Here is a 54,655-nt window from a genome sequence, read left to right as displayed (position 1 = left end):
AGGAAAACCCCTTAGTCATGGAGGAAAAACCCAAAGGCAAGCGGGGCAAAGCGAAAAAGACCAAAGCCAGGAACCTGATGGAAAGACTGGATAAGCACCGCCAGGAAACGCTAAACTTCATGTATGATTTTCGCATCCCCTTCGATAATAACCAGGCAGAACGCGATATCCGCATGATGAAGGTCCAGCAGAAGATCTCCGGCGGCTTTCGCACCTGGCAGGGTGCCCAGATCTTTTGCCGGATTAGAGGCTACATCTCTACTGTCAAGAAGAATTACGTTCCGGTATTGGGGGCCATCCGCGGTGCCCTCCTTGGCATGCCTTTTGTTCCTGGTGAGACTTGATTTTTAACTATTGGTTGATAGCCTGAGTAGTTACGAAAATTTAAGGGAACCATTGCTGCTGGTTCCCTTAAATAGATTTTTACCTGTACCCGCCAGCCCTTCTGCCGGCAGTTTAACTCGCCCGGGGTAGGACCAGCAGCTGGTTATATACCTTCAGTGTACGGCGGGCCATGACGGCGGTGGTGAAGTTCTCTTCCACCAACTGGCGACCGTCCCGGCCCATGGTCCTGGCCATCTCCGGGTTACGCAGGAGGAAGGTGGTATAGCGGGCGAGTTCCTCATGGTCCCCCATGGAAACAAGAAAACCGTTATAACCGGGGCGAATGATCTCCGGCATACCGCCGGCGCGGCTGACGATAATAGGCCTGGCCGTGGCCATGGCTTCCAGCATGACCAAACCAAAGGGTTCCTGGAAGGCCGACGGGTAAAGGCAGACCTCAGCTCCCTGATAGACAGCCGGCATCTCCTGCCAGGGGAAGAAACGAATGAAGACATTTTTCTCCAGCCCCAGGCTGGCGATTAGATCCTGCAGGAAGGCTACCTCCTCCGGTTGCTTCTGGCCCCAGTCAACGGTATTGGTGGTACCGGCCAGGATCAGGAGTACATCGGGGATTTCCCGGCGGATGAGATCGAGGGCGCGAATACTGACATCGCAGCCCTTGGCTCGGCTCATCCGGGCCGGATGGAAGATCACCCGCCGGCCCCGCCATTCTGGATAAGAATTATAGATAGCCTGCATATCTACCCGTGAAGGCGGTCGGAAGGTAGAGGTATCCGTACCGTGGTAAACTACCGTTACCCGTTCCGGCGGATAACCGCTGATTATCAGTTCCTGGCGTATGTAGTGGCTGACGGCGATAACCTGATTCCAGCCCTCGGCCAGGGTATTCATCTTATCCCAGAGTTCATCTTCCCAGACATTATGGGCGGTAAGAACCAGGGGCCAGCCGTGGCGGCGGCAGATCTCTTGCAGGGCGGCAGCATGGACGAAGCTAAAATAATGGAAATTGTGGGCGTGGACAATATCCGGCCTTACTTCAAGGAGAAAGTCTTCCAGGAGTTTCTTGATCTCCCCGGCCCTGTCTTCCAGGGCTGCCGGATTAAGGGAATTGAGATCCATTAAGGGTGAACGCTTGATGATTACCCCCTGCCAGCTTTCTTGCACCGGGGTATCGGGGGCTGTGGCCGTGAGGAGGCTTACCTGGTGCCCCTGGCGGACCAGGTAAGGGCACAGGAGGGCCAGATGGGATTCCACTCCCCCGATAATCGGCGGGAAAGCCCAGTGTAACATGACAACGCGCATATTACTTCGCCTCCACAATTAATATATTTGAGACATCATATTTATTTTAGCTATAATTACCCGGGAAAGTCAAGAAAGGACAAACACGGCAGGATTATTTACGCTTCAATAATGACTTTGAGATCGCCTTCTTTCTTCAGAACACTGGCCAGGACTCGCCCCTCCTTTTCCTCAAAGGCCAGGTCCAGGCGGCTGTCGGCCACGGCCAGGTTCCTGATCTCTACCCGGCTGGTCCCGGGAAGTAGTAAGGGTCGGGAAATAAACAGGCCGTGTTCCCCTAATTTCAGGCCCAGCAGGTGCTGGAAGAAACTGAAAAGGCTGCCTATGGCCCAGGCCTGGGGATCACAGGCTACCGGGTAACGTACCGGGCCGCTTAAACCCCTGCGGGTAAAACCACAAAAGAGCTCCGGCCAGCGCCGGTAATTAAAGTGGGGGCTGGCGGCGAAAAGGCCTGCGGCCAGGCGCGATAATTCCTCCAGGCACTGGTAACGGCGCAGGCCGGCGGCGATAATGGCGTTGTCATGGGGCCAGACCGAGCCATTATGGTAACTCATGGGGTTATAAGCCCTTTCCTTTTTACTCATGGTCCGGATACCCCAACCGGAATAGAAATCTCCGGCCAGCAGTCGCCGGGCGACCCTCCGGGCGCGCTCCAGCGGGAGAATACCGGTAAAGAGGGCCTGGCCCCCGTTAGAAACCAGGGTGGTCAGGGGCCTTTTCCGGCCATCGAGGGCAAAAATCAAGTACCCTTCATTTTCCAGCCAGAAATCCTGGTTAAACCGCTCCCGCAACTCCCTGGCCCGCCTCTTCAGATCGGCAGCGGTCAGTTCATCACCCAGGATGGCTAATAAATGAGCCGCTTCGTTGAGAGCCAGATAGTAGTAAGCCTGGACTTCTACCAGGGCCACGGGACCCTCGGCCAGGCGCCCCTCCCGGTCAACAACAGCATCCCAGGAATCTTTCCAGCCCTGGTTGGCCAGGCCGGCCGGGGACTCCCGCTGGTATTCCAGGTAGCCGTCGCCGTCCAGATCGCCATAATCCAGGCACCAGCGCAGGCAGTTGCGCAGGGGAATGGCCATTTCCCGTAATAAAGCGTCATCCCGGGTCCACCTGTAAGTCGCACCCAGGAGGATAATAAACCACAGGGTAGCATCTATAGAACCGTAATAGGGACTATGGGGTACCTCCCGGCAGCTGGTCATCTCCCCGTGGCGCAGTTCATGGAGGATTTTTCCCGGCCTTTCCTCCCGCCACCTATCCACCTTTTGGCCCTGGTAGCGAGCCAAGAAGCGTAGGGCCTGATGGGCCAGGGCCGGGTTTAGGATAAGGGCCTGCCAGGAGGTAATCAAAGAATCACGGCCAAAGGGGGCGGTGTACCAGGGTATCCCGGCGGCTATAATCCGGCCTGCACCGGGATAATCTATTTGCAGGGCTTTGAGGTCGGTGACGGCCGTCTGGAACATGGCATTGATAAAGCTATTGTCGGTCCAGATCCTGGTCGACTCCCTTTGCCACTGGTGGTAAGCAGTCGCCTGCTCAATGGTGGTCGCCGAAAAAAGATCGCTGATCTTGTTCCTCGAAGAGATATTACCTGGATCGGGTTCAATTTTTAAATGCAGGTAGAGCTTTTTTTGGGGCGGCAGGACCAGGGCAAAGGTGATTTCGGCCTGGCCAGGCCGGCCGGTGATGCTTGTCGGCGCCGGTTCAAAGGTAATTCCGGTGGTCCGGAGGAGGTTGTCCAGGCCCCGGTAAGCCAGGACCAGCCCCTGGCGTCGCACTTCCACCGGTAACAATTCACCCCGGCGGCGACGCTGGCTGCCCCGTACCTCAAATATATCCCGGAAATCAGCCGCCAGGTTAAAATGGAGCAACAACTTTACCGGAAAGGGATTAAAGTTTATTAAGCGCAGGCGCTGAAAAAGGGCGTCCTTAATTAACCGTAACTGGCGGAGATGGATGGTCTGGGCCGGTATTACGGTACCATCGGGCAGATTAAAAACCGGGTTGGTTAATTCTATCTGGGCGAAGTGACTATCGCGGATGGAAGAAGAAAGAAATATTGGTCGCTGTCCGGCCACCTGCAACTCCAGGTGACTTAAGTAGCGGGTATCATTATAGTAAAGGCCCAGGCTGCCATTATCCCGCTGGATAACTGAACCATCGGGCAGGGAAACGAGAAAAATCCCCCCTTCCTTCAGCACCTCGGTCGCAGGTTCAATAGCGCACGGATTATGGCGTAAATCTAGCTCTGTATCGAGCATGTACTACCTCCTCCCTTTATTAAAAAAGAATTCGGCAGGCAACCTGGGGTTTCCTTCCTGGGAGAAATGGACTTAAAATTTGCATTTCCCTGGCCGCGTGGTATAATAAAAATATATATATATCCTGGTACGCTGAATTACGGCTTGGGCCGTAAACGGGGGAACCATTTCCGGGGTGAATCCCGGCCAGCAACAGCTTTTATTTTCCTTAAATCTTTGGGTGGATAGGCTGTCATTCAGGGATTGCCGGGGAAGGGAAGGCTAAAGCGCCGGGTAGGGCTAACTTCGGCCCGAATCCGTCAGCTAACTTCGTAAGCGTGGAAGGGAACTACCGGTTAACCGGTATCGTGTTCCATGGCGTTCAAGCTAGCAACCCCGGGTAAAACCGGGGTTGTATTTGTTTTATTACTTTTTACGAGGAGGGCAACAATCAGCTAAAACAAAAGTAAAGGGGGTAGATAATATGAGCAAAAAGCAGGCTGCCAAAATAGTTATGGTTTCCAACCGGGGTTCGTACAACCTGCAGGCGACCCCGGAGGGCATCAAACCCGTCCCGGCCATCAGCGGCCTGGTATCCGCTGTGGAACCATTTTTGCGGAAAAAGGGTGGTGTCTGGGTAGCCTGGGGCGGGCGGGAAGCACCCCAGGAAAATAGCCAGGGTTTAAGGTTGGCTGTACCTATTGAGAATGCGGCTTACACTTTTCATGAAGTACCCCTCACAGCGGGAGAAATAAAACTTTACTATCACGGTTTTACCAATAGTGCCCTCTGGCCCCTGTGCCATTACTTTTTAGATAGATGTCATTATGACGCCAGGGAATGGTCAACTTACGCCCGGGTTAACGCTAAATTTGCCGGGGCGGTTTTTGAAGAGGCCGCGGAGGGTGATATCATCTGGGTCAATGATTACCACCTGGCCCTGGTACCGGCCCATTTACGCCATCGCCAACCGCAGTTAAAACAATTCTTTTTCTGGCATATACCCTTCCCCCACCACGACCTGTTGGCCACTCTCCCTTGGGCGCCCCACATCCTGCGCGGCCTCCTAGGAACCGATGTCCTGGGTTTCCATCTCCAGGCCTATGTTGATAATTTTTTACAGGCAGCAGCCCAGTTGCTGGGGGCCCGGGTTGACTTTGAAGAAAATATTGTCTACTGGGAACAACGACGCATCCATGTCGGTGCCTGGCCCATGGGGATCGATTATCGGGCCTTCCAGCGCCAGGCGGTCGAACCCTCTACCAGGGCCAGGGCTGAGGAATTAAGGGAACAAATCGGCGTTGAACGCCTGGCCCTGAGCGTGGAGCGTCTTGATTATACCAAGGGGATCCTGGAAAGGCTCCTGGCCTGGGAGCGTTTGCTGGAAGAGGCCCCGGAATGGCGTGGCCGGGCGGCCCTGGTACAGATCGCCGTACCCAGCCGGACGGCTGTACCCGCCTACCGTCGTCTAAAGGAAGAGGTGGAAGCAGCCGTAGGCCGTATCAATGGGCGTTTCAGTGACGGTAGCTATCGCCCCGTCCATTACTTCTGGCGCGGCCTCCCCCGGCAGGAACTAGTAGCCTACTACCTGGCGGCCGATGTCATGATGGTTACGCCCCTCAGGGATGGTTTAAACCTGGTAGCCAAAGAATATGTGGCCTCACGGTGTGACAATACCGGCGTGCTGGTATTGAGCCGTTTCGCCGGAGCCGCCCAGGAACTCAAAGGAGCCGTCCTGGTCAATCCTTATGATATTGATGGTATGGCCATGATCTTTAATACGGCCCTGGGGATGGGCCGGGCGGAACAAGAAAAAAGGTTGCGTCTTTTGCAAGAAAGGGTACGGCGCCATGATGTCCACTGGTGGATGAACTGTTTCCACCAAACAATGGCTTTAAAGAAAGGAGAAGCGGATGATGTCTCCGGGTCGGCTAGCAGCTAAGATCCGGCACCACGGCGAAATTCTCCTCATGTGTGACTACGACGGTACCCTGGTTCCCCTGACCTCCCGCCCGGAACTGGCTCGTCCCGGGAAAAACCTGCTGAAATTACTGCAGTATCTGCTACAACGGCAGGGCCTGCACCTGGTTATAATCAGCGGCCGCTCCCTCGCCGACCTCCGCCACCTGTTGCCGGTACCCGGTCTCTGGCTGGCTGGCCACCACGGCACTCGGGTCGTGGACCCGAAGGGAGAAGTTATCGCGCTCTCGCCGCCAGCACCCGGAGATATTCCCTGGACAAAAATTTTTTCTCTGGCCCGGAAAATTGCAGCAGGGATTCCGGGCCTTTTGGTGGAAAATAAAGGAGAAAACCTGGCCCTGCACTACCGGTTGGCCGCGCCGGGAGACGCCGCAGCCGCCCTGGAGGGGTTTCGCCGCGAAGTCAAACCATATTTAAAATACGGCCTCGAATTTATCGCCGGGCATAAGGTCCTGGAGCTTCGCCCCCGGGGAGCCCACAAAGGGGTGGCGATAAACTATTTCACCCGCCGCTGGCCCCGGGCTTTACCCCTTTACCTGGGGGATGATAGTACCGATGAGGATGCCTTTAACGCCCTGCCGGCTAACGGCCTGGCTGTAGGGATCGGTCCCCGTTTCTCCGGCCGGACCCCTTATTTCCTGGCTTCGCCGGTAGAAGTCAGCCATTTTCTTTTCGGTTTAGCCTGATATAACCGGGCCAATTTTTAACCTGCATTAACTTCTTTTAACCTTCTAGCCAAAACTAAGGGGGTAATATTTAAGCTAGGGCGACATAAAAATAAACGTGAACATGCGAACGAGGTGATTATTTTTGGCCACCATCCAGAAAGCTATTATTCCCGCTGCCGGCTGGGGTACCCGCTTCCTGCCGGCTACTAAAGCCCAACCAAAGGAAATGCTACCCATCGTCGACAAACCGGCCATCCAGTTCATCGTTGAGGAAGCCGTTAATGCCGGGGTCGAAGACATCCTGATTATCACCGGCAAAAACAAGCGCGCCATTGAAGACCATTTTGACCGTTCCCTGGAGTTAGAGGACCTCCTGCGGGAAAAGGATAAAGGGGAACTCCTGGCCCTGGTGGAAAGAATCGCCGACCTGGCTGATATCCACTATATTCGCCAAAAGGAACAGCTGGGCCTGGGCCATGCCGTCTACTGCGCCCGCAAGTTTATCGGCCAGGAGCCCTTCGCCGTCCTCCTGGGAGACGATATTATCGTCAATACCCCTTCCTGCCTGGAGCAGATGCTGGCCGTTTATGAAGAAGTCAAGGCCCCCATTGTCGCCGTCCAGGAGGTCCCCCGGGAAGAAGTCAACCGCTACGGGGTCATCGCTCCCCTGGAGATTGACGGCCCCCTGATCCAGGTCAAAGACCTGGTGGAGAAACCACAACCCGCTGAAGCTCCCTCCAACCTGGCCGTTATTGGCCGCTACCTCCTGGTGCCGGAGATCTTCCCCCTGCTGGAGATGGTACAACCCGGCGCCGGTGGAGAGATCCAATTGACGGATGCCTTGCGCTTACTGGCTAGCCAGGACCTGGTCTACGCCTACCGCTTCCAGGGCAAGCGCTACGACATCGGTGATAAACTTGGTTTCCTCCAGGCCACAGTGGAATTCGCCCTGGCCCGGCCGGACCTGGCCGGCCCCTTCCGCGAGTACCTGGCCGGGATCATCTCTTCCGCCCTGGGTAACCTGCAGATTGCCGCCACTAAGGAATAATACGCATATTTACCTGGCTCCATGCGTCTCGTATCAGGGAGTATCTAGGGCAAAATATTAGTCCAATCCTGTGGCCACAGCCTGAATAAGAGTCCGCCCTGCTGAATGAAAGGAGCGGACTCTTTTATGGTCCTTTTAAACTGCTACCGCGTTACTCCACTTGCCGCAGCGGTCACCCCAGCGGGCCAGGACCTCTTTTCCTTCTTTTAATTCTACTACTTCACAGTGATTGGCACACCCGCGGCATTCAAAACCGCCGGTGTGGAATTCCCTGTCGGTAAGCTCGAAGCCCCGGAAGGAGCTCACCTTCAGGCCCGCTTCCCGGGCCAGGAGGGCGGCGCCGAAGGCCCCCATGACGCCGAAGTGTTCAGGAACGATGACCTCCGTTCCCAGGGCGCGGCTGAAGGCCTGGCGCATGCCGGCATTGGCCGCCACCCCGCCCTGAAAGACTACCGGCGGCAGGATCTCTTTGCCCTTGCCGACGTTATTCAGGTAGTTACGTACCAGGGCCTCACACAGGCCAGCAACGATATCGTTCAGGGGGTGGCCCTGCTGCTGTTTATGTATCATGTCGGACTCAGCAAAGACGGCACAGCGTCCGGCTATCCGTACCGGGTTCTGCGCCTCCAGGGCTAGGCGGCCAAAATCCTCGATGGGAATCCCCAGGCGGGCCGCCTGCTGGTCCAGGAAGGAACCGGTGCCGGCGGCGCAGACGGTATTCATAGCGAAATCAGTGACTACACCCTGGCGCAGGATGATTATTTTCGAATCCTGGCCGCCGATTTCTAGTACCGTCTGCACGCCGGGCACCACCTGGCTGGCGGCCACGGCGTGGGCGGTAATTTCGTTTTTGACCACATCGGCCCCCGTCATGACGGCCGCCAGGCCGCGACCGCTGCCGGTAGTGCCTACACCGGCCACGCTGATGTCCCGGCCCAAGGTATCCCTAATCTCCCGCAAGCCCTCCTGGATGGCCGGGATGGGCTGGCCGCGGGTCCGCAGGTAAACGTAGGCCAGTAGTTGGCCACTGCCGGTGTCCAGGGCAATGACGTTAGTGCTGACGGAGCCAACGTCGATACCCAGGTAGATAGACTTCAAACTGGATCAACTCCTTTTTCATCTGCTTAGTAATCCCATGAAGGTTCACGCCTCCACAACTGAGACGAGGGACTGGCTGGTACAGGCGGAAGGCGACTTGGTTCGAGGCGTTAGCAAATTTAGCGAAGCCGGGCGAGGCAGCGGTGAACGGGAGGGGGATCGTCACGTAACTTTAAGAAAGAAAAGTATCACTCCCCGTAATACTTGATCAAAGAGATAAAATCAAGCCACTCCCGTTGCCGAGCAAGGCTGAGCGCAAAGTTTGCTAGCCGAGAACCACTGGAGCCTGGAGGCTATACCCGTCAGTTCGTACAAGTGCTAGATTGGTAAATTATTAACCTGCCCGCATACCCTTCTGCCGACGCAACATATCGACAAAGGCTTCCAGGCGGGTCTGCAGGCCGGCCTCGCCAGTCTGCTCGTCCAGGTAGAGGGTCATGACCGGGATCCCGGTAGCCTGCTGGACAGAAGGCATCACCGAATGGGCGACGATCTCCGGCATGCAGGTTAAGGGCGCCAGCTGGATAACCCCATCGCAGCCCTGCCGGGCGAAGACGACTGTATCTCCCACTGACTCCCAGCCGTGGCCGCCGACAAAGTGGTTGAGGTAAGGGGGAGCCGTTTTTTCCGGGTGATGGCCCGGTAGGGGCAAAAGGCCCTTAAAAAGGTTATCGTTGATCCAGCGGCTAATAAAAAGACCCCTGACCACCTCTACCCCCAGGGCTCCCAGTCGCCTTTCTATATCCAGGTTGACCAGGGGTTCCAGTACCGTATAAATTTCACCGACAATACCGATTCGCAGTGATGGCACCTCTTTTCGCCGGGGAATGGCCGCCAGCTCGGCTTTAATTTCCTTAACTGTCCTGTTAAGCGTCCGGCGGCTATCGGCGGCATCCAGCTTTTGTAAAGCTAGCCGGAAGACGGCGTCAGCCTGGCCGGGACGATTTTCCCGGGGTCGCAGGCGCTGGACCTCCTGTTCCAGGGCATCAACAGCGCAGGCCTTCAGCCAGGCCAGGATTATCCCGTGGACGCCGTCCTGCCAGGGGCGACGGTTCAAATATTTAATCTTCTCCCAGACTTCGCTAAAGTGAACGTCCGGGGGCTCGAAGACAATCATCTCGTATTCGCTGCCCAGGTCCCGGAGAATTTCTCTCTGGACCTGGCTGTAGTAGCCGATACGGCAGGGCCCTACCCCGCCGGCCATGACGATGGTGTCGGCCCCCAGTTCTTTAGCCTCCAGGTAATTACCCAGGTTGACCTTCAAGGGCAGGCAGGCGGATTCCGGGGCCTGGCGGACACCCAGTTCCAGGGTGCGGCGAGTACATGGTGGGGGTACCACCACATCCAGGCCAAGGCCCTCCAGGGCGGTCTTCAGGACCAGCCACAAGTGGCCCATATGGGGAAAGGTTATCTTCATGCAGAACGCCTCCGGCTGAGCATATCCATAAAGGCCTCCAGGCGGGTCGCCACCCCGGCCTCGCCGGTCTGCTCGTCTAAGGTTAATAATAAAAAGGGCTTGCCCAGGCGATGGGCATAACGCTCGGCCAGGTCACCGACCAGGGAATCCGGACCGCAGCCAAAGGCTGTCAAATGAATTAGACCGGCGATTTCTTCTTTTTCCATCAGGTGTAGTGCTGTACCCATAATCTTGCGGCCCAGGGTCCAGTACAGGCGTTTGGGTAACTGGCGGCAGGCCGCCTCCCCCAAAGTGGGGTCGATATTCTCCGGCAGGACCACCCGTCCTCCCAGGCGGGCTACCTTACCGGGAATATCCATGCCCAAGTAACGGTCATAGAGAAGGTAGCTGTGACCGACGATACCTACCGCCAGGGAGATGTCAGTATCGGCCACCGGCCGTGAACCATGCTTTAAAGGGTAATCAACGGGCGCGCCGCCACCGATAGTTAGTGGCGGTTGCTCCCAATTGCCTACGGGCACGCTGTTGCCCAGATATGGACCGCCCTCCCTTTGCCGTGCCAGCCATTCCCGGTACCTGGCCCCGGCTAACGCCGCGGCCTGCAAGGCCTCCCTGTTCCCGGCACCCAGGGCCCGGGCCGTCGCCCGGATGGCCGCCCGCAGGCCCTCTTTCGGCCGCCGGGCCAGGTCGACGGTAGGAGCGATAACCGGGGGGCAATCCTTAATTGCCGCCCGGAGCATATCGGGCAGGCCCATGAGCTTCGGGCAGATAAAGCTCTTCTGTTCCACGCTGACCAGGCGGGGGACAAAGAGGGCCTCTACCCGGGGCGCCAGCCAAGCGGCATGGCCATAATAGACCTTTACTGGCAGGCAGGCTTCGGCAACAGCCAGGCCGACTCCTAAATCTAAAATTTCCTTTGAGGTCGGTGGGGAAACTACAACTTCCGCCCCGAGGTTTTCCAAAAAGGTCTCCCACCAGGGAGCATAGTAATAATAAAAGAGGGCACGGGGCACCCCCAGTCGCCAATGTTTAACCTTCACGCTAATCATCATCCTTTTTTTCTAGTTCGGGCCAGATGTGTTTCTCCTTTTCCCCTTCTTCCTGGTCCTTACGTCTCAAGGGTTTGCGAGCCGGCTCTGGATAGGGCTGCCGGTCAAAATCCTGGGGATGCAGGGCCTTTGACCGCAGCTTGATTAAAGGCACCGGCGGCCGGATCAGAACGTCCTTCAAAGCGCTGGCATTAAAGGGAACCAGGGGCCAGAGGTAGGGCAGGCCGAAGGACTTGGTGGTCATAAGTAACAAAAATATCCCCAGAGTCATGGCCACCAGGCCCGGCAGGCGGAACAGGCCCACACCAATAAGCAAGATAACGCGAACCAGGGTATTGGCCATGCCCAGTTCATAGCTCGGGGTAGCGAAGATGCCGACCGCAGCTATAGCCATATATAGGATAACCTCGGGGTTAAAGAAACCAACGGCCACAGCGATCTGGCCGATTAAGACGGCAGCGATCAAACCCAGGGCAGTGGCCAGGGCGGTCGGGGTGTGGATAGCTGCCAGGCGCATAAGGTCAATACCCAGCTCGGCAAAGAGAAACTGCCAGACCAGGGGTATTTTCCCCAATTCCTTCGGGCCGATCCAGGCCAGGCCCGGCGGCAATAAATCATGTTGCAGGGCGGCCAGGAGCCACAAGGGGGGCAAGAAGACCGAAAGAAATACCCCGACAAAACGTACAACACGTAAAAAAGTGCCAATCAGGGGCGCCTGGCGGAATTCCTCGGCGTGCTGCAAGTGGTGAAAAATTGTCGCCGGCAGGATCATGACGCTGGGGGAGGTATCGACCATGACCAGGACGTGCCCTTCAAAGAGATGGGAAGCGGCGACGTCCGGGCGCTCGGTATAGCGCACCCGGGGAAAGGGGTTCCAGTAGCTGCCCGGCTCGATAAACTCCTCCAGGGATTTCTCCGCCATGGGCAGGCCGTCCATCTTAATGGCTTTAATGCGTTCCTTAATGATGTCCACCAGGCGCGGGTTGGCGATATCCTGGATATAAACAACGGCCACATCGGTCTTGGAACGGCTGCCCACCTGGAGGATCTCCGTCCGCAACTTGGGGTCGCGCACCCGCCGGCGCAGGAGGTTGACATTAAACAGCAGGGTTTCGACGAAGTTGTCCCGGGACCCGCGTACCACCCGCTCCAGGTCGGATTCCTCCGGATTGCGTACCGGGTAGTTCCGGGCATCAAGTTGGATAACCTTTTTAAAACCATCGATTAGGACAACAATGCCCCCGGATAAAATCTTGTCGACAACCTTATGCAGGTCGTCAAGGGCCTCCACCTGGAGATAGCTCATATATTGGGTAAAAATCTTGGTATAAGCGTCGGGAGCCAGGTCCTCACGTTTCAGTTTGGCCAGGGAAGTTAGGACATAAGTCAGGACATCCTCCCGGGCCATACCGTTAATATAAAACAAAGTGGCCCGGCGCCCGGCAATATTAATATCCCGCCGGATGGCGTCGAAGCTCTGGCCGACCCCCAGCTCCTTCATAATCCAATTATTGTTGACATCCAAATCGGTATCGACCCGGACGATGTCGCCGGAAATAGTCATTTTTTCATCCCCTTAACCCTGGTAGAGAGCCGGCCCTGGAAATGGTCCCGGCTTTATCCCCGTGGGTTGAATAATACAGCCATAACATAGCCAAAAACCACGGCCGCGGCGATACCCGCCGCTCCAGCCGTTATCCCGCCGCTGAAGGCGCCAAGCAAACCTTTGGCTTGGACGGCTTCCAGGGTGCCTTGGGCTAGGCTGTGGCCGAAACCGCTGATGGGAATCGTCGCCCCGGCCCCCCCCAGCTTGACCAGGGGTCCATAGAATCCTAAAGCACTCAGGATAGCCCCGCCGGTGACGAAACCGACCAGAATATGGGCCGGAGTCACCTTGTAGGGGGTCAGATCCATAATGAGCTGCCCCACCAGGCAGATCAGGCCGCCGATGATAAAGGCCATGATAATACTCAAGGGATAGGTGCCTCCTTCGGAAATAGGGTTCAAGCAAAAATGGATATGACTTACATTATCGCTTCAGGGCTGGCGGTACAGGCTCCAGGCTCCGGTGTTTCTCGGCGAGCAAACTTTGCGCTCAGCCTTCCTCGGCGGCGGGGGTGGCTGGACTCGGTCCTTTTGATCAATCATAACGGGGCATGCTACTTCTCGTTCCTGAAGCCACGTTGCGATCCCCATCCCGTTCACCGCCGCCTCGCTACGGCTTCGCTAGGTTTGCAAACGCCTCGAACCAAGTCGCCCTCCGCCTGTAGCCGCCAGCCCTTTAGCCAGCATTTTCATGGTTTCGTGGTGGGGCGTCAGCCCCCATGAGGGGCTCCTCCGGAAATACTTCTACCCGAGTTTCTCGATCACAACGCCGTGGCCGATACCGGGGATGGATTCTCCCTGCTGTGAGGCCGTGGTACTAAGGAGAGCCCCGGTGCCCACCCCCAGGATACGCTTGTAGCTACCCTCATTTAGTTTACCCATTAAATGCCCCGCAAAGACTACCGCCGAGCAGGCACAGCCGCTGCCCCCGGCGTGGGTATCCTGGCGTTCATGATTATAGATTAAAACGCCACAGTCACTGTAGTTTTTAGCGACATCATACTTCTGCTCGCCCAGGAGTTTGGTGGCAATCTCATGGCCCACCCGGCCCAGGTCACCGGTGATAATCAGGTCATAATCAATGGGGCCGCGCCCGGTATCCTGAAAATGGCGGACGATGGTGTCGACGGCGGCCGGGGCCATGGCCGAGCCCATATCGTTGGGATCTTTAATGCCGACATCCAGGACCCGGCCGATGGTAGCATGGGTTACCCGGGGACCATGACCTACCGGAGCCAGCAGCACTGCACCGGCCCCGGTAACCGTCCACTGGGCCGTCGGCGGCCGCTGCACCCCCTGCTCCGTGGGGAAACGGTACTGGCGTTCGGCCGTATCATAATGGCTGCTGCAGGCAGCTACCACGTGGTGGGCGAAGCCGCCATCAATAAGGATGGCTGCCAGGGCCATACCTTCGTACATGGTAGAACAGGCGCCATAAAGGCCCAGGAAAGGTATTCCCAGGGTCCGAGCGGCGTAATTAGCGGAGATAGTCTGGTTTAACAGGTCGCCGGCCAGGAGGTAGTCAATATCCCGGGGTTGGAGCTGGGCTTTGGCGATGACCATCTTGACAGCCTCTTCCAGCATCTTGCGTTCGGCCTTTTCCCAGGTCTCCTCACCGAAGTAACTATCATCGATGACCATATCAAAGGAATCCCCCAGGGGGCCTTCACCTTCCTTGGGACCGACAACCGACGCCGTGGCCACAATCACCGGGGGATTGGCAAACTGCAGGGTATGTTGACCTACCCTTTTGGGTGCCGTCACAGGATCCACCTCGCTAATAGGACAGGAAGTAAGCTATCAGACCGATTAAAACTGAAACAACAAAACCATAGACCAGCACCGGGCCGGCAATGGTAAACATCCGGGCGGCGACGCCAAAGACAAAGCCTTCCCGCTTAAACTCCATGGCCGGGGCGACGATGGAGTTGGCAAAACCGGTGATGGGAATAATGGAACCTGCCCCGGCAATCTTACCGATCTCGTCATAAACCCCCAGACCGGTCAAGAAGGCCCCGAGAAAAACCATTAAGATCACCGTCGCCGTGGCAGCATCCCGGGTATTCAAACCTGCGTGAGTAAAGGCCAGGGTAAAAAGCTGGGCCAGGACCGAGATTACCCCCCCCACCCAGAAGGCGTTCAGGGCATTGACCAGGATGTTATGCCGGGGCTTGACACTATCGGCCAGCCGCTGGTAAGCCTGCTGGTCATAGGTTTGCTTTTGCTGCATCACCTGATCGGCCAGGGTCAGGGGTTTTTTGGGCGGCCCCGGCTGTTTGGTGCTGTCAGTCATTACCCTCACCTCGTTTTTAGCGCTCTGCTATATTATCGACCGCTGCCAGGCCTGTTTATACATAAAAAGCCAGATCCTGGTTTAGTTTTCCAGGACTGGCTTTTCTTGAATAGTTTTTTGCTGGTATAAATGATTCGTTTAGTTCCTCAGGCCCTGTAGCGGTGCCGGGATGCGGCCGCCGCGGCGGATCATGGCCGTCGGGCTGAAAGAGTTAACCGCCATGACCGGCGCGCGGCCCAGGAGGCCGCCGAACTCCACCATTTCCCCGGGCCTTTTCCCAGGCACGGGAATTACCCGTACGGCGGTGGTTTTATTATTAATCATGCCAATAGCCGCCTCGTCGGCGATGATGGCGGCGATGACTTCCGCCGGGGTATCGCCGGGGATAGCGAACATATCCAGCCCCACCGAACAGACGGCGGTCAGGGCTTCCAGCTTCTCGAGGCTGAGAGCGCCGCTCTCTACAGCCCGGATCATACCGTTATCCTCGCTCACCGGGATAAAGGCGCCGCTTAACCCCCCCACATAAGAGGAGGCCATGGCGCCGCCCTTTTTGACGGCGTCATTGAGCAAGGCCAGGGCGGCCGTAGTACCGTAGGTGCCGCAGCGCTCCAGGCCCATGGCCTCCAGGATCTCAGCCACGCTGTCTCCCTGGGCATTGGTGGGAGCCAGAGAGAGGTCGACGATGCCGAAGGGGACCCCCAGGCGGGTCGAGACCTCCCGGCCCACCAGTTCCCCCATGCGGGTCACTTTAAAGGCTGTGTTCTTAATAATCGTCGCCAGCTGGCCCAGGTCGGCCTCCGGGTACTGGCGCAGGGCTGCCAGGACAGCCCCCGGCCCGCTGATGCCGACGTTAACTACGACTTCCGGTTCGCCTGGGCCGTGAAAGGCACCGGCCATAAAGGGGTTATCCTCAGGGGCGTTGCAGAAGGTCACCAGCTTGGCGCAGCCCAGGCCGCCCTGTTCAGCCGTCAGGCGGGCCGTTTCCTTAATCAGATGGCCGAGCTCGCCGATGGCGTCCATATTCATCCCGGCTTTAGTTGAGGCCACATTGATGGAGGCACAGACCCGGTCAGTGGTGGCCAGAGCCCGGGGCAGAGAGTTAAAAAGAGCCTGGTCGCCCCGGGTAAAACCCTTATGTACCAGGGCGCTGAAGCCGCCGATGAAATTAACACCCACCGCCGCTGCCGCCTCGTCCAGGGTCTGGGCCAGGGGTATTAAATCCTCTTCCCGGGAAGGCTCGCCTACCTGGGCCATGGGAGTGACGGCAATACGCTTGTTAACAATGGGTATACCATAGGTGACAGCTACCTCATCACTTACGGCCACCAGGTTCGCCGCCAGCCGGGTAATTTTATCGTAGACCCGGCGGCAGGTTGCCTCCAGGTTATCCGTAGCGCAGTCCCGCAGGCTGATCCCCAGGGTAACAGTACGGATGTCCAGGTTTTCTACCTGGATCATGCGGATGGTCTCGAGGATTTCTTCGGGTGTAAAGGATAACAGGCTAGGCATAATTTATCCTCCGCACGTAGTCTTCAGTCAAATTAAGCGATTGTTGGGGATTTCTTGGGGCTGGGGGTAGAGGCTTCAGGCTCCAGCTAGATGCGATGCATAAACTTAAAAACGTCGGCCCGCTGGATGGTTACCTGGACCCCTAGGCTCTCACCCTTTTCCTGTAACTGTTCCTGGAGGGTAGAAAAAGTAAGGGTATTTCCCCGCAGGTCCACAATCATAATCATGGTGAAAAACTCCTGGAGAATCGTCTGGCTGATATCCAGGATATTAACGCCAGCTTCTGCCAGGACGCCGGTAATGCCGGCCAGGATACCTACCCGGTCGCGACCCAGGACAGTTATAATGGCCCGTTCATCGCTCATCATGTCTCTTCACCTTTATCCTTTTTGTTCCTTTTGGATTTCTACCAGGACCATTTCCACCTCGGAGGCATCGGTTGCCAGCCAGCCCCGGGTCAAGCGTGCCAGGCCGCGGAAGAAATCCGTCCGGGCGGCCCGCTGGATATCGGCCGTCAGGGCCGGTACCCATTGCTCCAGGTGTTCCTGTAAAAAGCGTTTCTGCCCTGTCAGGAGCTTCTCGCAGACCCCGCCGTCCTGGACCTTGGCGGCTGCCTCCCGACAGAGCCAGGCCATAAACTCCAGTTCCAGGCCCAGGTGGTCGTCCGGTTCCTGGTTCTTTTTCTTACTCTCCAGGCCGAAGGAACGATAGAACTCTCGTACGGCCAGGGTTTTCTCACTAAAGAGGAGATGTTCTTGGGAGCGGTAGACGGATTCCCACGGTGGTGCCTCCAGATGACCCGGGCCGACGAAGAGGCGATTATAGTCTTCCTGGAGTTCCTGGTGATAGGCCTCCAGGTCTTCCCGGTGGGCCGCCAATTCGACCTGCATCTGCCGGCAGCCTGCAGTCAAATCCTCATTCTGGCTGTCGGCGGCCAGTTCTGCTAGAAACTGCTCCCCGGCCAGGGCGCCCAGCATCTCCTGGTTGGGTCCTTCCTGGTAGACCCTGGCCAGAAAGCTGTAAACCAGTTCCCTGCCCTGGAGCCATTCGCTGAGTAATTGCTTCTCCATAAATAACCTCCTCATTCTAGTTTTTCTTTATTTCCCTAAGAGCACTTTCACCTGAAGGGCGGTATAAAGGTTAACCAGGACGTCCAGGCGGCGCAGGTCCTGGCCTAAGAGTTCTTCCACTTTTTTCAGGCGGTAGCGCAGGGTGTTGACGTGGATGAACATATCCTCAGCCGCCCGGTTGTGGTCGCCCGAGGCATGGAAAAAAGCGGTCAGGGTGGCCAGGAGATCGGTATTATGCTCGCGATCATACTTGACAATCAGGCCCAGGTTTTCCTCATAGTAATCCGCCAGTTCCTGCTCGCCCTGGTTAAAAATCAGGCGCAAGACCCCGAGCTCGTCAAAAAAGGACAGGACGCCCCGCCGATGCATGAGGTGGCTGATCTCCAGGGCGACCTTGGCTTCCTGGTAGGCCCGGTAGAGATCGGCGACGTTTTCGTAAAAGCGCCCCACCCCGGCGGAGAAGGTGCGGCCCTGCAGATGCAGGGCAGTAACCTTTTGCAGGGATTTCACCAACCTGGCGATTTTGCCTTTATTAACCCCGGCCCCGGTTGCTGGCACCGGTACTAAGACTATCAACTGGTCACTGCGATCGGCTAAAATGACTTCGGGAACCTGCTGTTTGATATGATACTGCATTAATTGGCGCCAGCGCTCCCACAAATTTTCGTCCATTTCCCCATCCAGGGCGAAAACCAGTAGAAAATGAGGCCGGGTAAAATCCCATCCCCACAGGCGACCCCTATTGACCAATGCCTCCCGGTTTGGTAGATTATTATAAAGGATATCCTGGATGAATTCATTACGGTAACGTCTCTCGGTTTCCTGGGCCAGGCGGGTCCGGGACATCTCGATCATAGCAGCCAGGGAGGCTGCCTGCAAGAGTTCGCGATAATTCTGCCATGCTGCATCTGTTTCAAGAAGGAAGAGGTAGCCATAGCGGTAAACCTCTCCTACAGGTACCATAAGGAAGGAGGTACCTTCCCCGGCCCTTAAGTGGCCCGGGTAGAGTTCCTCCCCTACTGGTTCCCAGGGGAGTTCTACCGGCAGGTAATCGTCCAGGCTTAAGGGCGGCCCACCCGGAGGTACCTGGCTGGCCAGGATACGTAGGGTCAGGTCGCAGATTACCGCCGGCCGGCCGGCAATTTCTACTAAAAGTTGCAGCAGGGGCCTTAAGCCCTTACCAGCGGCAGCTAACTCCATAAAATGGCGCCAATATTGTGGTTCCATACAAAAATCACCACTAATTTTTGTATCAAGCTACAAAGGTTAAGTTCTCAATCTCCGGCGACCTGGCCTAGAAATTGATGCCAGGTCGCTCTTTATTTCGCCAGAGCCCCATAAATGGGAGCGTTTATCCACTCCCTCAGCCGGCAATAAAAAACCTTTCTCCTGTTGTTGCAGTCTTCAGCCTCAAGGTAGGCCGGGTGAGGTTAACATCAGCCAGTCCCGGTACCCATTTTTCCCCCGGCTCTTTTCCTTCCTCCAACTGTAAAACCTGCAGGGCTTTGACCGGACAGGCCTCAACGCAGGCCGGGGCCAGCCCGTTATCTAGTCTCTCCACACAGAGGTCGCATTTTTCGACTTTACCGGTAGCCAGGTTGTAGCGGGGCGCCCCGAAGGGGCAGGCCCGGACGCAGCGATTGCAGCCGCTGCACCGCCCGCTGTTATGCAGGACAATGCCATCCCGGCGTTTTTTATAGGTCCCCTCGGGGCAAACCCGGAAACATTCGGGGTTCTCGCAGTGGTTGCAGGCCAGGGAAAGATAGTATTCCTGCCACTGGCCTTTTACCCATCCAGAAAATGTACGCACTTGCCGCAGGGAAAAATCTAACCCCTTCCAATTTTTACATGCCTGTTCGCAGGCCCGGCAGCCGATGCAACGATTTAAATCCAGGAAAAAGCCCAACTGCATCCTTTAAGCCCCCTCTGAATAATCGTCCCGGCTCGCCACTAGGAGTGGCACCTCCAAAAATGATGCCACCATTTTTCACTGTAGCGGCGCTATATTTACAAAGGTGTCGTAATAGGCCACACCTGGGCCGCCACTGCTCACACTACCCATGTCAGTTGCCAGGGGCGGGGTGAGGCTGTTGAGCGCCTGTCCCCCGGGCAGGGGCCGCTGATGGCAGAGGATAGTCTGGGGCGGCACTAGTTCGCTGATGGCTACCATTATTACTACTTCGCCCCACTCGTTATAAAGGCGGATTTGGTTGCCACTTTCCAGGCCCTTTTCACTGGCCAGTCGAGGATGAACCAGAGCCAGAGCCTCCGGCACATCTTCCAGGTTGTAAAACTGGGAATTTAGTCCGGCGTTGGTATGGGGCGTCAGCAGGCGATAAGGGTAGGCCTCGAAACCTGCCGCCGCCGGTTGGTAAACCGGCAAGGGCGGTAACCCGGCGGCGGCCGCCTGTCGGGAGTAAATTTCATAGCGCCCGGAGGGGGTGGCAAAGCGCCCCTCGGCCCAGGGGTTGACCGGCAGCTTTAATTCTTTGGGGCCGTCCAGGAGGTCGCGGTAGTCCCTGATCCCCAGCAGTCGGTAAACCCCGGGGTTAAAAACCGCCGTCAGCCATTCTTCCTCGGTAAGGTTGCAGGGAAAAGGGCAACTCCCTGGAGCAGCCTTATTTAAAGCCGCTGCCAGTCCGCTTACTATCTGAATATCGGAACGGCACTCACCCCGGGGTGGAACGGCCGGTTCATTGATACCAATCCAGTGATGCCAGTAGCTGGGGACAACATCCCAACCCTCAAAGAAGGTTGTCGCTGGCAGGAAGATATCGGCCACCCGGGCCGTCTCCGTCAGAAACTGGCCGCTGACAACCACCAGTTCCAGCCCGGCCAGGGCCCGTTGCAGCTCTTCCGTGACGGCGTTTTGCCCCAGGGGGTTGGCGTTGGCCAACAAAGCCATCTTGACAGGAGGTGCTGTTGCCTCCTTTAGACCCCGGGCCAAATCGTAGATAGGAATGGTCCTCGCTCTACCTTCAAGTGCCATCCATTCCGGCCAGGCGGTGGTAAAAAGTTCGCAGGCCATGGGGCTGGCGTAATAGACGCCGCCCCCCTCCCGGGCCAGGTTCCCGGTCATGGCCGCCAGGGCGTTGATAGCCCGGATATTCTGGCCGCCGTTGGTATGGCGTTGCAGGCCTATGCCGATCCAAATGGCCGCCGGAGCGTTACATGCATACTCCTCGGCCAGGTGCGCCATTAGGTCCCAGGGAATACCTGCGGCTGCACTCAACTCGTCAGGATCCAGCCCGGCCAGGTATTCCTGCCACTCCGGCCAGCCCTGGACGTGGTTTTCCAGGTAGTGCCGGTCGATGTGCCCCCTTTGCCAGAGGTGACGGGCCATACCTGCAGCCAGGGCGCCATCGCTGCCCGGTTTAATCTGGATATAGAGGTCGGCCCGGGCCGCTGTAGCTGTGAATACGGGATCAATAACTACCAGGCGGGCTCCCCTCTCCCGCGCTTGGTTGATATACTCCATCTGGTGCATGGCCGTCCAGGCCGGGTTGGCCCCCCAGAGCAAGAGATAGTTGGCCCTGGCCATGGCTGTCGGGTCAGGGTGGTTGTGGCTGCCATAGCCGTAGACCATAGCATCCAGCCCGGCGCTCCAGCATAAGGAACCAGTTGTAGTCGTCACTTCCCCCAGGCTCCGGGCCAGCCAGCTCCAGGCCCGGTGTAAAAGGCCAATGTTCCCCGAGTTGCTATAGATAAAGACTGGTAAAAAGGAGCCATACCGTCCTGCCAGTTCCACCATCTTACCGGCTATCAGGTCCAGGGTTTCATCCCAGCCAAGCCGGTGCCAGCGGCCTGACCCCCGTGGCGCCTGGCGCAGGGGGGAAAGAACCCGATCCGGATGGTTTTGGATATCTAGATAACTGTAACCCAAACGGCAAAGATGGCCATGGCTATAGCCATGGGCCGGGTCACCGGCCAGTTCCTTAATCTCACCATTATCTACCAGGGTAATAAGACCGCAGGTGTTATAGCAGTTCCGGGGACAGGTGTGACGGCAAAAACGCGCTGCCATTATACCTCACCCCCCAGCCCCGGCCGTTCCGGTAACTTGGTGGCTGAATAAACAGCGCAGGCATTCCGCCGCGGTTGTACTGGCCTGAAAGACCTCCCCGCAGCTGGGGCAGGTATGCTCGGTCGCTGTCGCTATAGTTAAAGTTGAGGCGCTGGCCAGGACTTCCAGGGGCAAATCAGTGCCCCGGGCTAAACTGTGATGGGGACAGACTGCCAGGCAAAGGTTGCAGTGGTTGCAACGTGCCGGAGTATACGTTAATTCGCCGTCATGCAGTTTTAAAGCGCCAGTCGGGCAAAGGCGACTACAAATGTTGCATAGGTAACAAGGTCCAGTGAGTTCCAGGGACGGCAGGGGCAGGGTCGCTCCGGACGAATAACCCCCTTCCGGCCTGGCCTCGCGGAGGGCCAGCCCCAGGATCAGCGCACGTCGCTGGCTGACCAGGGGCGCAACCTGGGAAGGGGCCGGGGTGGTATCTATCCCGGGAATTTTAATGCCTCGCAGCAGGGAACTAAAAAACTCACGCCGCCCCATGGCTGCCGGGGACCTGCCTTGCCGACCGGCCTGACTCCCGAAGGGTGCCGGCGGCGGTGTGGCTTCCAGGACCAGGCGTTCAGCTGGCAGCTTTAAAGCGACTATAGTCTTTTGCGCCCGTCTAAAGGATGCCCGGAAGAGACTCTCACCCTTATCCCCCCAGGGGCAGGCGGCGCATTCTTCCTGGCGGTAGAGGAAAACCGTCTTGCCCCTGATGGCCAGGGCTACCATCACCTCTGGGGCCACGGCTCCCAAACAGGCGGCCATAACTAAATCATCTCTTCTTTTTTCTTCCCGGCGGTGATTGCAGGCAAAGACCACCTGCCCTGTGGCAGCGATGGCCTCCCGGCCCCGGGCCAGGAAAAAGGAATGGGTCCGTTCTGGATCCTCCACGGCACCGGCTGGACAGGCGACGGCACAAAGACCACAGCGCTGGCATTCCCGGATATCAGGCCGGCCTGCCTCCAGCTCAATCCCTCCCACCGGGCAGACATCCTGGCAGCTATGGCACTTAGACCAGGGTGACTTGCCCCTGATACAGGCATCGGCTTGTAAACGTACCTGACCAAGGCCGGATAGGCTGGCAGCGATACTCTCGAGATCCAGTTCCCCCATCCCCATTCTCTTGGAAAGAGCGGGCAGTACCGCCCGCTCTTATAGATCTTATAAATAAAGTAATTACTTATATTATCGTACTTACTAACCCAATGGTCAAGGGCGGGGAAGGAAATATCCCCCTAGAACTGGCCGACCATGATATTGACGCCGGTGGCATAGAAGAGATAGCGGCTGGCCAGTTCGGCGACTACCAGGAGCACCAGGGCCCCATAGAGCCACTGGCCCGTCAGGGCGCTACCTTTCCCGCTATAGGCCCGTAAGGCCAGAAAGGTAAAGACGAGGCCGCCGATTACCGCCAGGGCCTGGCTTAGGACCAGTACCGGCGCCGCTCCCAGCAGCAGGGCCGCCGTCGCCCGCGCCGCCACCGGCCCCGCCCCCAGCGCTACCAGGTAGGGCGGCAGGCTCACTACTTGCAGCAGTATCCCGATCACCGCCAGGATGATCGTGGCCTTCAGCATCCCTTCCTGGTTCTCTTGCCGCGCCCGGTAGTTCAGGACGGCATACAGGATGGCTCCCAGCACCAGCGCCGTGCTGTAAAAGACTATGTGGGTGTAGGCCGTCTCCCACGCCGGCAGGATGGTGTACACGTAGATGTTCGCCATGCTGATCAGGGCGATGACCCCACAGAGTCCGGCCACCCACCCCAGGGACGCCTTCGCCCCGTCACTCGCTTTGGCCTTTACTTCGACATAGTAGCTAACTAACCACAGTACGAAAAACCCTGCCGAAAAGAAGATCTCCCGACTCAGCCACGAGGTCTTCAGGTTGCTGATGGCCCGCGGCGCTCCTAATCCCGGCCCCCTTTCCTTTAGCCCTAAGACCAAACTCCGGGGTCAGTTTTTGTTGTTTATTACAAATGCTTTACAGATGTCTTTCCTTTTTAACCCGGCAAAAAATGTTGAGTAGCAATTGAACTAGCGCCGGCAACATCCACACCCCTGAATAAAATAACAAAGGCGCGGTTGCGGGCAGCTTTATGCCAGCCACGACCGCGCCCTATACTTTGTTAAGGGTTATCTAAATTCACCATAATCGTTAGTCCTAAAGGTCTTCTTCCAGATTAAATATCTCCGGCCGGGTTAAATCAACTTTTAACTCCCGCAGATAGGCGCCATCGCCGCGGTCTTCTATGACGCTGGTGGAAATACCCACCTCAATTCCCAGTCCGGCCAGGTCCTTGACTTTACTGACGTGAAACTCCAGGTAATGGTATTGCTTATTGTAGGTATAACCTTCGTAGCCAATTTTTTTAAAGCCCTGCAGCACCCGGGGGATGTCGTCGCCAAAGACCTTGGCCGACTTATAAAAGAAATCCCGGCGGGAGAAATAGAGGGTGGCGGCTACCGGCCTACTGTTGTTCTGCCGGTAAATCTGAGCAGTGTTTTTGTTCTCCAAGGAGCAATAATGCACCCCCAGTTTCAGACCTTTGTCCAGGGCAAAGGCTACCAGGTCCAGGCACTCCCCTTCACTGACGGCCACCGGCAGGCCGCCGCCGTACCAGTAGTTATAAAGAACTCGGTAGGGGGGATTCTTGATCTTATATCCCCGCAGGTTGTAAGTAGCAACGTTATTATAAGGGAAGCAGAACTCCAGAAGGTTAATTCCGAATATATCCAGACAATCCAATTCCACTAGAATTTCCTTCATGGGTTCCAGGGTGCCGGGCAGCACAGGCATCTCGACCATGACCCGGGGGATATATTCCCTGGCCAGGGCGATATGCTCATAGATTCTCCGCCGGACTTCCCCCTGGTCGTGGAGCCGGAGGCTGAAGCGAATCTCGTCTAGCCCGGCCTGTTGCAGCTGCGCCAGCATCTCTTTACCGGCCAGGTCGCCGGCAGTATAGAGCCTGGTATCTACGCCCGGAAACTTCTCCCTGGCAACGCGGAAAAAGGCCAGGGCCTCCTCCGGGTGGAGGAGGGGTTCCCCCCCTGTCAGGGCTACATGTTCGAGTTTCTGCCCCCTTCTCTGCAACTCTGCCAATTCTGCCAGGCAATCCCGGTGATATTGGGTGTAGTACTCATAACCTTCCTGATTGGGGTTAAAGCAGAAAAAACAACGGCGAGGGCACTGCAGGGAAATAAAAAAGGTCATACTCCCCTCCCCCTGCCGGCAGGCCAGGCAGGCCGGAGAAATGCGATTTATATAAAGACTCTTAGCGTCGTTACGGGTAATGGCGCCCCGCCGGGTTAAAACCGCCATCTTTTGCTGGATTCCCTCCCGGTCCTCCTTTTCCGCGATAGCGATACCAGTATCCTTTACCTGCCGCATAAAGTCAGCGTATATCCGGATATACATGCCGGCGTACCTGGCCAAGGCGCGGTTCTTAATGTTCATCACGGTCTCCTGGTCAATATCGATAATCACGTCAGCACCCCCTTTTGAAACGGTCATGATTTATCCCAAACCATCCAATTTCAACCTTGCCAGTCTGGGCCCGTACCTGCCTCGTTTACCATCACTAACATAGCTGTCAAAATAAATACCCGGCAGGGTTCCCTGCCAGGTATGTTTTATTAAAGTTTAGTGAGCTTGTGCGGATCATATTCGTTACACCTATATTATCGTACTTTCCCTACCAATGGTCAAGCCGGGGGGAAGGAAATACCTCCACCCTTAGAGCTGGCCTTAGAACTGGCCGACCATAATATTGACGCCGGTGGCGTAGAAGAGGTAGCGGCTGGCCAGTTCGGCGACGACCAGGAGCACCAGGGCGCCGTAGAGCCACTGGCCCGTTAGGGCTGTGCCTTTACCGCTATAGGCCCGTAAGGCCAGGAAGGTAAAGACGAGGCCGCCGATTACCGCCAGGGCCTGGCTTAAAACCAGCACCGGCGCCGCTCCCAGGAGTAGTTCCGCCGTCGCCCGCGCCGCCGCCGGCCCGGCTCCCAGGGAGACCAGGTAGGGCGGCAGGCTGACCACCTGCAGGGCGATACCAATAACCGCCAGGATGGTCGTTACCTTCAGCATCTGCTCCTGGCCTTCCCGCTGCGCTCGGTAGTTCAGGACGGCGTACAGGATGGCCCCCAGCACCAGGGCCGTGCTGTAGAAGACGATATGGGTGTAAGCTGTCTCCCAGGCCGGCAGGATGGTGTGAACGTAGATGTTGGCCATGCTGATGAGGGCTATTACCCCGCAGAGGCCGGCCAGCCAGCCCAGGGCGGCCTTCGTCCCGTCGCTCACCTGGGTCCGCACCTCGATATAGTAACTAATTAGCCACAACACGAAGAACCCGGCGGAGAAGAAGATCTCCCGGCTCAGCCACGAGGTCTTCAGGTTCATGATGGCCCGCGGCGCTCCTAAGGGGCTGCCCAGGTGGCCCAGGGAGATAAGCATGCTGGCCGCCATGAGGACGCCTACCCACAGGAGTACCGGCTTTATTCCTTCCCGCTGCTTCGTGTTCAGGGCCTGGGCGACGATCATTAAACCGACGCTCATCTGGGCCAGTAACGTAAAGAGAACTAGGGCCCATTCTTTGCCCATTAGCTTCTCCTCCCTTTCCTATTTCCCCAGGGCTGCATCCCGGTGGGGCGTAATTAAAAGTGATGGTTTGGTAAGGTTGGGGTCAGGCAGGCCTTTAATCTGGTCAGTTCCGCCGTATTTCTTTTTTAATTCGTCCACTGGTCCGAAGTCCAAAACCCGCATGGGGCAGGCGGCCACGCAGGCCGGCGGTTCCCCTTTAGCCAGCAGGTCGCGGCAGAAGTCGCACTTGCCTACCTTACCTGTTTTCGGGTTATACTGGGGCGCCCCGTAGGGGCAGCTCCACATGCAATAACGGCAACCGATACATTTGTTCTGGTCGACGAATACCACCCCGTCTTCAGGCCGCTTCTGCATGGCCCCCGTGGGACAGTTCTTAACGCAAGGCGGATCCTGGCAGTGGTTGCAGCTCAAAGAGATCCAGTAGGCGTAAACGTCGGCCTTGACGGCGTTGTTGCCGACAGTGATATAGCCGCCGCCGGCAAACTCGTGCACTTTTCTAAATAGCTGCCCTACCTCCAGGTCGTTTTTATCCTTGCAGGCGATCTGGCAGGTAAAGCAGCCGATACAGCGGTCCTGCTGGACGTGAAAACCCAGCTGTCCGGCCATGGTTTCTCCTCCGTTCCGCTATTTTATCGCGTCAGTTACCACCCGGTGCTGCCCGGGCCGGTTATCTTGCCCGGCTAGGCCTTGGCTACTTGCACCAGGTTGGTGTGCTGGGGGTTGCCGTGGGCCAGGGGTGTAGGATGGTATTTGGTAATAACATTAATATTGCCCCGCTGATCAACGCCATGGGTGTCCGGCGTCCACCAGGCGCCCTGGGGTATGGCCACCACCCCGGGCATAATCCGCGGTGTCACCTTTATTGGGATAACCAGTTCGCCCCGGTCGTTAAATACCCGGGCCATATCACCATCTTTAAGGCCCCGCTCAGCAGCATCCCGGGGATTAATCCACATTTCCTGCCGGGCTGCTTCTTCCATCCAAGGCACGTTGTCAAAGGTCGAGTGAACCCGGCGCTTGTAATGGGGGCCGATACACTGCAAAGGATATTTCCCCCGCAGGCGATCCTCCGGCCCCTCCCAGGCCGGGATATACTTGGGAATGGCTGGGATCTCCTCCGGGTTATTCATTGCCCACAGGGCCGGGGAAAAGATCTCGATTTTGCCTGAAGGTGTCTTAAAGGGATTGTTGGCCGGGTCTTTAATTTGCTTTTCGTAAGCCACAACAGGGTCTTTGGGTGCTACTTTATAGATACCTTTACGCCTGAACTCCTCAAAGCTAGGGAAGTTGGGATCTTTTTGCTGGGCAACCTTGACGGCCTCCCGCAACCAGTCCTGCTCGCTTTTACCCTCGGTGTACTGGTCGCCGAAGCCCAGGCGTTTGGCCAGTTCGCGGCAAACGTCATAAAGGCTACGGCACTCATACATGGGGTCGACAACCTTCTGGTGATAAATGGCATAGCCGATACCGGAGGCAAAGGTGACAATATCTTCCCGTTCAAAGTGGGTAACGTCCGGAAGCAGGATATCAGCGAATTTGGCGCTGGGGGTCATAAAGACATCATGGACCAGGATGAACTCGCATTTATTCTCGTCGGCCAGGATTTTAGCCGTTTTATTAATATCCGAATGCTGGTTTAACAGGGTATTGCCGGCATAGTTCCAGACCATCTTAATATCCGTCGGCAACTGGGGAACACCCTTGACCCCGTCGGCAGCCGTCATCTCGTGACCGCGTTCAATGGCTTCCGGCCACATAAAACAGGGAATAGTCGCTTTGACCGGATTTTGCCCGGCCGGCATCCAGCCCACCACCACCCCATGACCGCCGTTACGAAGGCCGGGTCCGCCGCCGCGAATACCGATGTTGCCGGTCATAGCCGCCAGGACCGGCAGGCCCCGTACCGGTTGTTCCCCATAGGCATGACGCTGCCAGCCAAACCCCTGCATCAGGCAACAGGGTTTAATACCGGCAATCTGGCGGGCAAGTTTGATGATGGTATCCCGGGGCACACCGGTAACGGCTTCCGCCCACTCCGGCGTCTTGGGGGTTTTATCTTCGCCCTGACCCAGGACATAGCTCTTGTACGAGTTGCCGGGTGGGATACCGGGGGGCATATGACCTTCGTCGAAGCCCAGGCAGTACTTATCCAGGAAGGCCTGGTCATGGAGGTTTTCATTAATCATCACATAGGCTAGGGCGTCAATGAGGGCATTGTCCGTTGTCGGCCTGATGGGGATCCACTCGTCGGCCAGGGTAACGGCCGTATCGGTATAACGGGGGTCGATGACTATTACCCGCGCGCCCTTTTCTTTAGCCAGGCGCAGGTAATAATGGCCGTTGGCCCCGCCCAGGCGCGTCTCGCCGGGATTATCGGCAAAGAGAACGATAAGTTTTGAGTTTAAAAGGTCATCGGGGCTATTCCCTTCTACGGCACCAAAGGTATAAGGGGTAGCATAACTGAAACAGGCCGAGCTATAGGTGTTGTAATACCCCAGGTAACCGCCGAACATATTGAGGAAACGCGGCAGGGCGCCACCAAAGGCCGGCGTAATCCAGGATTGGCTCACCTGGCCATAAATGCCGGTGGCGTAATTGATATAAATAGCCTCGTTGCCGTAGGTTTTCTTAATCCGCTGTAGTTCTTCAGCTATTGTATCCAGGGCCTCATCCCACGAGATCCTTACAAATTTACCTTCGCCCCGCTTACCCGCCCGCTTCATAGGGTACTTTAGCCGGTCAGGATGATAAAGGCGTTTGCGTTGAGCCCGTCCCCGCAGGCAGGCTCGGGCCTGGGGGAAGTCAGGACTGTCGTTTCTCTCTTGATCGGGGGTAAACCAGGTTACCACCCCTTCTTTTACATGGGCATACAGGGGACAGCGGCCGCCACAATTATGCACGCAACTGGTGGGGACGACTGTTTCCCCGGCCTCTGAAATTCCTCCTCCCGGGACTGCCCCGGCCTGGCGGTCCCAGGATATAGTCGCCAGGGCCACCGCCCCGCCAGTGGCGGCGGCGCCGAGTGCTAAAAACTTGCGTCGGGAAATGGGCTTGAGCCACAGCCTTGTATCCTCAGCCATACTTCCTCTCCTTTCCTTTTGGACTGGGTTAACATCCACATTTGGTTACTTAACCTAACCCAACTGTCTAACCTGTTACTATTTTACCTTGTCTACGACATCCCTCTGGTCATGATGTCAACCTGCAGTCCCGTCTTTTGTTTTGTTGACGTAGTACTTATTTCCTTGCCTCGGCAGCCGCTTTAATGATAAGGGAGGGATGGGTAATGCGGGAATCCGGCAGACCTTGAATATCTGCCGTGCCGCCGTATTTTTGCCGTAGTTCCTCAATATCGCCGAAATCCAGGGCGCGCATCATACAAGCAGCGACACAGGCCGGTTTTTCTCCCTTATCGATTAAGTCGGCGCAAAGGTTGCATTTACCCACTTTACCTTCAGATTCAATATACTGGGGTGCGCCGTAGGGGCAGGACCAGACACAGTAGCGGCAACCGATGCACTTGTCGTTATCCTGTATAACTATGCCATCTGCCCGTTTATAGAGGGCCCCGGTGGGGCAGTTTTTAACGCAGGGCGCCTGGGCGCAGTGGTTACATCCCAGGGAAATGTGATAAAACCAGGGATGGGGGAATTTCCCACCTTCCAAGGTATAGACCTGGCGGTAAAGGACTCCCACCTCCAGGTTGTTTTTATCCTTGCAGGCGATCTGGCAGGTCTTGCACCCGATGCAAACTGTCATGTCGTAATAAAAACCAAGCTGGGACATAAGCCCACCTCCTAAAAAACGATGCGCAGGGGCCATTTGTCGTCAGGCGGCAGGGGCGATCCGGTCCATTTGGCCACCTGAACGTTGCAGGAATTCCATCCCGAGATCCCCTGACCGGTGGGGATGGCTCCACAGAGGATATTGTCTGCGCCTGCTTTGTCCGCACCAGTTTTCTCATCCATCTCGACCCAAGCACCGTGGGGCAAGGCAATTACTCCAGGCATAATCCTTTCTGTCAAATGCACCGGCCGCAGGCTCTTACCGTGGCGACTGGTTATAAGGATTGTATCCCCTTCCTTTATCCCCCTTTCGACTGCGTCGACTGGATTCATCAGTACATGATCCAGGAAGGCCTCACGTAACCAGGGGATGTTGTCGAAAACCGAATGGGAACGCCGCAGATAATGGGGCGTAACCATCTGTAGGGGATAATCACCCTTCACCTTTTTATCCCAGTCGGTGAAGGTATCCTCATAACCCTCCCGGGGCGGATTGTAAGTTGGAATGGGCTTGATTTCCGTCCAGCCTTTATCCCTTACCATTTTGGCCAAGGCCTGGGAGTAGATCTCCAGTTTACCGGTGGCGGTTTTTACCGGGTGGGCCTGGGGATCCCGGCGGAAGTCCTGGAGGTAGATAAAGCCCAGCTTATCGCCCGGTTTCCGGGGCACCTGGTAAATCCCCTTCTCTTTGAATTCCTGTAAAGTAATCCGGCCCTGCTGGGGCTCGCCCTGGACACCCATAGCCGCGATATCTGCGACCGTAATGGTCAGCAGCTTTTCAAAGTCGGAGCCATCCTCTTTCATGACCTGCGCCCCGGCCAGCTGGTTAAAGAGTTGCTGTTTGGGAGAAATAGGATAGGCTTTAGCTGGATCAATACCCAGTCGCTTAGCCAGCTCAATGGCGATCCACTGATCATCCCGGGTTTCGAAGAGGGGTTTAGTTATTTTAGTGTAATAGATTAAGATTTCCCGGTTCCCGACCAGGAGCCCCCCCTCCCGTTCCCACTCGGTGGTAACCGGTAGCACCACGTCAGCATAGCGGGAGTTGGTGGTCAAGAACTGGGAATGGGAAACCACAAACTCCACCTTACGGTGGGCCGCGATTCCTTTGGTCATCCCGTCCCTGGTCTGCAAAGTCGCACCCCAACCGTGGTAAATCATCTGGATGTTGACATCCCGGACGTCGTTATAAGCAGCGGTATATTTTCCGTTAAGGATGGCGTCCCACATCTCACTGTCGTTAATACTGTCGGAGACAGGGTTTTTAATGACGGGTAGGCCGTTTTTACCGGGGGTTACCAGGGGCGGCCCGCCGTTGCTGGCATTCTGGTGGCAGCTGACACCCGTCATGCGACCTGGCTGGCCGATATGACCCGTCATGCAGCCGAAAGTCATAAACATCTGCGGCCAGGAGTCGCTGTTGTGGACCCGGGCCGGAGCCCAACCGGTAAGAAGGGCCACCCTTTTAGTCGTAGCTATCTCCCGGGCCAATGCGCGGATTTTCAGGGGTTCAACGCCGCAGATGGCCGCTGCCCATTCCGGCGTCTTGGGCACGCCGTCGTAAGTCCCCAGGACGTAGTCCTTAAAGTTCTCCTTCGGGTCGGCCCCCGACGGCATATGGTCAGCATCGAAGCCTACGGTGCAGCGGTTCAAGAAATCCCAGTCAATTAACGGGTTGGTTGCCGGGTCGTCTTCTTTAATCAGGGTATAGGCCATGCCCAGGAGCATGACGTGATCCGTATTCGGCTGGATGGGAATCCACTCGTCACCAAGCACTCGGGCGGCCTCGGTATAAATGGGATCGATGATTATAAATTTAGCCCCCGCCTTTTTCGCCTGGAGGTAATTATAAGGCGGCGTCCCCAGGCTGCTCCAGCCCGGATTAGCCCCCCAGAGGACAATAAGCTGAGAATTACGCAGATCAAAGCGGTCATTATGGCTGAACTTAAAATAGCCGTCGGCCAGGCCGATAATGTCTCCACCATACCGCCAGGAACCCCAGGAGGTTGTACCCCAGTGGGAGACGTAGCCACCATAGAGGGCTAGGATATTGCTAATCTCATTACCGCCGCCGACAAAGATGGCCCGGTTGCCATACTTTTCCTTGATACGTTTAATCTCGCCGGCAACGATATCCAGGGCTTCGTCCCAGGAGATACGCACCCATTCGTCCTGGCCCCGCAATTCCTTCTGGCCGCCGCCGGGAGCCCAGTGCTTGCGTTTCATGGGGTATTTCAAGCGGTCGGCAGCAAAGACTTGCTTGCGCTGAGCACGACCCCGGGCGCACCCCCGCTGCTGGGGGAAGTCGGGGCTGTCGGGGTGGGTATCGTCGGTTTTTTGGCGTAGCACCACCCCGTCGACAACATAGGCTTTATTCAGACAGCGGCCGCCGCAGTTGTGCCAGCAGGCGGCGCTAAGCCACTGGCCCTCCTTTTCTACCAGTTTGGTTGCCTGTGTCTTGGAGACTTGCGTTAGCCCGTTGCTGCAGCCGGCCAGGGTAAGGGCCGCGGAAGCAACGGCGGTAGATTTTAAGAAAGCCCGGCGGTTCATTTTGTATTCCAGGGCTTTGTCGATAATACTACTCATCCTCCCTCACCTCCAAAAAAACTTTTATATGGGATATCCCGGGGATTAACCAGGGGCTGCAATAGTTCTGTTATAACCCAACGGTCGCATTGCCAGGCGGTGAAAATGCCAGGCCAGAATCACCGCCGACTCCAACACTGTTTCAACCCGCTTTCACGACTGTGCTAACGTTCACATCATGAGTTTCAACAAGCCTGCAGGTCTTCCCTTTGTCACCCCCATCAAACCTTACCCCTGCCTTTTGTAGCTATAAACAAACTCTCTATGATCATTTGTCGCCCCTGGCCAGGGCCAATTTACCAGACCCAGGGCCAACGAATGCCCGACGTTTTTTTATGGTGATAACAGAGGGTATATAGACCGGATTTACACCGACTTTACATGGATACGGTTAACAAAAAACCTGGTTTCTAGTAACCCTTCCTCCGGCAACCAGCATATTATAAATTAGCATTTTTCCATGGTTATCACCCCGGAGGCGTGCCAATAAAAGACAGAAGAATAATTGAGAGGTGGTTTATTATGGCTACCGAACAACAGGGTAAGCGTAGTATTACCGTCCGTCCCGGTGATGATCAGGTTGACAAACAATCTTTTTCTTGCCACCTAGCCCGGGCCTACGTGCCCTGGCAGCGTTTTACAAACCGCTGGGAGCCGATGGAGGGCCTGATCAGGGGAACGATTTTCCCCGATCTCTTTATGCCCTACCAGCACCGGCGCACACCTTAGAAAAACACGGCGGAGGGAGAAAACATGGATGCCCAGCGTTTAAATATGCTCCGGAATATCATGGCCCTGGAGTTTACCTGTGTGGACTTTAACCTTTATTTGGACACCCACCCGGATGATTACCGCGCCCTGGCCGATTATAATGCCACCAGCGAGGCCCTAGCCGTGGCGAAAAAGGAATATGAAGCCCTCTATGGTCCCCTGACCAATTACGGCTATTCGCCCAGCCCCCGGGCCTGGCGGTGGATTGAGGAACCCTGGCCCTGGGAAACGATCTTTTAGGCGGAGGGATAAAAATGTGGATTTATGAAAAAAAACTGGAGTACCCGGTACGCGTTGGCGGCCCCAATCCTCGTTTGGCCAAGGAGATAATAACTCAATATGGCGGGCCGGACGGGGAATTGGCAGCTTCCCTGCGCTACCTGACCCAGCGTTACACCATGCCCATCCCCCAGGCCAAGGGGGTGCTGACGGATATCGGGACTGAAGAGCTGGCCCATATGGAGATCGTGGCCACCCTGGTCTATAATCTGATTAAGGATGCTTCTATCGAGGAAATAAAAAGGGCGGGCCTGGACGACTACTACGCCGACCATGACCGCGCCCTCTACTTCGTCAACGCCGCCGGTGCCCCCTGGACCGCCAGTTATATCCAGTCCAAGGGCGACCCGGTCACTGACCTGCACGAGGACATGGCTGCCGAGGAGAAGGCCCGTTCAACTTATGAATATCTGATTAACCTGTCCGATGATCCTGATGTCTCTAACGCCCTAAAATGGCTGCGGGAGCGGGAAGTAGTCCACTTCCAGCGTTTCGGCGAGACCCTGAATCTTATGCATGAGTATTTAGACCGGAAAAAGTTCTACTAAATTAAAGCTGAAGCCCCGGTAAGGGGCCTTGCCATGCAGCCGGCTTCTTTCCTGGTAGGCAAAAAGAACCATCGCGCCGGCAGGAAATAGCTTTTCGGCGGCGAATATCTATATAATAACTAAACCAGACAAAAATCAGCAAACTAAGGCCTAAAAACTTAATATTTACCCCCGGGGTGCCCGTGCGGGCTGAGAAGTGCTGGATAGCACTAACCCTTGGAACCTGATCTGGGTCATACCAGCGTAGGAAAGCGGGGAGAGAGGTTTTTTAAAGATCACCGCTTGCCAGGTGATCTTTTATTTTACCTAATAGCTGCCCCAGGGTAGCAGCAAAGGGTTAAAAGCGATAAAAGATGCTACCTCCAGGGCAGGAATTTCAAAGGGGGTCAAAAAAATGACGCAACTGGAAGCAGCCCAGGTGGGACAGGTAACCAGGGCCATGGAACAAGTGGCTGCCAAAGAAGGGGTAAAAGCAGAAGATTTAATGGCCGAAGTAGCCGCCGGCCGGGTGGTGATCCCGGCCAACACCAATCACCGCCACCTCCAACCATGCGGTATCGGTAAGGGTCTAAAAACGAAGGTCAACGCCAACCTGGGTACGTCTACGGCCTATCCTGAAATCGAACCCGAGCTGGAGAAACTACGTGTAGCCCTGGAAGCCGGAGCCGATGCCGTCATGGACCTGAGTACCGGCGGCAATATTAACGACTGCCGGCGCCAGGTCCTCGCCCAGGCTCCGGTTGCCGTCGGCACCGTTCCTATTTACCAGGCCACAGTGGAGGCCCAGGAGCGCTATGATGCCCTGGTAAAGATGACCGCCGATGATCTTTTCGAGGTAATCGAAGTCCAGGCAGCCGACGGCGTCGACTTTATTACCGTGCACTGCGGCGTCACCCTGGAAGTAGTCGACCGCCTGCGCCAGGAAGGCCGCCTTACGGATATCGTCAGCCGGGGAGGTTCCTTTTTAACGGGCTGGATGCTGCATAACGAACAGGAGAACCCCCTCTACGCCCAGTATGATCGCCTGCTGGCGATCGCCCACCGCTATGACGTCACCCTGAGCCTGGGGGATGGTCTGCGGCCCGGCTGCCTGGCCGATGCCACCGACCGGGCCCAGGTTCAAGAACTCATTATCCTGGGCGAACTGGTGGATCGGGCCCGGGAGGCCGGTGTCCAGGCCATGGTGGAGGGACCCGGCCATGTGCCTATAAACCAGGTCCAGGCCAATATCCTCCTGGAAAAAAGGCTCTGCCACGAGGCACCCTTTTATGTCCTGGGACCCCTGGTTACCGATGTCGCCCCAGGATACGATCACATTACCGCCGCTATTGGCGGTGCCCTGGCGGCCACAGCCGGGGCCGACTTTATCTGCTACGTCACCCCGGCCGAACACCTTGGCCTCCCTACCCTGGCCGATGTTAGGGAAGGTGTCATCGCTGCCCGCATTGCCGCCCACGCAGCCGACCTGGCGAAAGGATTACCAGGCGCCTGGGAATGGGATAGGGAAATGGCCCGAGCCCGCAAGGCCCTAGACTGGCAGCGCCAGTTGGAACTGGCCCTGGATCCGGAAAAAGCCCGCCGGTATCGCCAGAATCGCAATGAGGATGCTGCCGTTGCCTGTTCCATGTGCGGCGACTTCTGCGCCATGCGCCTGGTCGGGAAATACCTGGGGAAACCGGTAGATGAATGCTAGATAGCCGGTCCTCCCTTGTCGCCAGATGATGTTAATACTCGATCCCCGTGCTGGCGAGGCTCACTTTGATGTTGTCGCTGGCGCGGGGTGTTTACATTGGGTGATATAAATCCCGATATTTAACTCGAACCTTGTCCCTTTTATTACCAGCCAACATGGCCGGGCACCTGTTCCAGGTATTCTTTTCTGTGCCTCGGGACGTTAGGTATTTTATCTATTCAAGGTTGGGTTTGCTGGTGTTTTTAGCGCCTTCATCCCGCCAAATAATCTCTACATCAGACACCGTTATCAGCCCGTGGGTTACCATCGTTTGCACCTGGGGCAAGACAGTAGCAATTTTTTCAGCTTGATCCACTGCCTCTATAATAATAGGCAGGTCGTAAGAAAGCTCTATCAGCCGGGCCGAATAAATGTTACGGCGTTTACCGTAGCCTTCGATACCCCGGATAACCGTAACCCCTGCTAAACCGGCCTCCTTTAATTTTAACACCAAAGCATGGTAGAGGGTCTTTCCTTGCCACTTAACACCTTCTCCCACGTAAATTGTTAGAAGTTTGGCAGGTATGTTTTTCATAAAAATCCCCCTCGAACCTTATTTATTTTTCCAAATAAACAATATTTGAGCTAATAATGGTTACCTATAAAGACACCCGGTTATTCGTTAAGCTGACATGGATATCTCCGGGAAGAAAACAAAAAAACTCCTGTCCTTTACAGACAGGAGTCATCAGCGCTTAAGGCGCATTTTCGAGGTCCTCGGGGCCGACTCCTTGGCCCTAATTTAACTATATATTTTTTATTATTAAATGTCAATTTCTTTGCTATATAATTTTCGACCATTCCCCCTTGACATACTAACGGTTGGGCTGTTAAATTTATATACGAACGGGAAGGATATTTGTACTACTTTGTTTCATGCGCATAGAGCCAAGCTGGCCGCAAACGGTGATGGAGTTCACCGGAAAACCACCCGCAAGGGTTGATGACTCCTACCAAGGAGCAATTCCTGGCAGGAGAATGTGCAATTGGCCCAACTCCTACCAGGTAGAATCTGGAGGAGTTTTTTTATGAGCCAAGTAAGAGAAGAATGGCAAGTAAAGGCAGTTCCCAAGGTCACCAAAGATTTACCTCTCCTTTTCCGGCAAACCCTGGAAGGTCTAAATAGCTTAGGGCCAGACTTTGCTAATGAGAAGCAAAAGATTAAGGCCTTACAAGAACGGCTTGTCAATGAACGTTTTCACCTTGCCGTTCTCGGGCAGTTCAAACGCGGTAAAAGTACCTTTATAAACGCTCTTCTGGGCGATGAAGTATTACCCACAGCCATCCTCCCCCTGACTGCCGTTCCTACCTTTCTTCTCTGGGGTCCCGAGGCCCGTGTACGCGTTCTCCGCCAGGAAGGCCTGCAAAAAGAAGAATTTACAGGGCAGGACAATAGGGCTTTAACTGCTTTTCTGGCGCAATTTGTTACTGAAGCAGGGAATCCCCAAAATCATAAAAAGGTCTCCCAGGTTGAAGTCTTCTACCCCTCCCCCCTTCTCCTCAAAGGAGTAGTCTTAATCGATACTCCCGGCATCGGTTCCACTTTCCGGCATAACACTGAAGCCACCCTTAACTTCCTGCCCCAATGTGACGCTGCTTTATTTCTCGTTTCGGCAGATCCGCCGATCACCGAGGTAGAAGTGGAATTTCTGAAAGCGGTCCGTTACAAGGTTACTCACCTTTTCTTTATTTTAAATAAGATAGACTATCTTAATAAGGAAGAAATAGCATCTCTCTTAACCTTCATTAAAAATGTTTTGCGGGAGCAAGTTGGTATAGAAGGAGCCCCTCCCATCTTCTGCGTATCGGCCCGTTTGGGACTTGAGGCCCGCAAAACAAATAATACCACCCTCTGGAAGCATAGCGGACTGGAAGAAGTCTGGCGTTATCTTGTTGATTTTCTTGCTCGCGATAAAAACAACGCCCTGCAAGCAGCCCTGGCTAAAAAAGCCACCGATATAATTGCCGACATTATAATGCGCTTACACCTTACCATTCGTTCCTTGGAGATGCCCCTGGCTGAACTGGATGACCGCCTGCAAATATTTGAGAAAAAAATTCAGGAGGCTGAGCAGCAACGAGTCTTGCTGGGAGATCTCCTGGCCGGCGACCGGAAACGAATGGTGGCGTTTCTGGAAGAACAAGCTGAAACCTTACGTCAGAAGGCCCGGACTCACCTGCAAGGAATTGTCGAGGACCGTCTAGCCAGGATGGGGAACAGGTTTAATGACAATACAATCCAGGAAACCCTGGCCAAGGTCATCCCTGATTTTTTTGAACATGAGCTCGGTGAAATGGCGCGTATTTTTGACCAGCGGGTTACCGAAACGCTGCGCCCCTACCAACAACGGGTCGATGAACTGATTGAGGCGGTGCGGAAAACAGCTGCCGAGCTTTTTGACGTTCCTTATCATGCTCCCAGTAGTTCCGGCGCTTTTGAGATGAAACGCCAGCCGTATTGGGTAACCCACAAGTGGGATTCCAGTTTTAGCCTTCTCCCGGAAGGTATATTTACCAGGCTTTTGCCGGCAGGAATACGCCGGGCAAAGATGACAAAACAATTGGGGCAACAAATTGAAGCATTAGTTTTGAACAACGTAGAAAACTTACGTTGGGCTACTTTGCAGAATCTTGATCAAGCCTTCCGGCGTTTCGGATCCAGCCTCGACGAGCGTCTCCAAGCAACCGTCTTGGCTACCCAGGGAGCCATTCAGGCGGCCCGGTCGAAACGCCAGGAGCAGAACCAAAACACGGTTCAAGGGATTAGCAGGTTCCGTTCCATCACCAAGGAATTCCAGGAGATCCAGGCCAAATTCAAGGCATTATATTAACTATAAGAAAGGGGACTATTTATGAAAGGTAAAATCGTATCTATTCGTTCATTGGAAGTCCTAGACTCCCGTGGCAACCCTACACTTCGGGTTTATGTAAGTCTGGACAGCGGGATTACCACCTCAGCCTCAGTCCCATCCGGAGCTTCGACCGGAGAAAACGAGGCAGTTGAACTCCGCGATAAAGACCAAAAACGTTACGGCGGCAAAGGTGTGCTTAAAGCCGTTGCCAATGTTAATGAGGTTATTGCCCCAAAACTAATCGGTATGGACCCGGCTCAACAAGCCATTATTGACGGAATAATGCTCGAACTCGAGGGAACTCCCAATAAAAATAATCTCGGTGCCAATGCTATCCTGGGTGTCTCCATGGCTGTAACACGTGCGGCAGCAGCGGCGGCAGGTTTGCCTCTCTATACTTACCTGGGTGGTCCTGGTGCGGTACGCCTCCCCGTTCCGATGATGAATATTTTAAACGGAGGCAAACACGCCGATAATAGTGTGGACTTCCAGGAATTTATGATCATGCCAATTGGTGCACCTACTTTTGCCGAGGCATTACGTTACGGGGCTGAAACCTTTCATGCCCTTGGGAGTATTCTCAAGAAAAAAGGTTACAATACCGGTGTCGGTGACGAAGGAGGCTTTGCTCCCAATTTAAAGAGTAACGACGAAGCCTGTGAGTTGATTGTTGAAGCCATTGAGACAGCAGGTTATGAGCCAGGAAAAGATGTAGCCATAGCTTTAGATCCTGCTGCAAGTTCCTTTTTCGAAAACGGAACCTACCATCTTTCCAAATCCAAGCAGGGAGCAAAAACAAGCACTGAACTAACGGTGCTCTACCAGTCCTGGGTTGAAAAATACCCTATTATCTCTCTTGAAGATGGACTTGCTGAAAATGATTGGGAGGGTTTCCGCGAACTTAATGCCAGACTGGGTAAAAAGATCCAAATCGTTGGCGACGATCTATACGTGACTAATCCCCGCTTCATCGCCCGTGGCATAAAAGAAAAAAGTACCAATGCCGTGCTGATAAAATTAAACCAAATTGGTACCGTTACTGAAACCATAGAGGCCATTCATTTATGCCGCAAAGCTGGGTGGGGATTTGTGATCTCCCACCGCAGCGGGGAAACAGAAGATACTTTTTTGGCCGACTTTGCCGTTGCCATGGGTGGCGGGCAAATAAAAACCGGTTCCGTTTGCCGTAGCGAACGAATTGCTAAATACAACCGTTTGCTGGAAATTGAGGCGGAACTTGGGGATTCAGCCATATTCGAGAACCCTCTTCAAAGACGATAAATTTCTTGTTTAGTCTAGGCAATTTACCTGCCGCCTATGTTGAGGGTCAAGGAGTCGGACCCTGATATGCCCCGGAAATGCACCGCTAACGCTGGTGCTGATGACTCCTGTCTGGGTTAGTAAAACAGGCAGGAGTCATTATTTTAACTAACTCCTAACGAGGGCAACGTCCCCAGGCTGTAGAAGCGTAGTTCTCCAGCCGGTCTGGGTACCAAACTGGCTACTGCTCTGAACCCGACCAATCCCTGTCCCGCCTGCAAGGCGGAATCGGTAATGAATTTAATTACTTTTCCCGAATATACTGTTATACAAATCTTCGCCATAACTAGTTTGCAAGGGTTCACCCTTGTTTATTTTAAAAGTTCGTCTGCCGTCGGTTTGCCGTTCAGCCCGCAGGAAAAGGGCATTATCCATTTTTTTACTATAAAAACCATAGGCGAATTCATATAAATGCGTAACAAAGAAAACCTTGATCTGCTTTTCCACTAAGGCGCTAACGATCTGCCTGGCAATCTCTGAGCCCTCCCTTTCGTTTGTCGCGGCAAAAGATTCGTTAAAAAGCACTATGGAATTGGCTGTAATGTTGTCTACAATATCGCTCATTCTGCTTAGTTCCTCATCAAGTTTCCCGCTTTTCATGGTAGCGTCTTCTTCCCTTTTATAATGCGTAAAAAGGCCGTCGCAGACACTGGCACAGAAAGATTCAGCCGACACAAACATACCGCATTGCATCATTAATTGTGACAAACCTATGCTACGCAAAAAAGTCGATTTGCCACCCTGGTTGGCACCTGTGATTATTACCAGGTCTTTATTGTCAGCATTCGTATCGTTCCCCACAGTTCTTTGTTCCAGGCTTAAAGCCAGGCAGACATCGTATAACCCTTTAAACGAATACCTGCGTTCGCCGGGAGCTGCGGGCAGGGGAAAGCACATGGGCTCCCCCTTTTGGGCAAGTTGCTCATGTAAATTCAAGCAACCAACGTAAAAGGCCAATTCAGTCCGCAAGGTAGTAAAAAAACTGAGAATATGATCAGTGGATTGGGCGAGGGCATTGGCAGCAAGGTTGATCCCCCTGTCTCTTAATTCCGCTAGGGCTTTGGCGCCGCTTTCATCACGTTCACTGATATAAAAGGTGTAAACGGGCGGTTTAGGGGCAAAGAGCCGCTCCATCCAACTCCGTTTTTCGTCTTGAGGTTTACGCAGTATATAATTGGTGCCTTTATTGCCCTTGCCCAATTCTGCGCTGATTAAAACTCCATCGCGGAATTTAAGTTCCCGGAGATGATTTTGGACGCTGGCGAAATATTCGTCATCAAGTTCTTCGTTGAGCATCGCAAAAAACGCGGTAAAGCCTTCTGACTCAAATTTATTGGCATGTTCATCGGCGATTGTTCTTAGTTTTTGAAGCATACTCAGAAACATCTGCAACACTTCTACCGATCGATGCAGTATTGCATCGGGATAATTACGCAAAAATCCAAAGTAATACTTTTTCTCGTTTGCAATTGATTCTACCGCGATATCGTAGATAACCCTGACAAGGGAGGAATTTCTCAGGCAATCTTTTAAGATATCCTGCCGGTATAATATGGTGTCCCGATCATTATTTAAACCGGACAAAATAGTTTTCTTGGCCACTTCAAATAAAAATTCGTCACCGCGCGCCATGGCGTTGAACAGCGTATTTAATTCCAGGTCTTGTGTCAGTGCTTGTTCATGCGATGGTAATTTCTGCTGTAAATTAAAATTACGATCGCTATACATGAGAAAAACCTTCATAATTTTATCCGCTCCTTTAAACAGCTATATGTGAGTCGATACTTTTCGGCAATTGATATCGCATATGAAAGCCCGTCAGCAGGTTTTCTTACGATCTTATATGTTCGCAAGGCTGGATTTTCGGGAACTACCGTGCTGACCATGCTGACGGTTTTGTCGCTTAAAGAAGCCAATTCATCTATGAAGGTTACGCAAACGCACAGTAAATCCAGTTGTATTATCCTCTCCATAACCTTCTGGCTTAAATAAATAGCATCTTTTAATGTTGTGGAAGTGAAAATCTCATTCATGATGATAATGCTGTTGGAAGTAGACTGGCTGAGGATATCATGAATTCTGATGAGGTCATCCTGTAGTTTGCCTCGGAGATTTTTGATATTCTCCTCTTTCTCAAAATGGGTAAAAAGCTTATTGAACAGGAAGAGCCGCGCTTCCCTGCCCGGGACGGGACAGCCCAGGCTGGCCAAATAATGCAGCTGCCCAAAGGTGCGGGCGAAGGTTGTTTTACCGCCCTGGTTGGGACCGGTGACTATAAATATACGCTCCTTACCTTTTAGGTAAAAATCATTACAGACAACAGATGAGCCTTCGCTAATGAGTTTATAGGCCAGGGCTAAATCAAATCCTTCATAATCATAAACTTCTTTACATGTATTGGAAACCTGCGGATAGCAAAATTTTAATCCCTTCCGTTTGAATATCGCGACATACTCCAGGTAGGCAATGTAAAATTGTATCTCTCGATCAAAAGCGGCTATCTTTTCATCCAGATAATTGCTGTTTTCCTCACAGTAATTATCAAGATGCCAAAATATATCAGGATACAATTGGGCAACCAACTCAAGTACTTTTGCTTCAACATGGTTCATATCCGGCCAGGTGGAAAATTGGGCTCGGTAATCCTTAACCGCCCCCTGTTTAAATCTCGCGAAGGTTTTTTCCACTTCCACACTGTAATCAATATCAGCTTCATATTTGCGGACTTTGATGCGGTTACCCTTAATGAGCAAGCAATATTTTACTGTAGCCAAATCGGCCTTTAGCTTTTTCGTTTCTGCCAGAAGTGATGTAAAATGCTGGGATTGGGTATAGTCCGTCAAATATTCGCGGAAGGCTAAAAAGCCGCGTGATTTTAGATCTATACGAGTTAACTCATCGGCCAGGCAATTAACGGCCTCGCAGTAAATTTCCACCGCATCTAAAAACCATCTTTCCTTTTGGTATTTATAGTAAAGCTTGTCTGCCTGGGCGAGATGTCCGCGCATTGTGCGCATGTTTTGGGCAAATGATTTTATATGATCAAATAAAGTATCATTCTCCAAATCACGCATTATTTCATGACGATAATTGATCGTGTCGCTATCGTTCAAGGAAGTGTAAAAAAACGGTTTTAAATTATATTCCTCTTTGCCGGCCGTAATGGCGTCTATAATCTGATCCAGATTTAAATCAACAAAAAAGATAGGCGCTTCAAGTGTCTCTTCCTTTATACTATCTTCAGTCCTTTTAAATAGTATGCTGTGGAAAATCATAGGAAGAACACCTCTCTATCAAATAGTATGTCAATAATAGCATTATGCGCCATCATGAGTGCCTATTATATTTCAATTGCCTCTTAATCCCCACAACCCGTCAATTATATTTACTACTTCTAGGCCCTTTGGCAGCATATATTCTTCCCCGGCCCACCAGGTGAACTAGAAAAATTTATTCGCCAACAGGATTACCTTAAGCTTTTCCCATTCATCCTCTGTTGGTATCATTCTGGATGGTATAAGGGGGTATTCAATGAGAAGCATTTTTACCGACATAGAGCATAAGCAACACGGAAAGTAACTGGGTTACTACTGAAAATGCTACCACGTATCCTACTGACCGGTCGTAAAGCATCCCCATTAAGGCGCTACCCAGGAACCAGAATATACCATACCCGGTATTAAACACCCCGTAGGCTGTGCCACGCCTGTCAATGGAGATCATATTGGCCACGGCAGCGCGTAAGACGGATTCCTGGGCCCCCATTCCTATGCCCCAAATTGCCATCCCAACTAGAGCCATGGCGAAGCTTCCTAAAAATACCAGGGGGGCAAACAAGGATGAGACCAGACCGGCAATAGCCAAAACATAAATACCTATCCGGTCGAACAAGTAACCAAATATTAAAGCAGCCAGGGCATCCGCCCCCATGGCTATGGCGTAAAGTATAGGGATCCAATTACTTGATACCAATGAACTCTTGCCTAAATGAAAGGCAATTAAGGGATAATCAACGTAACCTGCCGCTATAAAGGCAACGGCTGCCAGGTAGAGCCAGAATGTTCTTGGCAATCCTCTAGCCGCAGGTATAGCCGGGGTCACTTCCAGTTCCCGCGGCGTCGGGTATAAAAACCTGGCCACAACAAGAACCGTAAGCGCTAGGAAAGCCGGGATAAATAAGATGGCAAACCCCGTTTGGTAACTGCCCTTTAAATAAAGTACTAAAGCAACAATGAGAGGGCCGGTAACGGCCCCAATTTGATCCAGAGCCTCATGGAGGCCAAATCCCCACCCCCGTCCCACTTCGGAAGTAGCGTGGGAAAGCATGGCATCGCGGGCAGGGGTACGAATAGCCCTACCCACTCGCTCGGTAATCATTAAAATCGCCGCCAGCTGCCAGTTGCCCGCCAGGACTAAAAAAGGTACGGCCAAAAGGTTGAGTATATACCCGAGAATAGTGATGGGCCAGTATCGCCCGGTACGATCGCTTAAATAGCCGGAAATCAGCCGTACCCCGTAACCCAGCAATTCCCCCAGGCCGGCAACGAACCCGACAACTGCCCCGTTCGCCCCCAGCACTGCCAGGAAGGGGCCGGTAATGCTGCGGGCTCCTTCATAAGTCATATCAGAAAACAGGCTGACGATCCCCAATAAAATAATAAACTTAAATGCCCTTTGCAGCGATGGGTTTATCTTTTCCTCTCTGCTTTGCTGCTCCATCAGGAAGCCCTCCTCATTCATGTTCTTAGCACAAGAAAACAAATGACTCCTGCCGGAATTATCCAGACAGGAGTCATCAGCGCTCATAAGCGCATTTTCGAGATTTATCGAGGCCGACTCCTTGGCCTCAGCTTAAGCTATATACATTATTGTAACCCATGCATAGCCTAAAAATCAGTCGCCCCTTATTTTTTGCCCTTAATTATCAACACCGGGCAGTTAGCCAGCCTTACCATGGCTTCCGAAACGCTACCCAAGAGGTAGCGCTTGATACCGCTTAACCCGCGGGCTCCTAATACCAGCAGATCATAACCCTCCTCTTCCACCAGGCGGGCCAGGGTATCGGCCGGGTGACCGGGCACTACCTTGGTTGTTAATGTTACCCCTTCCCGCGTAGCCAGGTTTTGAGCTTCCGCCAAAGCTTGGGCAAAAAAGTTTTTGGCATCCTCCAGGACACCGTTGACTTCGTCCCTGGTATCGGCAAAATCAGGCACATGGGCCACAGAAACGGCCGTTATTGGCGCCCCGTATTTCTTAGCCAGTTCAAGAGCAGCAAGCAGGGCTTTTCTGGCATTAGGCGAACCATCGTAGCCTACTAAAATCTTGTTAAACATGATTTAATTACCCTCCTCTTTTTGTGGTATCAAAGCATGACGCCGCTTTTCTTGTTGGGGCGCCGGGACCCGGTCGGGCCGGAAAAAGGCCTGGGCAATCAGCGTCGGCACTACGGCACTAAGGATAACTACCGTTACTAAAATTGTATATTGAGTCTGGTTGATATAGCCATGGTTGAGGCCGAACAACGAGGAAATAGTGCCGAAGGTCAGCCCGGTAGACATTAACAAAGTGGTATACATGCCCTCCCGCGGTTCAAATTTAAAGAAACGGGTTATTGGCCAGACCCCAATGAATTTGGTCGCGATTTTAATCAAAAGCGCGATGATAATTATCCCGGCGCTGGCAACTACAGCCGGTAAGGACACAAACAAGCCCGCTTTCAAAAAATAAAAGGGTGTTAGGAAGGCAAAGGCCATGGTGCGCATACGCAGGGCCATATTCTTTTCTTGGAGAAAGAAACCTGCCACTGCCAGACCAATGAGGTACGCCGGTAAAACGGCTTCGCTGTTAGCCATGGACGCCAGCCCGCCAAGGAAGAAAAGCAGGAAGAAAAAGTATTTTACCTCCATCTGGCTGACGCGGTTGCCATAATGGGCAACATACCAGCGCGTGAAACGAGGCATAACAGCCAGTACAACAGCCGTGACAATGGCAAATAGAAGCATCCACAAATTAAAGTTAGCAAAGAGTATACCCAGGGCCACAACCGTACCAAGATCATTCACAAAACAGGCTGCTAAAATAATTTTACCTATCTCGCTTTCATTGAGACCCGTTTCCACCATTACAGCGTAAACCACAGCGACCGAAGTAGTTGACAGGGCGATTCCCGCAATTTCCGCCGCCTGAAGGGTCCAGTGTAGGGCATTATAGGCATATAACAGGACACCGGCAAAGGGTAAAAGGAAAGCAATGACGCCAATACTCATACTTTCCTTGAATTTGGTCCGTAAAACCTCCGGATCGACCTCGGCCCCGGCCAGGAAGGTAAGTAAAATACTACCCACGCCTGCCAAAAAATCGATCCAGGGGGTGGTGTGTAGACCTAAAAAATTGCCGCCGAGCACACCTACGGCGATCTCCAGCAAGGAAATTGAGACCCCGGTCCAGCCGGCCAACAAACCGCTTACTAAAGCCAAACCCAGCCATTCGGCCGCCACGAGCCACGTGTTCTCCATAAGCTTTAACCCCCTTATATTAGACCAGGGATCGGCTCGAGGTTAAAAAGGGCCCATGGTAGCCGAAGAGTTTCAGGCACTAAAAAACTCCTACCGATCACTGGCCGCTTTCGGTAGGAGCTATTAGCTCATTGAGCAATAGGCGAGCTCCATCGCCGGTTATGAAACGATTAAAGATCTGTGCCTAACACCCCCCACGGGATGTGCTACTGTCCGAAATTTATTATAGCAGGAAAATGAATTATTACAAGTGCTTTCTATCAAACCATCCGGCAGGAATTTGGCTGTAAACCGCGAAGAATCTCCATAATACCCTCGTGGGGCGGGCCAGCTCTAACCTGAAACTGGCGTAGCCAGTTTCGGCAGGCCTCCCTCTTTTCACCTCCCACTTCTCACATCTCATTTCGGAGGAATTTACTTATGTTAAGAGATAAATTAAAGCTGATAATTGCGGCTTTCCTGGTATTCGGTATTATGGCGGGCGGCGGTTACCTGGTTGCCAGGCAGTTTCTGGCTCCGCCCACGTCTGCCGGCCAGGGGGACCTGGCCAATGGTAACGCACCAGAGGCCCCGGGAACCCTGAATGTTTTACTCCTGGGCACCGACGCCCGCCCTGGCGAAAAAGCGGGTAACACAGACACCATTATAGTGGCCCATTTTGATCAGGACAGGATCGCCCTCCTGTCTATTCCCCGCGACACCAGGGTAAACATCCCCGGCCACGGCCCGGATAAGATCAACGCCGCCTTTAGTATTGGCGGCCCGGAGATGACCGCCGGCATCGTCTCCGATCTTATTGGCGTACCTATTAACAAGTATGCCTTGCTTCGTTGGGATGGCTTCATGAATATCATTGATCTCCTGGGGGGCGTTACTGTAGACATCCCGCGAAATATGTACTATTACGACCCGGTGGACGGGCCCCAGTATAAAATCAATCTGAAAAAAGGCCCCCAGCACCTGGACGGGCGCCAGGCCCTGGCCTTTGTCCGTTTCCGGGAAGAAGCCCTGGGGGACATCGATCGCACCGGGCAGCAGCAGGAACTCCTAAAAGCCCTCTTTGAAAAGGTCAAGCAGCCGGCGACCCTGCTGAAATTACCCCGGCTGCTACCGGAAATCTACCGTAATGTCGAAACCAATATGGGTCTGGATGAAATGCTGACCCTGGCCAAAGCAGGAATTAACCTTAAAAATATGAACCTGGTCACCCAGACCCTGCCGGGATACTTCCTGACCTTAAAGGGCATCAGCTACTGGGGGGTCGACCCCGGGCAAGCGCGGCAGGTGGCCCAGGCTCTCTTTGACTACGGGCAGACAACCAAACAAGTCGTCCTGGATACCCCATCCACCCAGGTATCCGGCAGCAGCAAAGGGACAACCCCCACTAATAAAGGTTCCCTCTCTAAAGGAAATGCTACCAAGACGCGGATACCACCCCGTCCACCTGCGGTCAAGGAAATCACCGTCACCACGCCGGCGGCCGGTTCCGGGTCGAATCGTCCGCCAGCTAATAGCACCCCACCCGGCAAGCAACCCGGTTCGGGTACGACGAATTACAGTAAAGAGCCCCCCAGCAAGCAACCTGGAGTTAACAGTGGCGTCAATCAAAACGGTAGTCCCGGTTCAACTGCGGGTAATATAACTGGGAGTGCGGTTAAATCGGGGCAAGTAAATAATTCCTAACAGTACCATAAAATTACCCCGGCAAATAGCCGGGGTAATTTTATGGCTCGATCCCCAGAGCCCGCCGGGCTTCAGCCAGAAGGGCAGAGAAATTGGGCAGGGGCTGGGGTCCCCCACGCCCTGCTGCCCGGGCGATTCGGTTTAAAGCCTTCCAACGCTGCTGCATCCGGGCGTGTAAGGCGGCCACATAATTCTCCAGGCTGCTATCTATCCAGGTACGGAGGTAGCTGCCGGTATATTCCCCGCTAGCGGCATCCTGAAGTTTGTAGTAAGCGGCATGGGTACCCCGGGCCCTGCCGCTGGTGGTATAGGGCAGCCACCAGGGCCGGTAGGCATCCTCGCCACTGTCGCTCTGGAGGAAGCGAATCTGCCGGTTATCGGTTAGCACGGCCAGAGCTGATTTCAGCCAGAAGCGGGCGCCGGCGCTGACATACAGGGAACGGCCTTCACCCAACAGGAGCAATTGCCACTGGGTTGACCGGGCCTGTCGCAGGTAGGCCTGCCCCCTGGGGGAACAGAAACCCTGAAGTTGAAGGATGGCCGCCTCGCCAGGGGAGAGTCCCCCCTCCAGGGCCTGGCGGACTGTAGTAAAGTCGATACTAGCTGGTCCTTCCACCCTGATATCTCCCTGGCCAGCTGTGCCCTCCTCCCCCTGGCCTTTCAGGGGTCCATCTACTTCTGGTGCTTCCAGGGCAGCGATAGTAGCTGTAATCTCTGCGTTATCAGCACCAGCATCACTTTCATCCTTAATCTTTTGTAGGTTCAGGAGCGCCTGCTGGACTTCCAGTTCCAGTTCCGGCCAGTAGATATCCTCCCGGTCCTTCCAATCGAGGCCGAGTTTGCTCGTCACCCGTTCCAGCTGGGATTTTACGGTGCCCTTCTGAATATCCAGGACAGTGGCTATCTCCCAGCGTTTTAATCCGTTTATGGACAGGAGGGCTATCTGGAGTTCCAGGCGGGACAATTGCAGGCGGGCATCGACTTTTTCCGGCACAGATACTCGCTCCTCCGCAAATGGATGTGGGAAGTTGGAGGTGAAAGGTGGGAGGTTTGCCGTAACCAGCTAAGCCAGTTCCTGAATTAAAGCTTACCGTGCCTCTCATTGCCCCCGTTTGCTGGCGGTGGCTTTATCTCCCGAAATGGACTTCTACCGAATCAGGCGATCATTCATTGGCTGTTATTAGCATTCGCCAGCGAGAGCAGGATTCCTTGTCAAAAAGTTGCCGCAATAACACCAAACAGGTAACGATCCGCCCGGCTACAAATAACGGTCGCTACCTGCTTTCCCCGGTTACCTTCATGTGCATCAAGGCACTACGCCGAAACCTGGGCGTTAAGGTATCTCCCTGATATTCTTAAAACATGGCCCTTCCTTTACTGCCTGTACCTTCCTTTCCGGCTTAATGCCGGTCGCCTGGAGCAGGTACAGGGCTTGGGCGGTTACTGCCGGGTCAAGTTCCAGGGCCAGGCCGCAAAGGGAACTCAGTTCCCGGGGTACGGGAATTAATTTTCCCTTAAGGCCGGCCGCCTGGACCATTTTCTCCGCCCGGAGGGCATAAAAAGTAGAAGGAAAGGTCAAAAGGACCAGCTCATTCATCAAGCATCACTCCCACTAGCTCTGTTATGGCCGCCAGGGTAGCATCGATTTCGCCAGGAGTAGTAAAGAAGCCCGGACTCAACCTTAAGGTTCCCGTTTGTAGGGTGCCGATGGTCCGGTGGGCCAGGGGAGCACAGTGCAGACCAGAACGGGTAACTAGATTGTAATGCTCCGCCAGCCAGGCGCTGGCCTCGCCCGGGTAAAGGCCGCGGATATTCAGCGAGACCACCGGTACCCTCTCCCCGGCCTCCAGGGGGCCGTACAGGATTACCTCCGGCAGGCGACGTAAGCCTTCCAGGAGCCTGGCCGTTAAACCCATAGTATGGTGACGGATGTTATCCAGCCCTATCTCCTGGATAAACCGGATTCCGGCTCCCAGGGCGGCAATGGCCGGGGCATTGATGGTGCCGCTTTCGTATTTATCGGGCAGGATTTCCGGCTGGGTAAGGAGTTCAGAACGACTGCCGGTACCGCCAAAAATTAGGGGTCGTATGGTCTCAGGGTAACGGATGTAAAGGCCGCCGGTACCGGGGGGACCCAACAGGCCTTTGTGGCCGGTAAAGGCTAGCAGGGTAATACCGGCCGCCTCCACATCTACGGGGATTTCCCCCGCCGTTTGAGCAGTATCTATCAGGTACTGAAGATGGCGTTTCCGGGCGATCTCCCCCACTTCGTTGACGGGCAGGATGGTACCTGTAACGTTGGAGGCTTGGGTCAAACAGATTAGCCTGGTGCGGGGGACAATGGCCCTTTCCACGTCAAGGGGATTGAGGCGGCCGGAGGGGTCGCAGTTTACAATGGTATACTCAACACCCCTAGCGTGCAGGGCGTACAGGGGCCGTGCTACAGCGTTATGCTCCAGGCTACTGATGATCACGTGGTCGCCTGCTGCCAGCAGCCCCTGGAGGGCCAGGTTAAGGGCTTCAGTGGCGTTGGGCGCAAAAATGATTTGTTCCGGTTCCTGGATGTTAAAAAAATCCGCCACCAGTTCCCTGGTCTCCAGGACCGCCCGGTCGACGTCCAGGGAGGCCCCGCCAGCGCCGCGGTTGATACTGCCGCTTAAATGGCGCAGGTGGGCATCATGTGTCTGGTAGACAACCTCCGGCTTGGGCCAGGAGGTGGCGGCGTTATTGAGATAAATCATCGTCCTCTCCTCAGCTTCCTCCTCCCGGCATGACGTGGCCGGGATTTCTGTTCCCTGTATATTATTCTATTTCCTTTCCCTTTGACCTGTAGCCATAGTATGCCTTTTTGTTATAGTATTGCCGGTAAAAAACGTCCCGGCTAGAGTTACCCAAATGCCCTAGGACGCCACGCCAGGCTGCCGGTGTCAAAAGGAATCTATTCCTCCCTCGCTACCGGGTGGCGATCCGGAAAATGGATAATAACCTTAAGGTATATCGGTTACGGTATATCGCACCTGTTCCTATCTTTGGTCCGGTCTAAAGTTTATGCCTGCCGACATAAAGTTTAGATAGAAGGAAACACCTCCGGGAGGGGAGAGCATGTTAACCGAAAGCATGGAGGACTACTTGGAGATGATCTTCCGGATCATTCAGGAGAAGGGTTATGTCCGGGCCGTCGACCTGGCCGAAGCCCTGAAAATCCAACCTTCCTCCGTTACCAGGATGATCCAGAAGCTCCACGAAGGCGGCTTTGTCGTCTATGAGAAGTACCGCCATATCGCCCTGACTGATAAAGGCCGGCGGACTGGGTATTTCCTTGTCTGGCGCGACGAGATGCTCAAGGACTTCCTCACCCTCTTCAATGCCCGGGTCGGGGTAGAGGAACAGGTCGAGGGTATCGAGCATTATATCACCCCGCCCACCATGTGCCTCTTCCGCAATCTGGTCCAGTATTTTCGCGCCCACCCTGAATACCTGGATGAGCTCCTGGCCTTGAACCGTCTCAACAAGTATCCAGAAGGGGAAAAACTGGAGGATCTGCGGGCCTGGCTATTCCGTCACGGCAGCGACTAAGATTGCTCAGCAAAAAACCCCGGAATTTTCTTCCGGGGCCAGGTGAATAATTTTGGCCAACCAACAGTTGCCTAATTTAGCAGAAACCTATTTTGGGAGCAGCCTTACTCAGGCTGCCAGCTGCCTGATCCGGGCTTCAATAAGTTCCGGGGTCAACCCACCCAGGTCCAGGACCTCGGTAATCCGGCCGTCCTGCATTAAAACCAGGCAGGCGTCACCCTGGAGACCCAGGCGCAGGGCCATACCCTTGCCTTTATAAACATCGATCTTGCTGAGCTTGATTTCCGGGTGCTGTTGCAGAATAGTCTCAACGGCAGTCATGACTTCCCGGCAGCGGGCCTCGGTGGGATCGTAACAGAATACCAGCTGGGGTCCTTTAACCTGCCGGAATTCCCGGGCAAAATACTCACTTTCGGCTATATACCGCTCGGCCATAAAGCCGGCCACGGCCCCGTCGCCCACGGCTGTGGCCACCTGGCGCAGGACTTTATCCCGCACATCGCCGGCGGCAAAGACCCCCGGGATGTTGGTCTCCAGCTGCTCATTGGTGATGATGTAACCGCGTTCGTTCATATTGATGATATCGCGGAAGAGTTCGGTGTTGGGCAGGTAGCCGATAAAGAGGAAGCAGCCGTCAACCCTGACGGGTATCCTCTCCCCCGTCTTGACATTTTTCAAGATTACCGTATCCAGGCGTTCGCCCCCGGCAAACTCGTCGACCATGGTGTTCCAGATGAAGTGCAGCTTTTCATTCTGCCGCGCCTGTTCCTGTGCCACCTTGTTGGCGTCCATGATGCCCTCGTCGTGGATGACGGAGATATAAACCTTGCTGGCGAATTTAGTCAGGAAGATGGCTTCTTCAATGGCGGCGTCGCCGCTGCCGATGACCATTACTTCTTTGCCCGTATAGTAGGCCGCATCGCAGGTGGCGCAGAAGGATATGCCCTTGTCATAAAGGAATTTCTCCTCTCCCTTGGCCCCTGTCAGGCGCGGTTTGCCGCCGGTGGCGATGACTACGGCTTTGGCGTAGTAATCGGTACGGAAGGTCCTGACGACCTTGGTTTCGCCCTCCAGGTCTACCCCTTGGACGTCAGCCAGTTTAACCTTGACGTTGAACTTCTTAACCTGCCGTTCGAAAAGCTGCATTAAGCCCAAACCGCTGTTCCCCTCGGGGAAACCGGGGTAGTTTTCGATTTCGTTGGTATAGGTGGCCAGGCCGCCCGGCAGGGATTTCTCGATCATAATAGTTTTCAAGCGGGCGCGGCCAGCATAAATGGCGGCCGTCATCCCGGCGGCACCGCCACCGATGACAACGACATCGTATTCCTCGATTTTCTTTTCGCGCATTCCTGCACCCCTTTCCTTCTAGGACGGGGCAGCGGGGAAGCCCCACTGCCGGGTTAGTCGTTCAGCCATGCCACATCTTAAATAAGGTATCTGGTTAAAATCTTCGCCCCAAAGAAAGCGCCGACCAGCAGGAAGATGGTAAACACCCAACCGTGAAGCGACATCGAAGCCGTGCCGCTAAATAAAGCACCGATGTTTCAGCCATAGGCAATCCTGGCGCCGTAACCCATTAATAACCCCCCGGCCACGGCCCCCACAACCTGCTTGTAGTTCTTAATCTTTTTGAGGCGAAACTGGGAAGCCAGCAACGTGGCCAGGAGGGCTCCCAAGATAATACCCACGTCCAGGATGGAACCGCCATCGTTCAAAAACCCCCCGGCCAGCATCTTAGCGTTGGCCGGCGCTTGGTAGAAGGCCCACTTTTCCGGGTGGAAACCTAGAGCCTGGACAACCCAGGCGCCCCAGTTGGCAAAGGCGGTGGTGATCCCCCAGGGTGCGCCGAAGGTGGCAAAGTGAACGACGTTTAGGACGCCCAGGAAAATACCTCCCAGCCAATAGGGAAATGCGTCCTTCAAGATGGCGTTCTTTAGCTTTAACACCTCTTCCTGGTACCTGCTCATGCTAATCCTCCCTTCCCTATTTAATTAAATTAGGTGTTGAAAGTTATCGCGTTTAAAATTATTACGAGTCGATATCTTTGGTGGACTACTTGGTTTTCTCGATAATTACATCCCAGCGTCCCTCTTCGATTTCTTCCAATTCCACGTTATACCCTTGCTTGCGCGCCCATTCCGGGACATTTTTCATGGCGCAACTATGATCAATCTCCACAATCAGGATATCCCCTACTTTTAACTCCTTCATTCTCTTCTCCGTGCGGATTAAAGGCACCGGGCAGGCCTCGCCCAAGGCATCCAGGGTATATTCAGCCATTGTAAATCAACCTCCGATTCATTTCTCCCGTTTGCTGGCAGCGGTGTGCCGCCATGGGTGACTTCTCTATTTAACAACCGGCAAGGTCTTGCCGTTAATCTACTTTGCGGTACTCCCACCAGGTGGCCAGCCAGTACAAGCCGCCCAGGAGGGCCAGTTGTAGCAGCAGGGCCAGGGGCCAACCCAGAACATTGGGTAAAAATACCGCTGGCGAGGATTTCATGGAAAAGCCCTGCCACCAGCCAAACTGATAGGCACCCAGGGCTGAACCGGCGACAAAGAAGACCAGGGTGAGCATCAGCATGATGAAGCCCTCGCCGACCCGCATCAGGGTCCCGGAGGCGCAGCCGCCGGCAATAACCATACCGACCCCGAATAAGATGGCGCCGATAACGGTATGAATACCCACCGGGCTGATAAAACCGGGAATGGGTTTACCGGCCATATA

General features: G+C 54.5%; 47 protein-coding genes, 1 pseudogene and 4 riboswitches. Of the genes and pseudogenes, 12 read left to right on the top strand and 36 right to left on the bottom strand.

All coding sequences use genetic code 11. The features are described 5' to 3' along the window. A partial coding sequence (locus SDD30_RS12485; RefSeq protein WP_434075251.1) for an IS66 family transposase occupies window positions 1-344 on the top strand: 344 nt, incomplete at its 5' end. A gap of 112 nt (window positions 345-456) precedes the next feature. Here the strand turns inward: SDD30_RS12485 and SDD30_RS12480 are convergent. Both SDD30_RS12480 and SDD30_RS12475 read right to left on the bottom strand, forming a co-directional pair. Continuing rightward, on the bottom strand, window positions 457-1,647 hold the full coding sequence (locus SDD30_RS12480; RefSeq protein ID WP_434075250.1) for a glycosyltransferase family 4 protein: 1,191 nt from the start codon (window positions 1,645-1,647) through the stop codon (window positions 457-459). 98 nt (window positions 1,648-1,745) lie between these two features. Continuing rightward, on the bottom strand, window positions 1,746-3,908 hold the full coding sequence (locus SDD30_RS12475; protein ID WP_434075249.1) for an amylo-alpha-1,6-glucosidase: 2,163 nt from the start codon (window positions 3,906-3,908) through the stop codon (window positions 1,746-1,748). A gap of 120 nt (window positions 3,909-4,028) precedes the next feature. Continuing rightward, window positions 4,029-4,241, top strand: a riboswitch (cyclic di-AMP (ydaO/yuaA leader). Between the two features lie 130 nt (window positions 4,242-4,371). Between SDD30_RS12475 and SDD30_RS12470 the strand changes: the two genes are divergently transcribed. The 3 genes from SDD30_RS12470 to galU all read left to right on the top strand — a co-directional run bounded on the left by SDD30_RS12470 (window position 4,372) and on the right by galU (window position 7,583). Beyond that, entirely contained in the window at window positions 4,372-5,829 is a 1,458-nt protein-coding gene (locus SDD30_RS12470; RefSeq protein ID WP_434075248.1) for an alpha,alpha-trehalose-phosphate synthase (UDP-forming), read from the top strand. Further along, entirely contained in the window at window positions 5,801-6,553 is a 753-nt protein-coding gene (gene otsB / locus SDD30_RS12465) for a trehalose-phosphatase (RefSeq protein ID WP_434075247.1), read from the top strand. Before SDD30_RS12470 ends, otsB begins: the two co-directional genes overlap by 29 nt. Before the next feature lie 124 nt (window positions 6,554-6,677). After that, window positions 6,678-7,583 carry a UTP--glucose-1-phosphate uridylyltransferase GalU gene (gene galU / locus SDD30_RS12460; RefSeq protein ID WP_434075246.1) on the top strand — a complete coding sequence of 302 codons (906 nt, stop codon included), beginning with the start codon at window positions 6,678-6,680 and terminating at the stop codon, window positions 7,581-7,583. Between the two features lie 135 nt (window positions 7,584-7,718). On the opposite strand, the gene SDD30_RS12455 is transcribed toward galU, so the two are convergent. From SDD30_RS12455 to SDD30_RS12355, 21 genes are all read right to left on the bottom strand, one after another. Further along, window positions 7,719-8,681 (bottom strand): acyl-CoA dehydratase activase, encoded by a 963-nt coding sequence (locus SDD30_RS12455; protein ID WP_434075245.1) that lies wholly within the window; start codon window positions 8,679-8,681, stop codon window positions 7,719-7,721. A 334-nt stretch (window positions 8,682-9,015) separates the two neighbouring features. Beyond that, window positions 9,016-10,098, bottom strand: a complete 1,083-nt coding sequence (locus tag SDD30_RS12450) for a CoA protein activase (protein ID WP_434075244.1) — start codon at window positions 10,096-10,098, stop codon at window positions 9,016-9,018. Then, window positions 10,095-11,138 (bottom strand): acyl-CoA dehydratase activase-related protein, encoded by a 1,044-nt coding sequence (locus tag SDD30_RS12445; RefSeq protein WP_434075243.1) that lies wholly within the window; start codon window positions 11,136-11,138, stop codon window positions 10,095-10,097. The genes SDD30_RS12450 and SDD30_RS12445 overlap by 4 nt, the downstream gene beginning before the upstream one ends. A gap of 1 nt (window position 11,139) precedes the next feature. Further along, window positions 11,140-12,711: a spore germination protein gene (locus SDD30_RS12440; RefSeq protein ID WP_434075242.1), complete on the bottom strand. Its 1,572-nt coding sequence runs from the start codon at window positions 12,709-12,711 to the stop codon at window positions 11,140-11,142. A gap of 53 nt (window positions 12,712-12,764) precedes the next feature. Next, the gene (spoVAE, locus tag SDD30_RS12435) at window positions 12,765-13,109 is read right to left on the bottom strand and encodes a stage V sporulation protein AE (RefSeq protein WP_434075253.1); all 345 of its coding nucleotides are present in this window, start codon (window positions 13,107-13,109) and stop codon (window positions 12,765-12,767) included. A gap of 387 nt (window positions 13,110-13,496) precedes the next feature. After that, a complete protein-coding gene (gene spoVAD, locus SDD30_RS12430; RefSeq protein WP_434075241.1) occupies window positions 13,497-14,516 on the bottom strand; it encodes a stage V sporulation protein AD in 1,020 nt (339 codons plus the stop codon). A gap of 13 nt (window positions 14,517-14,529) precedes the next feature. After that, window positions 14,530-14,982, bottom strand: coding sequence for a stage V sporulation protein AC (spoVAC, locus tag SDD30_RS12425; RefSeq protein WP_434075252.1), 453 nt, complete (start codon window positions 14,980-14,982; stop codon window positions 14,530-14,532). 201 nt (window positions 14,983-15,183) lie between these two features. Beyond that, window positions 15,184-16,557 (bottom strand): PFL family protein, encoded by a 1,374-nt coding sequence (locus tag SDD30_RS12420; RefSeq protein ID WP_434075240.1) that lies wholly within the window; start codon window positions 16,555-16,557, stop codon window positions 15,184-15,186. An 86-nt stretch (window positions 16,558-16,643) separates the two neighbouring features. Then, window positions 16,644-16,925 carry an ACT domain-containing protein gene (locus SDD30_RS12415; RefSeq protein ID WP_434075239.1) on the bottom strand — a complete coding sequence of 94 codons (282 nt, stop codon included), beginning with the start codon at window positions 16,923-16,925 and terminating at the stop codon, window positions 16,644-16,646. Between the two features lie 12 nt (window positions 16,926-16,937). Continuing rightward, complete coding sequence (locus SDD30_RS12410) at window positions 16,938-17,627, bottom strand: TorD/DmsD family molecular chaperone (protein ID WP_434075238.1); 690 nt, start codon at window positions 17,625-17,627, stop codon at window positions 16,938-16,940. A 27-nt stretch (window positions 17,628-17,654) separates the two neighbouring features. Further along, window positions 17,655-18,854 (bottom strand): PucR family transcriptional regulator, encoded by a 1,200-nt coding sequence (locus SDD30_RS12405; protein WP_434075237.1) that lies wholly within the window; start codon window positions 18,852-18,854, stop codon window positions 17,655-17,657. Window positions 18,855-18,990: 136 nt separating this feature from the next. Further along, a complete protein-coding gene (locus tag SDD30_RS12400) occupies window positions 18,991-19,539 on the bottom strand; it encodes a 4Fe-4S dicluster domain-containing protein (protein WP_434075236.1) in 549 nt (182 codons plus the stop codon). Window positions 19,540-19,614: 75 nt separating this feature from the next. Beyond that, window positions 19,615-21,651 (bottom strand): molybdopterin-dependent oxidoreductase, encoded by a 2,037-nt coding sequence (locus tag SDD30_RS12395; protein ID WP_434075235.1) that lies wholly within the window; start codon window positions 21,649-21,651, stop codon window positions 19,615-19,617. A gap of 6 nt (window positions 21,652-21,657) precedes the next feature. Then, window positions 21,658-22,797: a DUF362 domain-containing protein gene (locus SDD30_RS12390; protein ID WP_434075234.1), complete on the bottom strand. Its 1,140-nt coding sequence runs from the start codon at window positions 22,795-22,797 to the stop codon at window positions 21,658-21,660. Window positions 22,798-22,919: 122 nt separating this feature from the next. After that, a complete protein-coding gene (locus SDD30_RS12385) occupies window positions 22,920-23,624 on the bottom strand; it encodes a dimethyl sulfoxide reductase anchor subunit family protein (RefSeq protein ID WP_434075233.1) in 705 nt (234 codons plus the stop codon). Between the two features lie 217 nt (window positions 23,625-23,841). Further along, entirely contained in the window at window positions 23,842-25,167 is a 1,326-nt protein-coding gene (locus SDD30_RS12380; protein ID WP_434075232.1) for a radical SAM protein, read from the bottom strand. 261 nt (window positions 25,168-25,428) lie between these two features. After that, entirely contained in the window at window positions 25,429-26,280 is an 852-nt protein-coding gene (locus SDD30_RS12375; protein ID WP_434075231.1) for a dimethyl sulfoxide reductase anchor subunit family protein, read from the bottom strand. Between the two features lie 18 nt (window positions 26,281-26,298). Next, window positions 26,299-26,886, bottom strand: coding sequence for a DMSO/selenate family reductase complex B subunit (locus tag SDD30_RS12370; protein WP_434075230.1), 588 nt, complete (start codon window positions 26,884-26,886; stop codon window positions 26,299-26,301). A gap of 74 nt (window positions 26,887-26,960) precedes the next feature. Next, the gene (locus SDD30_RS12365) at window positions 26,961-29,360 is read right to left on the bottom strand and encodes a DMSO/selenate family reductase complex A subunit (protein WP_434075229.1); all 2,400 of its coding nucleotides are present in this window, start codon (window positions 29,358-29,360) and stop codon (window positions 26,961-26,963) included. Between the two features lie 157 nt (window positions 29,361-29,517). Beyond that, on the bottom strand, window positions 29,518-30,066 hold the full coding sequence (locus SDD30_RS12360; RefSeq protein ID WP_434075228.1) for a DMSO/selenate family reductase complex B subunit: 549 nt from the start codon (window positions 30,064-30,066) through the stop codon (window positions 29,518-29,520). Window positions 30,067-30,077: 11 nt separating this feature from the next. Continuing rightward, on the bottom strand, window positions 30,078-32,651 hold the full coding sequence (locus SDD30_RS12355; protein WP_434075227.1) for a dimethyl sulfoxide reductase subunit A: 2,574 nt from the start codon (window positions 32,649-32,651) through the stop codon (window positions 30,078-30,080). Between the two features lie 522 nt (window positions 32,652-33,173). Between SDD30_RS12355 and SDD30_RS12350 the strand changes: the two genes are divergently transcribed. From SDD30_RS12350 to thiC, 4 genes are all read left to right on the top strand, one after another. After that, window positions 33,174-33,380 carry a spore coat associated protein CotJA gene (locus SDD30_RS12350; protein WP_434075226.1) on the top strand — a complete coding sequence of 69 codons (207 nt, stop codon included), beginning with the start codon at window positions 33,174-33,176 and terminating at the stop codon, window positions 33,378-33,380. A 24-nt stretch (window positions 33,381-33,404) separates the two neighbouring features. Beyond that, the gene (locus SDD30_RS12345) at window positions 33,405-33,662 is read left to right on the top strand and encodes a spore coat protein CotJB (protein WP_434075225.1); all 258 of its coding nucleotides are present in this window, start codon (window positions 33,405-33,407) and stop codon (window positions 33,660-33,662) included. Window positions 33,663-33,676: 14 nt separating this feature from the next. Continuing rightward, complete coding sequence (locus SDD30_RS12340; RefSeq protein WP_434075224.1) at window positions 33,677-34,249, top strand: manganese catalase family protein; 573 nt, start codon at window positions 33,677-33,679, stop codon at window positions 34,247-34,249. A gap of 162 nt (window positions 34,250-34,411) precedes the next feature. Next, window positions 34,412-34,519, top strand: a riboswitch (TPP riboswitch). A 124-nt stretch (window positions 34,520-34,643) separates the two neighbouring features. After that, window positions 34,644-35,942, top strand: a complete 1,299-nt coding sequence (thiC, locus tag SDD30_RS12335; RefSeq protein ID WP_434075223.1) for a phosphomethylpyrimidine synthase ThiC — start codon at window positions 34,644-34,646, stop codon at window positions 35,940-35,942. Window positions 35,943-36,156: 214 nt separating this feature from the next. Here thiC and SDD30_RS12330 read toward each other — a convergent pair whose 3' ends face one another. Beyond that, window positions 36,157-36,516, bottom strand: a complete 360-nt coding sequence (locus SDD30_RS12330; protein ID WP_434075222.1) for a DUF190 domain-containing protein — start codon at window positions 36,514-36,516, stop codon at window positions 36,157-36,159. A 361-nt stretch (window positions 36,517-36,877) separates the two neighbouring features. Then, window positions 36,878-36,941: riboswitch (Fluoride riboswitch) on the top strand. Between the two features lie 68 nt (window positions 36,942-37,009). On the opposite strand from SDD30_RS12330, the gene SDD30_RS12325 reads away from it, so the two are divergent. Then, window positions 37,010-38,812 (top strand): dynamin family protein, encoded by a 1,803-nt coding sequence (locus tag SDD30_RS12325; protein WP_434075221.1) that lies wholly within the window; start codon window positions 37,010-37,012, stop codon window positions 38,810-38,812. 21 nt (window positions 38,813-38,833) lie between these two features. Further along, window positions 38,834-40,114, top strand: coding sequence for a phosphopyruvate hydratase (eno, locus tag SDD30_RS12320; RefSeq protein WP_434075220.1), 1,281 nt, complete (start codon window positions 38,834-38,836; stop codon window positions 40,112-40,114). Between the two features lie 279 nt (window positions 40,115-40,393). Here eno and SDD30_RS12315 read toward each other — a convergent pair whose 3' ends face one another. The 5 genes from SDD30_RS12315 to SDD30_RS12295 form a co-directional block, all read right to left on the bottom strand. Then, window positions 40,394-41,896, bottom strand: a complete 1,503-nt coding sequence (locus tag SDD30_RS12315; protein WP_434075219.1) for a MutS-related protein — start codon at window positions 41,894-41,896, stop codon at window positions 40,394-40,396. Then, a complete protein-coding gene (locus SDD30_RS12310; protein WP_434075218.1) occupies window positions 41,893-43,428 on the bottom strand; it encodes a MutS-related protein in 1,536 nt (511 codons plus the stop codon). The genes SDD30_RS12315 and SDD30_RS12310 overlap by 4 nt, the downstream gene beginning before the upstream one ends. Before the next feature lie 253 nt (window positions 43,429-43,681). After that, a complete protein-coding gene (locus tag SDD30_RS12305) occupies window positions 43,682-44,872 on the bottom strand; it encodes an MFS transporter (protein ID WP_434075217.1) in 1,191 nt (396 codons plus the stop codon). Between the two features lie 185 nt (window positions 44,873-45,057). Then, the gene (locus SDD30_RS12300) at window positions 45,058-45,486 is read right to left on the bottom strand and encodes a universal stress protein (RefSeq protein ID WP_434075216.1); all 429 of its coding nucleotides are present in this window, start codon (window positions 45,484-45,486) and stop codon (window positions 45,058-45,060) included. 3 nt (window positions 45,487-45,489) lie between these two features. Further along, complete coding sequence (locus SDD30_RS12295; protein WP_434075215.1) at window positions 45,490-46,668, bottom strand: cation:proton antiporter; 1,179 nt, start codon at window positions 46,666-46,668, stop codon at window positions 45,490-45,492. A gap of 107 nt (window positions 46,669-46,775) precedes the next feature. After that, window positions 46,776-46,834: riboswitch (Fluoride riboswitch) on the bottom strand. Window positions 46,835-47,088: 254 nt separating this feature from the next. Between SDD30_RS12295 and SDD30_RS12290 the strand changes: the two genes are divergently transcribed. Beyond that, a complete protein-coding gene (locus SDD30_RS12290; protein WP_434075214.1) occupies window positions 47,089-48,351 on the top strand; it encodes an LCP family protein in 1,263 nt (420 codons plus the stop codon). Between the two features lie 40 nt (window positions 48,352-48,391). Here SDD30_RS12290 and SDD30_RS12285 read toward each other — a convergent pair whose 3' ends face one another. From SDD30_RS12285 to SDD30_RS12275, 3 genes are all read right to left on the bottom strand, one after another. Then, window positions 48,392-49,345 (bottom strand): LuxR C-terminal-related transcriptional regulator, encoded by a 954-nt coding sequence (locus SDD30_RS12285; protein ID WP_434075213.1) that lies wholly within the window; start codon window positions 49,343-49,345, stop codon window positions 48,392-48,394. A gap of 339 nt (window positions 49,346-49,684) precedes the next feature. Continuing rightward, window positions 49,685-49,948, bottom strand: coding sequence for a putative Se/S carrier protein (locus tag SDD30_RS12280; RefSeq protein ID WP_434075212.1), 264 nt, complete (start codon window positions 49,946-49,948; stop codon window positions 49,685-49,687). After that, a complete protein-coding gene (locus SDD30_RS12275; protein WP_434075211.1) occupies window positions 49,941-51,092 on the bottom strand; it encodes an aminotransferase class V-fold PLP-dependent enzyme in 1,152 nt (383 codons plus the stop codon). The genes SDD30_RS12280 and SDD30_RS12275 overlap by 8 nt, the downstream gene beginning before the upstream one ends. Window positions 51,093-51,453: 361 nt before the next feature. On the opposite strand from SDD30_RS12275, the gene mntR reads away from it, so the two are divergent. After that, complete coding sequence (gene mntR, locus SDD30_RS12270; protein ID WP_434075210.1) at window positions 51,454-51,927, top strand: transcriptional regulator MntR; 474 nt, start codon at window positions 51,454-51,456, stop codon at window positions 51,925-51,927. 108 nt (window positions 51,928-52,035) lie between these two features. Here mntR and SDD30_RS12265 read toward each other — a convergent pair whose 3' ends face one another. The 4 genes and pseudogenes from SDD30_RS12265 to SDD30_RS12250 form a co-directional block, all read right to left on the bottom strand. Next, window positions 52,036-53,274, bottom strand: coding sequence for an NAD(P)/FAD-dependent oxidoreductase (locus SDD30_RS12265; RefSeq protein WP_434075209.1), 1,239 nt, complete (start codon window positions 53,272-53,274; stop codon window positions 52,036-52,038). Window positions 53,275-53,351: 77 nt separating this feature from the next. Then, window positions 53,352-53,894 (bottom strand): annotated as a pseudogene (locus tag SDD30_RS12260) (YeeE/YedE thiosulfate transporter family protein). A gap of 85 nt (window positions 53,895-53,979) precedes the next feature. After that, window positions 53,980-54,207: a sulfurtransferase TusA family protein gene (locus SDD30_RS12255; RefSeq protein ID WP_434075208.1), complete on the bottom strand. Its 228-nt coding sequence runs from the start codon at window positions 54,205-54,207 to the stop codon at window positions 53,980-53,982. A 94-nt stretch (window positions 54,208-54,301) separates the two neighbouring features. Continuing rightward, a partial coding sequence (locus SDD30_RS12250; protein WP_434075207.1) for a YeeE/YedE thiosulfate transporter family protein occupies window positions 54,302-54,655 on the bottom strand: 354 nt, incomplete at its 5' end.

The sequence above is a fragment of the Moorella naiadis (nom. illeg.) genome (assembly GCF_051020825.1).
Classification (GTDB): domain Bacteria; phylum Bacillota; class DSM-521; order Neomoorellales; family Neomoorellaceae; genus Neomoorella; species Neomoorella naiadis.
The sequence above is the reverse complement of the archived record's forward strand: the minus strand, read 5'-3'. Positions and strand labels throughout refer to the sequence as shown.

Bases quoted from the DNA above. Each gene is read 5' to 3' on its own strand.
- SDD30_RS12480 (WP_434075250.1), bottom strand. From the start codon at position 1,647: ATGCGCGTTGTCATGTTACACTGGGCTTTCCCGCCGATTATCGGGGGA.
- SDD30_RS12475 (WP_434075249.1), bottom strand. From the start codon at position 3,908: ATGCTCGATACAGAGCTAGATTTACGCCATAATCCGTGCGCTATTGAA.
- SDD30_RS12470 (WP_434075248.1), top strand. From the start codon at position 4,372: ATGAGCAAAAAGCAGGCTGCCAAAATAGTTATGGTTTCCAACCGGGGT.
- otsB (WP_434075247.1), top strand. From the start codon at position 5,801: ATGATGTCTCCGGGTCGGCTAGCAGCTAAGATCCGGCACCACGGCGAA.
- SDD30_RS12450 (WP_434075244.1), bottom strand. From the start codon at position 10,098: ATGAAGATAACCTTTCCCCATATGGGCCACTTGTGGCTGGTCCTGAAG.
- SDD30_RS12440 (WP_434075242.1), bottom strand. From the start codon at position 12,711: ATGACTATTTCCGGCGACATCGTCCGGGTCGATACCGATTTGGATGTC.
- spoVAE (WP_434075253.1), bottom strand. From the start codon at position 13,109: ATGGCCTTTATCATCGGCGGCCTGATCTGCCTGGTGGGGCAGCTCATT.
- spoVAC (WP_434075252.1), bottom strand. From the start codon at position 14,982: ATGCAGCAAAAGCAAACCTATGACCAGCAGGCTTACCAGCGGCTGGCC.
- SDD30_RS12420 (WP_434075240.1), bottom strand. From the start codon at position 16,557: ATGCCTAGCCTGTTATCCTTTACACCCGAAGAAATCCTCGAGACCATC.
- SDD30_RS12415 (WP_434075239.1), bottom strand. From the start codon at position 16,925: ATGATGAGCGATGAACGGGCCATTATAACTGTCCTGGGTCGCGACCGG.
- SDD30_RS12410 (WP_434075238.1), bottom strand. From the start codon at position 17,627: ATGGAGAAGCAATTACTCAGCGAATGGCTCCAGGGCAGGGAACTGGTT.
- SDD30_RS12405 (WP_434075237.1), bottom strand. From the start codon at position 18,854: ATGGAACCACAATATTGGCGCCATTTTATGGAGTTAGCTGCCGCTGGT.
- SDD30_RS12400 (WP_434075236.1), bottom strand. From the start codon at position 19,539: ATGCAGTTGGGCTTTTTCCTGGATTTAAATCGTTGCATCGGCTGCCGG.
- SDD30_RS12395 (WP_434075235.1), bottom strand. From the start codon at position 21,651: ATGGCAGCGCGTTTTTGCCGTCACACCTGTCCCCGGAACTGCTATAAC.
- SDD30_RS12390 (WP_434075234.1), bottom strand. From the start codon at position 22,797: ATGGGGGAACTGGATCTCGAGAGTATCGCTGCCAGCCTATCCGGCCTT.
- SDD30_RS12375 (WP_434075231.1), bottom strand. From the start codon at position 26,280: ATGGGCAAAGAATGGGCCCTAGTTCTCTTTACGTTACTGGCCCAGATG.
- SDD30_RS12370 (WP_434075230.1), bottom strand. From the start codon at position 26,886: ATGGCCGGACAGCTGGGTTTTCACGTCCAGCAGGACCGCTGTATCGGC.
- SDD30_RS12365 (WP_434075229.1), bottom strand. From the start codon at position 29,360: ATGGCTGAGGATACAAGGCTGTGGCTCAAGCCCATTTCCCGACGCAAG.
- SDD30_RS12360 (WP_434075228.1), bottom strand. From the start codon at position 30,066: ATGTCCCAGCTTGGTTTTTATTACGACATGACAGTTTGCATCGGGTGC.
- SDD30_RS12355 (WP_434075227.1), bottom strand. From the start codon at position 32,651: ATGAGTAGTATTATCGACAAAGCCCTGGAATACAAAATGAACCGCCGG.
- SDD30_RS12350 (WP_434075226.1), top strand. From the start codon at position 33,174: ATGGCTACCGAACAACAGGGTAAGCGTAGTATTACCGTCCGTCCCGGT.
- SDD30_RS12345 (WP_434075225.1), top strand. From the start codon at position 33,405: ATGGATGCCCAGCGTTTAAATATGCTCCGGAATATCATGGCCCTGGAG.
- SDD30_RS12340 (WP_434075224.1), top strand. From the start codon at position 33,677: ATGTGGATTTATGAAAAAAAACTGGAGTACCCGGTACGCGTTGGCGGC.
- thiC (WP_434075223.1), top strand. From the start codon at position 34,644: ATGACGCAACTGGAAGCAGCCCAGGTGGGACAGGTAACCAGGGCCATG.
- SDD30_RS12330 (WP_434075222.1), bottom strand. From the start codon at position 36,516: ATGAAAAACATACCTGCCAAACTTCTAACAATTTACGTGGGAGAAGGT.
- SDD30_RS12325 (WP_434075221.1), top strand. From the start codon at position 37,010: ATGAGCCAAGTAAGAGAAGAATGGCAAGTAAAGGCAGTTCCCAAGGTC.
- eno (WP_434075220.1), top strand. From the start codon at position 38,834: ATGAAAGGTAAAATCGTATCTATTCGTTCATTGGAAGTCCTAGACTCC.
- SDD30_RS12315 (WP_434075219.1), bottom strand. From the start codon at position 41,896: ATGAAGGTTTTTCTCATGTATAGCGATCGTAATTTTAATTTACAGCAG.
- SDD30_RS12310 (WP_434075218.1), bottom strand. From the start codon at position 43,428: ATGATTTTCCACAGCATACTATTTAAAAGGACTGAAGATAGTATAAAG.
- SDD30_RS12305 (WP_434075217.1), bottom strand. From the start codon at position 44,872: ATGGAGCAGCAAAGCAGAGAGGAAAAGATAAACCCATCGCTGCAAAGG.
- SDD30_RS12300 (WP_434075216.1), bottom strand. From the start codon at position 45,486: ATGTTTAACAAGATTTTAGTAGGCTACGATGGTTCGCCTAATGCCAGA.
- SDD30_RS12295 (WP_434075215.1), bottom strand. From the start codon at position 46,668: ATGGAGAACACGTGGCTCGTGGCGGCCGAATGGCTGGGTTTGGCTTTA.
- SDD30_RS12290 (WP_434075214.1), top strand. From the start codon at position 47,089: ATGTTAAGAGATAAATTAAAGCTGATAATTGCGGCTTTCCTGGTATTC.
- SDD30_RS12280 (WP_434075212.1), bottom strand. From the start codon at position 49,948: ATGAATGAGCTGGTCCTTTTGACCTTTCCTTCTACTTTTTATGCCCTC.
- SDD30_RS12275 (WP_434075211.1), bottom strand. From the start codon at position 51,092: ATGATTTATCTCAATAACGCCGCCACCTCCTGGCCCAAGCCGGAGGTT.
- mntR (WP_434075210.1), top strand. From the start codon at position 51,454: ATGTTAACCGAAAGCATGGAGGACTACTTGGAGATGATCTTCCGGATC.
- SDD30_RS12265 (WP_434075209.1), bottom strand. From the start codon at position 53,274: ATGCGCGAAAAGAAAATCGAGGAATACGATGTCGTTGTCATCGGTGGC.
- SDD30_RS12255 (WP_434075208.1), bottom strand. From the start codon at position 54,207: ATGGCTGAATATACCCTGGATGCCTTGGGCGAGGCCTGCCCGGTGCCT.